54 protein-coding genes (1 of these 54 cut by a window edge) are annotated in these 56,218 nt (G+C 60.7%); 36 read left to right on the top strand and 18 right to left on the bottom strand.

Translation table 11 applies throughout. The features are described from left to right. Positions 1-162 precede the first annotated feature (162 nt). From MRS74_RS13480 to MRS74_RS13490, 3 genes are all read left to right on the top strand, one after another. A complete protein-coding gene (locus MRS74_RS13480; protein WP_254580799.1) occupies positions 163-591 on the top strand; it encodes a hypothetical protein in 429 nt (142 codons plus the stop codon). An 85-nt stretch (positions 592-676) separates the two neighbouring features. Beyond that, positions 677-1,798, top strand: a complete 1,122-nt coding sequence (locus tag MRS74_RS13485) for a TonB-dependent receptor (protein ID WP_254580800.1) — start codon at positions 677-679, stop codon at positions 1,796-1,798. Between the two features lie 8 nt (positions 1,799-1,806). Next, the gene (locus MRS74_RS13490) at positions 1,807-4,659 is read left to right on the top strand and encodes a bifunctional diguanylate cyclase/phosphodiesterase (protein WP_254580801.1); all 2,853 of its coding nucleotides are present in this window, start codon (positions 1,807-1,809) and stop codon (positions 4,657-4,659) included. Positions 4,660-4,752: 93 nt separating this feature from the next. Here MRS74_RS13490 and MRS74_RS13495 read toward each other — a convergent pair whose 3' ends face one another. After that, on the bottom strand, positions 4,753-5,448 hold the full coding sequence (locus MRS74_RS13495) for a winged helix-turn-helix transcriptional regulator (RefSeq protein ID WP_254580802.1): 696 nt from the start codon (positions 5,446-5,448) through the stop codon (positions 4,753-4,755). Positions 5,449-5,647: 199 nt separating this feature from the next. On the opposite strand from MRS74_RS13495, the gene MRS74_RS13500 reads away from it, so the two are divergent. From MRS74_RS13500 to MRS74_RS13520, 5 genes are all read left to right on the top strand, one after another. After that, positions 5,648-6,169 carry a flavin reductase family protein gene (locus MRS74_RS13500; RefSeq protein ID WP_254580803.1) on the top strand — a complete coding sequence of 174 codons (522 nt, stop codon included), beginning with the start codon at positions 5,648-5,650 and terminating at the stop codon, positions 6,167-6,169. 123 nt (positions 6,170-6,292) lie between these two features. After that, on the top strand, positions 6,293-7,429 hold the full coding sequence (locus tag MRS74_RS13505) for an acyl-CoA dehydrogenase family protein (RefSeq protein ID WP_254580804.1): 1,137 nt from the start codon (positions 6,293-6,295) through the stop codon (positions 7,427-7,429). A 724-nt stretch (positions 7,430-8,153) separates the two neighbouring features. Continuing rightward, complete coding sequence (locus tag MRS74_RS13510; RefSeq protein ID WP_254580805.1) at positions 8,154-9,932, top strand: SLC13 family permease; 1,779 nt, start codon at positions 8,154-8,156, stop codon at positions 9,930-9,932. 146 nt (positions 9,933-10,078) lie between these two features. After that, entirely contained in the window at positions 10,079-12,037 is a 1,959-nt protein-coding gene (locus MRS74_RS13515; protein WP_254580806.1) for a sensor histidine kinase, read from the top strand. A 38-nt stretch (positions 12,038-12,075) separates the two neighbouring features. Then, a complete protein-coding gene (locus MRS74_RS13520) occupies positions 12,076-12,285 on the top strand; it encodes a DUF3565 domain-containing protein (protein WP_254580807.1) in 210 nt (69 codons plus the stop codon). Here the strand turns inward: MRS74_RS13520 and MRS74_RS13525 are convergent. The 4 genes from MRS74_RS13525 to MRS74_RS13540 form a co-directional block, all read right to left on the bottom strand. Continuing rightward, the gene (locus tag MRS74_RS13525; protein WP_254580808.1) at positions 12,282-13,433 is read right to left on the bottom strand and encodes an NAD(P)/FAD-dependent oxidoreductase; all 1,152 of its coding nucleotides are present in this window, start codon (positions 13,431-13,433) and stop codon (positions 12,282-12,284) included. The genes MRS74_RS13520 and MRS74_RS13525 overlap by 4 nt on opposite strands. A gap of 23 nt (positions 13,434-13,456) precedes the next feature. Next, on the bottom strand, positions 13,457-15,514 hold the full coding sequence (locus tag MRS74_RS13530; protein ID WP_254580809.1) for a LodA/GoxA family CTQ-dependent oxidase: 2,058 nt from the start codon (positions 15,512-15,514) through the stop codon (positions 13,457-13,459). Positions 15,515-15,575: 61 nt separating this feature from the next. Further along, positions 15,576-16,937 (bottom strand): hypothetical protein, encoded by a 1,362-nt coding sequence (locus MRS74_RS13535; protein WP_254580810.1) that lies wholly within the window; start codon positions 16,935-16,937, stop codon positions 15,576-15,578. A 446-nt stretch (positions 16,938-17,383) separates the two neighbouring features. After that, positions 17,384-17,782 carry a PA2817 family protein gene (locus MRS74_RS13540; protein ID WP_254580811.1) on the bottom strand — a complete coding sequence of 133 codons (399 nt, stop codon included), beginning with the start codon at positions 17,780-17,782 and terminating at the stop codon, positions 17,384-17,386. Positions 17,783-18,043: 261 nt separating this feature from the next. On the opposite strand from MRS74_RS13540, the gene MRS74_RS13545 reads away from it, so the two are divergent. From MRS74_RS13545 to MRS74_RS13575, 7 genes are all read left to right on the top strand, one after another. Then, the gene (locus MRS74_RS13545; protein WP_254580812.1) at positions 18,044-18,979 is read left to right on the top strand and encodes an ABC transporter ATP-binding protein; all 936 of its coding nucleotides are present in this window, start codon (positions 18,044-18,046) and stop codon (positions 18,977-18,979) included. A gap of 80 nt (positions 18,980-19,059) precedes the next feature. Further along, positions 19,060-19,833 (top strand): ABC transporter permease, encoded by a 774-nt coding sequence (locus tag MRS74_RS13550; protein WP_254580813.1) that lies wholly within the window; start codon positions 19,060-19,062, stop codon positions 19,831-19,833. After that, positions 19,830-20,657: an NADPH-dependent 7-cyano-7-deazaguanine reductase QueF gene (gene queF, locus MRS74_RS13555; RefSeq protein WP_254580814.1), complete on the top strand. Its 828-nt coding sequence runs from the start codon at positions 19,830-19,832 to the stop codon at positions 20,655-20,657. Before MRS74_RS13550 ends, queF begins: the two co-directional genes overlap by 4 nt. Before the next feature lie 36 nt (positions 20,658-20,693). Further along, positions 20,694-21,254, top strand: a complete 561-nt coding sequence (locus tag MRS74_RS13560) for a nitroreductase family protein (protein ID WP_254580815.1) — start codon at positions 20,694-20,696, stop codon at positions 21,252-21,254. 1 nt (position 21,255) lies between these two features. After that, positions 21,256-21,711, top strand: coding sequence for a YiiD C-terminal domain-containing protein (locus MRS74_RS13565; protein ID WP_254580816.1), 456 nt, complete (start codon positions 21,256-21,258; stop codon positions 21,709-21,711). A 243-nt stretch (positions 21,712-21,954) separates the two neighbouring features. Beyond that, positions 21,955-22,164: a heavy-metal-associated domain-containing protein gene (locus MRS74_RS13570; protein WP_254580817.1), complete on the top strand. Its 210-nt coding sequence runs from the start codon at positions 21,955-21,957 to the stop codon at positions 22,162-22,164. Between the two features lie 5 nt (positions 22,165-22,169). Then, positions 22,170-24,407 (top strand): heavy metal translocating P-type ATPase, encoded by a 2,238-nt coding sequence (locus tag MRS74_RS13575; protein ID WP_254580818.1) that lies wholly within the window; start codon positions 22,170-22,172, stop codon positions 24,405-24,407. Between the two features lie 216 nt (positions 24,408-24,623). On the opposite strand, the gene MRS74_RS13580 is transcribed toward MRS74_RS13575, so the two are convergent. Then, on the bottom strand, positions 24,624-25,232 hold the full coding sequence (locus MRS74_RS13580) for a peptidylprolyl isomerase (RefSeq protein ID WP_254580819.1): 609 nt from the start codon (positions 25,230-25,232) through the stop codon (positions 24,624-24,626). Positions 25,233-25,446: 214 nt separating this feature from the next. Here MRS74_RS13580 and MRS74_RS13585 point away from each other — a divergent pair, with 214 nt between their 5' ends. The 4 genes from MRS74_RS13585 (at position 25,447) to MRS74_RS13600 (ending at position 29,394) form a co-directional block, all read left to right on the top strand. After that, positions 25,447-26,211, top strand: coding sequence for a DUF6134 family protein (locus MRS74_RS13585; RefSeq protein ID WP_254580820.1), 765 nt, complete (start codon positions 25,447-25,449; stop codon positions 26,209-26,211). Further along, complete coding sequence (locus MRS74_RS13590) at positions 26,178-26,945, top strand: SDR family NAD(P)-dependent oxidoreductase (RefSeq protein WP_254580821.1); 768 nt, start codon at positions 26,178-26,180, stop codon at positions 26,943-26,945. The genes MRS74_RS13585 and MRS74_RS13590 overlap by 34 nt, the downstream gene beginning before the upstream one ends. Next, positions 26,942-27,379, top strand: coding sequence for a nuclear transport factor 2 family protein (locus MRS74_RS13595; RefSeq protein WP_254580822.1), 438 nt, complete (start codon positions 26,942-26,944; stop codon positions 27,377-27,379). The genes MRS74_RS13590 and MRS74_RS13595 overlap by 4 nt, the downstream gene beginning before the upstream one ends. Before the next feature lie 146 nt (positions 27,380-27,525). Continuing rightward, positions 27,526-29,394 (top strand): PTS fructose transporter subunit IIABC, encoded by a 1,869-nt coding sequence (locus MRS74_RS13600; RefSeq protein WP_254580823.1) that lies wholly within the window; start codon positions 27,526-27,528, stop codon positions 29,392-29,394. 42 nt (positions 29,395-29,436) lie between these two features. On the opposite strand, the gene MRS74_RS13605 is transcribed toward MRS74_RS13600, so the two are convergent. Genes MRS74_RS13605 through MRS74_RS13620 form a run of 4 tightly spaced genes read right to left on the bottom strand, consistent with a single transcriptional unit; the run spans position 29,437 to position 34,196 of the window. Then, positions 29,437-30,765, bottom strand: a complete 1,329-nt coding sequence (locus MRS74_RS13605) for an MFS transporter (protein WP_254580824.1) — start codon at positions 30,763-30,765, stop codon at positions 29,437-29,439. A gap of 8 nt (positions 30,766-30,773) precedes the next feature. After that, positions 30,774-32,021 (bottom strand): SAM-dependent methyltransferase, encoded by a 1,248-nt coding sequence (locus tag MRS74_RS13610; RefSeq protein ID WP_254580825.1) that lies wholly within the window; start codon positions 32,019-32,021, stop codon positions 30,774-30,776. Beyond that, entirely contained in the window at positions 32,008-32,844 is an 837-nt protein-coding gene (locus tag MRS74_RS13615) for a DUF1365 domain-containing protein (protein WP_254580826.1), read from the bottom strand. The genes MRS74_RS13610 and MRS74_RS13615 overlap by 14 nt, the downstream gene beginning before the upstream one ends. Next, positions 32,841-34,196 (bottom strand): NAD(P)/FAD-dependent oxidoreductase, encoded by a 1,356-nt coding sequence (locus tag MRS74_RS13620; protein WP_254580827.1) that lies wholly within the window; start codon positions 34,194-34,196, stop codon positions 32,841-32,843. Before MRS74_RS13620 ends, MRS74_RS13615 begins: the two co-directional genes overlap by 4 nt. Before the next feature lie 196 nt (positions 34,197-34,392). Between MRS74_RS13620 and MRS74_RS13625 the strand changes: the two genes are divergently transcribed. Genes MRS74_RS13625 through MRS74_RS13640 form a run of 4 tightly spaced genes read left to right on the top strand, consistent with a single transcriptional unit; the run spans position 34,393 to position 37,935 of the window. Then, a complete protein-coding gene (locus MRS74_RS13625) occupies positions 34,393-34,926 on the top strand; it encodes a sigma-70 family RNA polymerase sigma factor (protein WP_254580828.1) in 534 nt (177 codons plus the stop codon). Beyond that, positions 34,923-35,579 (top strand): ChrR family anti-sigma-E factor, encoded by a 657-nt coding sequence (locus MRS74_RS13630; protein ID WP_254580829.1) that lies wholly within the window; start codon positions 34,923-34,925, stop codon positions 35,577-35,579. The genes MRS74_RS13625 and MRS74_RS13630 overlap by 4 nt, the downstream gene beginning before the upstream one ends. Positions 35,580-35,590: 11 nt before the next feature. Continuing rightward, complete coding sequence (locus MRS74_RS13635) at positions 35,591-36,562, top strand: YbgA family protein (RefSeq protein ID WP_254580830.1); 972 nt, start codon at positions 35,591-35,593, stop codon at positions 36,560-36,562. Further along, positions 36,559-37,935 carry a cryptochrome/photolyase family protein gene (locus tag MRS74_RS13640; protein ID WP_254580831.1) on the top strand — a complete coding sequence of 459 codons (1,377 nt, stop codon included), beginning with the start codon at positions 36,559-36,561 and terminating at the stop codon, positions 37,933-37,935. Before MRS74_RS13635 ends, MRS74_RS13640 begins: the two co-directional genes overlap by 4 nt. Positions 37,936-37,947: 12 nt before the next feature. Here the strand turns inward: MRS74_RS13640 and MRS74_RS13645 are convergent, their stop codons facing one another. Both MRS74_RS13645 and bufB read right to left on the bottom strand, forming a co-directional pair. After that, positions 37,948-38,739, bottom strand: a complete 792-nt coding sequence (locus MRS74_RS13645) for an HvfC/BufC family peptide modification chaperone (protein WP_254580832.1) — start codon at positions 38,737-38,739, stop codon at positions 37,948-37,950. Beyond that, positions 38,739-39,587, bottom strand: a complete 849-nt coding sequence (gene bufB / locus MRS74_RS13650; protein ID WP_254580833.1) for an MNIO family bufferin maturase — start codon at positions 39,585-39,587, stop codon at positions 38,739-38,741. The genes MRS74_RS13645 and bufB overlap by 1 nt, the downstream gene beginning before the upstream one ends. Before the next feature lie 382 nt (positions 39,588-39,969). Here bufB and MRS74_RS13655 point away from each other — a divergent pair, with 382 nt between their 5' ends. Genes MRS74_RS13655 through MRS74_RS13665 form a run of 3 tightly spaced genes read left to right on the top strand, consistent with a single transcriptional unit; the run spans position 39,970 to position 42,491 of the window. Beyond that, positions 39,970-41,292 (top strand): deoxyguanosinetriphosphate triphosphohydrolase, encoded by a 1,323-nt coding sequence (locus MRS74_RS13655; RefSeq protein ID WP_254580834.1) that lies wholly within the window; start codon positions 39,970-39,972, stop codon positions 41,290-41,292. Between the two features lie 13 nt (positions 41,293-41,305). Continuing rightward, the gene (locus tag MRS74_RS13660) at positions 41,306-41,680 is read left to right on the top strand and encodes a translation initiation factor Sui1 (RefSeq protein WP_254580835.1); all 375 of its coding nucleotides are present in this window, start codon (positions 41,306-41,308) and stop codon (positions 41,678-41,680) included. A gap of 34 nt (positions 41,681-41,714) precedes the next feature. Continuing rightward, positions 41,715-42,491 carry an aspartyl protease family protein gene (locus MRS74_RS13665; RefSeq protein ID WP_254580836.1) on the top strand — a complete coding sequence of 259 codons (777 nt, stop codon included), beginning with the start codon at positions 41,715-41,717 and terminating at the stop codon, positions 42,489-42,491. A 4-nt stretch (positions 42,492-42,495) separates the two neighbouring features. Here MRS74_RS13665 and MRS74_RS13670 read toward each other — a convergent pair whose 3' ends face one another. After that, complete coding sequence (locus MRS74_RS13670; RefSeq protein ID WP_254580837.1) at positions 42,496-43,449, bottom strand: methylenetetrahydrofolate reductase; 954 nt, start codon at positions 43,447-43,449, stop codon at positions 42,496-42,498. A gap of 170 nt (positions 43,450-43,619) precedes the next feature. On the opposite strand from MRS74_RS13670, the gene MRS74_RS13675 reads away from it, so the two are divergent. Next, positions 43,620-44,180, top strand: coding sequence for a DUF1285 domain-containing protein (locus tag MRS74_RS13675; RefSeq protein ID WP_254580838.1), 561 nt, complete (start codon positions 43,620-43,622; stop codon positions 44,178-44,180). A 10-nt stretch (positions 44,181-44,190) separates the two neighbouring features. Here the strand turns inward: MRS74_RS13675 and MRS74_RS13680 are convergent, their stop codons facing one another. Continuing rightward, the gene (locus MRS74_RS13680; protein WP_254580839.1) at positions 44,191-44,595 is read right to left on the bottom strand and encodes a hypothetical protein; all 405 of its coding nucleotides are present in this window, start codon (positions 44,593-44,595) and stop codon (positions 44,191-44,193) included. 350 nt (positions 44,596-44,945) lie between these two features. Here MRS74_RS13680 and MRS74_RS13685 point away from each other — a divergent pair, with 350 nt between their 5' ends. Beyond that, the gene (locus MRS74_RS13685; RefSeq protein ID WP_254580840.1) at positions 44,946-45,335 is read left to right on the top strand and encodes a DUF3461 family protein; all 390 of its coding nucleotides are present in this window, start codon (positions 44,946-44,948) and stop codon (positions 45,333-45,335) included. A gap of 50 nt (positions 45,336-45,385) precedes the next feature. Here MRS74_RS13685 and MRS74_RS13690 read toward each other — a convergent pair whose 3' ends face one another. Both MRS74_RS13690 and MRS74_RS13695 read right to left on the bottom strand, forming a co-directional pair. Beyond that, positions 45,386-45,871: an Lrp/AsnC family transcriptional regulator gene (locus MRS74_RS13690; RefSeq protein WP_254580841.1), complete on the bottom strand. Its 486-nt coding sequence runs from the start codon at positions 45,869-45,871 to the stop codon at positions 45,386-45,388. A gap of 169 nt (positions 45,872-46,040) precedes the next feature. Then, positions 46,041-46,796, bottom strand: a complete 756-nt coding sequence (locus tag MRS74_RS13695; RefSeq protein ID WP_254580842.1) for a tRNA1(Val) (adenine(37)-N6)-methyltransferase — start codon at positions 46,794-46,796, stop codon at positions 46,041-46,043. A gap of 131 nt (positions 46,797-46,927) precedes the next feature. On the opposite strand from MRS74_RS13695, the gene MRS74_RS13700 reads away from it, so the two are divergent. After that, positions 46,928-47,185, top strand: coding sequence for a GIY-YIG nuclease family protein (locus MRS74_RS13700; protein WP_368671272.1), 258 nt, complete (start codon positions 46,928-46,930; stop codon positions 47,183-47,185). Between the two features lie 224 nt (positions 47,186-47,409). Here the strand turns inward: MRS74_RS13700 and MRS74_RS13705 are convergent, their stop codons facing one another. Continuing rightward, positions 47,410-48,516 (bottom strand): YcjF family protein, encoded by a 1,107-nt coding sequence (locus MRS74_RS13705; RefSeq protein ID WP_254580844.1) that lies wholly within the window; start codon positions 48,514-48,516, stop codon positions 47,410-47,412. Then, positions 48,507-49,940, bottom strand: coding sequence for a YcjX family protein (locus tag MRS74_RS13710; protein WP_254580845.1), 1,434 nt, complete (start codon positions 49,938-49,940; stop codon positions 48,507-48,509). Before MRS74_RS13710 ends, MRS74_RS13705 begins: the two co-directional genes overlap by 10 nt. A 183-nt stretch (positions 49,941-50,123) precedes the next feature. Between MRS74_RS13710 and MRS74_RS13715 the strand changes: the two genes are divergently transcribed. The 7 genes from MRS74_RS13715 to MRS74_RS13745 form a co-directional block, all read left to right on the top strand. Then, positions 50,124-50,771, top strand: coding sequence for a DUF2796 domain-containing protein (locus MRS74_RS13715; RefSeq protein ID WP_254580846.1), 648 nt, complete (start codon positions 50,124-50,126; stop codon positions 50,769-50,771). Beyond that, complete coding sequence (locus tag MRS74_RS13720; RefSeq protein WP_254580847.1) at positions 50,771-51,472, top strand: ABC transporter ATP-binding protein; 702 nt, start codon at positions 50,771-50,773, stop codon at positions 51,470-51,472. The genes MRS74_RS13715 and MRS74_RS13720 overlap by 1 nt, the downstream gene beginning before the upstream one ends. Continuing rightward, on the top strand, positions 51,472-52,731 hold the full coding sequence (locus MRS74_RS13725; RefSeq protein WP_254580848.1) for an ABC transporter permease: 1,260 nt from the start codon (positions 51,472-51,474) through the stop codon (positions 52,729-52,731). Before MRS74_RS13720 ends, MRS74_RS13725 begins: the two co-directional genes overlap by 1 nt. Before the next feature lie 10 nt (positions 52,732-52,741). Then, the gene (locus MRS74_RS13730; protein ID WP_254580849.1) at positions 52,742-53,278 is read left to right on the top strand and encodes a DUF3299 domain-containing protein; all 537 of its coding nucleotides are present in this window, start codon (positions 52,742-52,744) and stop codon (positions 53,276-53,278) included. A 54-nt stretch (positions 53,279-53,332) separates the two neighbouring features. Continuing rightward, positions 53,333-54,262: a nucleoside recognition domain-containing protein gene (locus MRS74_RS13735; RefSeq protein WP_254580850.1), complete on the top strand. Its 930-nt coding sequence runs from the start codon at positions 53,333-53,335 to the stop codon at positions 54,260-54,262. Between the two features lie 123 nt (positions 54,263-54,385). Then, complete coding sequence (locus MRS74_RS13740; RefSeq protein WP_254580851.1) at positions 54,386-55,534, top strand: pyridoxal phosphate-dependent aminotransferase; 1,149 nt, start codon at positions 54,386-54,388, stop codon at positions 55,532-55,534. Then, positions 55,522-56,218, top strand: partial view of an amidohydrolase gene (locus MRS74_RS13745; protein ID WP_256557940.1) — the 5' portion only. It continues 104 nt past the right edge of the window; only the first 697 of its 801 coding nucleotides appear in the window; its start codon is at positions 55,522-55,524; its stop codon lies beyond the right edge, outside the window. The genes MRS74_RS13740 and MRS74_RS13745 overlap by 13 nt, the downstream gene beginning before the upstream one ends.

Here is a 56,218-nt window from a genome sequence, read left to right on the forward strand (position 1 = left end):
ACCGCCCTTTCACGGCGGTAACAGGGGTTCGAACCCCCTATGGGACGCCATTTCAAGCAGATTTCACTTTTGAGTCGCCTCAGCCTTATTCTTTCCTATACTATTGATCGGCTTGACAGGAATATCAGAGTTGTCAGGAATATCAGGGGGTAGCAAGGGATTGTGGGATATTTTCTGCGTTATGGGGTGCTGGCACTCGTGCTTGGCATATTGCCGGCGCAAAGCCTGTGGTCCCAAGTTGTGATTGCCCATCCGGGGGTTCAGACCGACTCCCTCAGCCCAGCCTATCTTTTTTCGCTCTTCTCCCTGCGCAATCGCCACTGGCCCCAGGGGCAGCCCGTCTCACTGATCGTATTTCAGGATCAGCATCCCGCCCACGTTAACTTCGTCAAGCAGGATCTGGGTGTATTTCCCTATCAGCTGCGCAGCATCTGGGACCGGTATATTTTTTCAGGCGCCGTGCAGGCACCCAGGGTCGTCGACAGTGCTGAAGAGATGCTCTATTGGGTAAGTCATACCGAGGGCGGGATTGGCTACCTTGAATCTGCGGTTGGCGATATTGCGGGGGTACGCGTCATTGAAATCAAATAGCCTGGCCTGTCTGATGGGGGTAATGCTGCTTATTGCGGCTTGGGCGGTGCGAGCCGATGGCACGGCATCGCCAGCTAATTTGCGTATGAATGGCTTTGTCACCCAGGGTTACTTTCTCACCGATCACAACAATATTTATGGCAGCAGTGAAGGCGGCAGCTTCGACTTTCATGAACTGGCGGTCAATGCATCCTGGCGACCTCGCTCAGACCTGTTGCTCGCCGGTCAGCTGATGTCCCGCCGTGCCGGCAAAGTCAATGACGGTTCACCGCAGGTGGATTATCTGCTGCTGGACTGGCGTCTACAGGACAGTCTCACGACCCAGAGCGGTCTGCGCCTGGGGCGGCTAAAGGTGCCCTATGGCTTTTACAATGACACCCGGGATGTGGCCTTTACGCGGCCTTCGATTCTGCTGGCCCAGGAAATTTATTACGACATGTCCCGTGATATTGCGTTGTCCGTTGATGGCGCAGGTTTCTATCGTCAGGGGATGGCGGCTGGCTTCAACCTGGACCTGGACCTGGTGATGGGGGTTCCCAAGCAGGATGTAGCGGTCGAATACCCCTATCTCGGGGGGGATATGCCCGGCGAGTTTGATTCAGGCAGGGCTCTGATTGGTCGTCTGATACTGTCGGACCCGCAGGAGCGCTGGCGTGCCGGGGTCTCGTTGCTGAGCTTTGATCTGGATTATGAGGCTTTTGATGATCCGGTTCCCGTGCTCCTGCCGGGGGATGGACAGCTGCACGTGGATATTGCCGTGCTGTCCGGGCAGACGCGATATCAGCGCTGGCTCTTTACCGCCGAGTACATGTTGCAGCATATCGACTGGAGCGAGCTGGGTGGGGTTGTGGCGCTCAAGCCAGAGGTCGACCTGGAAGCCTACTACCTGCAGGCTCAGTATCATTTTTCCTCGCAATGGGACCTTATCCTGCGATATGGCGAAGCCTATCTTGATCGTGACGACCGCAGCGGCCAGGCTTACCAGGCGCGGCTCGCTGAGCTGGGTATCCCTTCGCAGTCTGCAGTGCGCTACGCCAGGGATTTGACCCTGGGGGTTGGCTGGCAGCCGTCGCCTGCCTGGCTGCTGCGGGCTGAATGGCACCGTGTGCGGGGTGACCTCTGGCTGCCTGGACAGGACAATCCGGACAGTCTGCAGCTGGAACGCAACTGGAATCTGTTTGCGCTCCAAGCCACCTACCGGTTTTAGGAAGCGCTATGAGTACCAGAGCGACCAGAAGCAGCACCTTCATCAGTCTTAAATGGAAACTGATGTTAATTCTGCTGATGACGCTGTCCCTGGTCTATGGTCTGGCTCAAGCCCTGTCCTATTCGCGCCAGCAGCGAGAGCTGGCGGCCGAGCTTAGTACGCGCAGTCAACAGCAGCTGGACATGCTCAATGCTACGGTGGATACGAGCTACAGGCGTCTGCTGGACATTGCCCAGATCATGCTGCTGCCGTCAAGTGACGCCCTGGCTGCGCCGTCTGACCCCCCCTTTCCGCAACAGGTCTCGGACATGGACAGTCGCGCGGAGAACGTCCTGATGCTGGGGGTGGTGGATCTGGTGCAGCTGTATAGCGCCGATGGTCAGTTGCAGAGCGCCTGGGGGGAGTCGCTGGTTATCAAGCCAGAAGTAGTCCGCAGGGTGCTTGAGCTTGAACAGCCGCAACAGAGTATTTCATGCGAGCAAAATTGCCTGCGTTACCTGGCCATTCCGGTGATGTTCGGCGGCGGCACGACTGCGGTCATGCTGGTGGGCAGCCTGATGCATGATGTGGTGCTGGAGTACCATCGCCAGAGCACCGTGGATATCGGCCTGCTGCTGGTGCCCTCAGAACCCGATGGCTTGCCGCCGCGTCTGATGGCGCTTACCAACCGTGGCCGCTATGAGTCAATGCTCAGCCATATGAACCTGATGGCGCAGCTGGAAAGCCCCGGCTCCAGCTTCAGGCTGACTGTGGATGGGCGCGAGCTGGAGCTGGTGTTATCACCTCTGGTTCAGGATCTGTCCGACAGCCGCGCCTACTGGCTGATTATCAGTGATATCACGGCACCGCTGGACGCCATGCAAAGCCGGCATCTGTTCGACATGAGCGTCGCGCTTAGCGGCATTGTGCTGGCCCTGATCCTGTTGGCGCTGATGCTGCGTCGTCCGCTGGGCTATCTCGGGCGCCTGGCCGAACAGCTGCCACAACTGGCCAGGGTCGGCGGCCTGCGCAAGCAGGAGTTGCAGCAATTGCCGGTGGGATTCAGTTCTCGGGTCTTTAGTGACGAGCTGGATCTGCTGGCGGACAGCGCCTGCGAGCTGGCCAGCCGGCTGGATGAGCTGGAGGACGCCGTGGCTGACCATACGCTTCATCTGGAGCGGCGCAGCGCGGCACTGCAGCGCGAACGTGACTTTGTCTCCAGCCTGTTTGATACGGCGGAGGCCGTGATTCTGACGCAAAGTCGCGCAGGGGTTATTCAGTCCCTGAACCAGCATGGCAGTCGTCTGCTGGGGCTGGCCCTGCCGTTGCAGCCAGGGTATCGCTTCGATGATATAGGGCTGCTGGCAGAAAGCGATGATGCACAGGCGCAGCTGCAGGCGCTGTATCAGGGGCGCAGTCCGCGGTTGCAGCTGGACACACGCTTTGTGACCGACGACGGGCGCGAGCTGCACCTGTCTTGGCAGCATTCGCGGCTGCGTGACGCAGGCGATCGCGATGCCTATATTCTCTCCATCGGGCTGGACATGACCGAGCGGCGTCACGCCGAAAGTCGCCTCTACTGGCTTGCCAATCATGATCCGCTGACCCGCCTGCCCAACCGCCAACTATTTTTCGAAGCGCTGGTACAGAGGTTGAAGAGTGCGGCTCAATCCGGCCGGGAGCTGGCCATGCTCTGTTGTGACATTGACGATTTCAAGGGCGTTAATGACAGCCTTGGGCACCATGTGGGCGATCAGCTGCTCGAGGCTGTGGCGCTGCGCATCGGTGAAATTACCGCTGAAGAGCATCATCTGGCACGTCTGGGGGCAGATGAATTTGTACTCATGCTGGAGAGCGAGCGGGATATCGCGGCGGCGGCCACGCAGCTGGCCCAGCGCCTGATTAGTGCTTTTGTCGAGCCGTTTCGTCTTGGAGGGTACGAAATCTACAGTACCCTCTGTATTGGTATCAGTCTGTTCCCGGAGCACGGCCAGAATGCCAGCGATCTGGTTAAGAACGCGGACCTGGCGATGATCGAGGCCAAGGAGCAGGGTGCTGGGCGCTACCGTGTCTACCACACGGCACAGGGCAGTGTTCGGGTAGAGCGCTTTACGCTGGCCAATGAGTTGCGCCGGGCAACGGATAGGGGCGATTTTACCCTGCAGTATCAGCCCAAGGTGGATGCGCGCAGTGGCCTTGTCTGCGGTATGGAGGCGCTGGTGCGCTGGCAGCATCCCGAGTTTGGTGCCGTGTCACCGGGGCGCTTTATTCCGCTGGCCGAGGAAATGGGCCTCATTGTGCCGCTGGGGCGCTGGGTGTTGAACGAGGCCTGCCGGCAGATGGCGCAGTGGCAGCACGACGGCATGATTCCGATTCGTCTGGGGGTGAATCTTGCCGGCCCACAAATAGCCCACGAGGGTCTGTTGCAGGAGGTGGACGATGCGCTGGCGCATTCCGGCCTGCCGCCGGCCCTGCTGGATCTTGAAATTACCGAAAGCTTCGTGATTCGCCAGCCGGAGCTGACCATCAGCAAGCTGATTCAGTTGCGCGAACGCGGTATCAGCCTGTCTATGGATGATTTCGGTACCGGCTACTCGTCACTGAGTTACCTCAAGCGCTTGCCCATCAATACCCTGAAAATAGATCAGAGCTTTATACGCGACATCGGTAAGGACAGGGATGACGAGTCGATCGTCAAGGCGATTATCGTCATGTGCCGCAGCCTGGGCATTGGGGTGCTGGCCGAGGGCGTGGAAACTAGCGAGCAGCTCGACTTTCTGCTTAAGCACGGCTGTCATCACATCCAGGGGTATTACTACAGCCGCCCGCTGGATCCTGAGCCCCTGTGGGACTTTGTAAATCAGCACGGGAGTCCGGAATAGGCGTCGCCGGGGGCATCGGGTGATGCCGGGATGTTTCACCATGGGCCTCAGGCCAATACAGGCCCGCCAAACACCAGCACGTCCACCCGTGTATCACGCGGGCTCAATGATCTCCCGGGCGGTCGGGATACCTGCAAAAATGCTCGGCTTCAGCCAGCGCTCGATATTTTTGGTCAGATCGGAATGTCCGACCAGTTGCAGCTGTCCCTCGGCAACGGCCTTTTTGTAGCTGAGCTCACCCATCCACAACTGGCACATGGTCTTCAGGCCAACGTTGAAATAGACATCCACCTCTTTACCGGGATCGTGAACACAGACATCGACATCCGCACCCTTCACGACGATCCACCAGCAGGGGTGCTCCTTGACGTCTTCGAAATTGAATCGAATAACGGTTTCATTGCCGATCAGCTTGTCGGTACAGATGCTGCGTTGCAGATAAAGCATCAGCAGTTCGAGGTCATAATCGTCTTCGACAAGCTGATTGCGCGCCCAGCGCATGCCCCAGTGACCGACTTGTTCGATGACGGGCATCAGCTCCTTGCAGGCCTCGGTCGGGAAATACTCGTAGCCCCGCTGACCTGGAATGCGTCTGCGCACTATAAGTCCGGCTTCTTCGAGGCTTCCCAGGCGTTTGGTCAGCAGGCTCGGTGAGATCTGACAGAGCCCGCGCTGAAAGGCGTTGAACCGGGTCGAGCCCATCAGCAGTTCCCTTACCAGCAGCAGAGTCCAGCGTTCGCCCAGCACTTCCATGGCTTTGGCAATGGGGCAAAATTGGTAATAGCTCATGGTGTACCTCTTGCTATGTATTAGCCCTGCGGGCCAATAAGAAAGCATGTCAGGTCGTGTTTTCCGGAATTCACTATCGACAGTAGTTAGTTACTACAAAAACTGTAGCTGGTTCCTGCTGTTTTTGAAGCATTATCAAAATCCCCGGTGGATTAATCTGAACAGCATGAAAGCTACAGATTAAACCGGAGGCGCCATCATGTGCAGAATAATAAAAAGTCATATCGATAGTACCGATTTACGCAAGACGCTCAGCACCTATCCAACCGGCGTATTGGTGGTAACGGCCACCGGCCTTGATAAGCAGCCCAGGGGCATGACCATCAATAGCCTGGTTTCAATCTCCCTTGATCCACCGTTGCTGGGCTGGTGTCTTGATCTGAATGCCGCCAGCTTTGCCGATTTTGCCCATTGCCGCTTCTTCAGCCTGTCGGTGTTGAACCTGCGACAGGCTGCACTGGCAAAACGCTTCGCAACCCGCGGCCTGGACAAGTTTTCCGGCCTTGACTGTCGGCCGGGGCCTGAAGGCGGCGAGGACGCACCGCTGTTGATCACCGATGCCTGCGCCTGGATTAGCTGCAAGCTTTACCGTTTTGTGCCCTTGGGCGATCACCTGATGCTGGTGGGTGAGGTGCTGCATGTCGAGATGGGCGATGCGCAGCCGCTGGTTTTCGCCGCCGGGCGCTTCACCAGGCTGGACGCTGAACAGCAGGTAGCCTGAAGCCGGCCTGATAATCCGGCCGCTAGGTCAGCGAAACAGGAGCCCGGCGGCTGTTGTGTAATGAATACCTTTGACTGATGTGATCAGTCCTGCAAAAGAAAAACAAATAGAGGAAATAACCCAATGAAAACAAGAGCACTTGACCCTCGTCTGGCTGAAGCACTGGAACGAATCGGTGAGCAGTTTGCGGAAAATGGTGAGGTGGCAGAGCAGGCCGAACGGTTTTCCCAGGAAAATTATGCGCTGTTGCAGCGGGAGAAAATATTTTCGGCACTGGTGCCCGAGACGCTTGGCGGGGGAGGTCACAGCTACCAGGATTTGTGCAGTTTCCTGAGGGAGCTGGCTGCACTGCATCCCTCCACGGCGCTGGCCTGCTCCATGCACCAGCACATAGTGGCGGCCAATCGCTACAACCACCTGAATGGCCGTCCGGGCCAGGCTGTGCTCGAAAAGGTGGCTGCCCGGGAGCTGGTGCTGGTCAGCACCGGGGCCGGGGACTGGCTGGCGTCGAACGGTCAGCTCGAGAAAATCCAGGACGGCTTTGTCTTCAATGGCGTCAAGCATTTTGCCAGCGGCTCGCCGGCCGGCGATGTGCTGGTGACGTCGGCGCCCTACGAGGATCCGGAACAGGGCTGGCAGGTATTGCATTTTCCGGTACCGCTGGGCGCCGAGGGGGTCAAGATGCTCGATAACTGGACACCGCTGGGCATGCGCGGTTCGGGTTCGAACAGCCTCAGCCTGGAAAATGTATTCATTCCCGAGGCCAGTATTGCGATGCGCCGTCCCCGGGGAGAATTCCACCTGATGTGGTGCGTGGTACTGCCGGTGGCGCTGCCACTGATCATGTCGGTGTACTACGGCACGGCCCGCGAGGCGGCGAAGCGCGCGCGAGATCTGTGCCGCACCAGCCTGGATCCGGTAACCCCCTATCTGCTAGGCGAGATGGAAAACGCACTGATCTGCGCCGAGATCGCACTGAACAGCATGATCGATATCGTTGACGAGTTCGGCTTCAGCGCGGATCTGGCAACGGTCAATGAAATAGTCAAACGCAAAACCCTGGTTGCAGAGGCCTGCAAACGGGTGACCGCCAAGGCTCTGGAGGCCTGTGGCGGTCGGGGCTTCATGCGGGGCAAGGGTATCGAAAACCTGCTGCGAGATGTGATGGCATCCCATTTCCATCCGCTGCAGGAGAAGCGCCAGCACCTGTTTACCGGCTCACTGGCCATGGGACTGGAACCCCCCACCCAGGCGTTCTGAAGTCTGGCTGGTCTGGCAGACGTCTGTATTTTGGCAGGGCGAGTGACCGGGTCATGAGTCCTGCACCTGACATACCCGCTACGGGGAGGCAGTTATGAAGTTGCTTAAATCTGTTATCAAAAACTTGAAATCCTTGCATCAGTCCCGGAGTCGGGCTGGGCGTACGGCAGTAACGTCACTGGATCGGCATACACTGAAGGATATTGGTGTTGACCCCATGGCGCTCGAGCTTCAGCGCAACGAACGCCTGTGGCAGGAGCTGGCGTCATAAGTCTGCAGTGCCAGGCCACGGCCCATGCTCCGGCGAGAGCAATGCCGGGGGCTTTCCTGAGCTTCCAGCCGGAGGGAGGGGCTCCTGCCGTTACCGGTCAGGGGGTTCAGGCGGGCGCATAGGGCCTGAGCTGCTGTATTTTCCCCCGCGGTGCCCTCTGATTGCCCTGCCTGATTCTTTACCGCCAGTGAGCCTGTCCAGACGCCACTTCCCGCCTGCCTGGTCTTGCAGAAGTGTCGGTATTATTCATGGCGGGATCTGTTGTTGCATCCGGGGTCTTTGGCGGCGACCGCTGGTGAACTGGAGCATTCTAGATGATGCTTTAGAGCGCGTTCGTTTTTTCGCCAGCCAGGGCGCGCGACGGCGCCAGCTGGTGGGCCGCAATAGTGCTTTGCCTGTTTATTCGCCCTGCGGTGCTCTATTATCAGGGGCTTGTGAGCAGGGGGCTTGTACTTGAACACTGACCAATGGCTGATTACTGCAGTTCTGATGTTGACGCTGGTGCTCTTTGTCTGGGGAAAGTATCGCCATGATGTGGTGGCTGCGATCGCACTGGGGCTGTGCGTGCTGGCAGGCCTGGTGGCGGCTGAGGATGCCTTTGCAGGCTTTGGCCACCCGGCGGTCGTAACAGTGGCAGCGGTGCTGGTGATCTCGGATGCGCTGCGCAGTTCCGGCGTGGTGGACCTGATCGTACAGAAGATACTGCCCTACACCGAGCATCCGCTAAGCCATATCCTGATCATGACCTCGGTCGTGACGGTGGCGTCGGCCTTTATGAACAACGTGGGGGCACTGGCGCTGATGCTGCCCGTTGCGCTGGCGACCTGCAGCAAGCACCAGCGCTCGCCGGGGCTGATTCTCATGCCGCTGGCCTTTGGCAGTATTCTGGGAGGCATGACGACCGCCATAGGTACGCCGCCCAATATTATTATTGCCATGATGCGGGCCGAGGTGAGCGGAGAGTCATTCAACATGTTTGATTTCTCGCCGGTGGGGGTGGCCATCGCCATTATGGGCGTGCTCTTTATCACGCTGCTGGGCTGGCGCCTGATACCGGCGGCACGCCTCAAGAGCAGCTCGCCCGAGCAGCTGTTTGCCATTGATGACTACCTGACAGAAGTGATAGTGACCGCAGATTCGGGCCTGGTGGGCCGGCCGGTGGAGGATATCGACGGCCTGGATGAGGGCAGCATCGAGGTGGTGGGTGTGGCGCACCGCCATGGCAAGACGCTGTCGATGCGCCCGGGACAGCTGCTCAATGCCGGCGATATTCTGATTCTGCAGGCCGACCCGTCGGAAATTCAGCCTTTGCTCGACAAGAACGATCTGGAGTTGGTCACCAGTGCCGACAAGAAATTTGCCGAGCTGACCCAGGGCGACTTCACCCTGGTGGAGGGGGTTATCAAGCGAGGGTCGGTGCTGGAGGGGCGCGATGTGTCCTTTTTGCGCCGGCGTAGCGGCAGTTCCCTGGCGCTGGTCGGTCTGGCCCGGGAAGGGCGGCAGATTCGCAGGCGGCTGCGGCGCGAGCAGTTCCAGGCCGGTGATATTTTGCTGTTGCAGGGCCCTGCCGATGATGTCGAAGAGCAGCTGAGTGAGCTGGGCATGATTCCGTTGGCCGAGCGGAATCTCAGCCTGGGACAGCCGAAAAAAATTGCCATCGCACTGACCATCTTCGCGGTGGCCATTGCGCTGGGGGTAGCCAAGGTGCTGCCGCTGGCGATCGTATTTTTTCTTGCTGTTGTGGTCTATCTGCTGCTCGAAATTCTGCCGGTGCGCAACCTCTATAATGCCATCGACTGGCCGGTGATCATCCTGCTGTCGGCCATGATTCCGGTGGGGTCTGCGCTGCAGAGCACGGGGCTTACGCAGTTGCTGGCCACCCAGGTACTGGCGCTGACCGACGGCATTCCGATCTATCTGGTCATCGGTCTGGTGCTGGTGGTGACCATGTTCCTGTCGGACATTATCAATAATGCGGCCACGGCCGTGATCATGGCGCCGCTGGCCTACGGTATAGCCATGGGGCTGGGCGTCAGCCCTGATCCGTTTTTCATGGCCGTGGCGGTGGGGGCATCCTGTGCGTTTCTGACCCCGATCGGGCACCAGTCCAACACCCTGGTGCTGGGCCCCGGCGGATACGCCTTCGGGGATTACTGGCGCATGGGGTTGCCGCTTGAAATTCTGATCGTGCTGCTGGCGGTACCGCTGATACTGCTGGTCTGGCCACTCTAGCGACAGCATCGCGGCCGTGGAACAATGCCGCGCTCGACAGCGACGCCGTCTGTCGGGAAAGGCTGAGGCTCCTTTGAACCTCATCCTGGGGCTACACTATTGATCTATACCGCTGCAGTCTGGCGCTGAATAAAAGGACTTTGAGTATGCCGATGTCAGATGCCGCAGCTGAGCGCGCGGCCCGGCCTGAAGCCAGGCCGGGCGGGGGGCTTAATGCCGTCAGGGCGACCTGTTTTGTGTTGGTGCTGGCGATAGCGACGCCGGTACTGCTGGGCTGGTTGCTGCCGTCTGTGGGCGCACAGTTACCCGGTGACTGGTTCCTGATGAAGGCCAACACGGCGCTCGCGTTCCTGCTGTGTCTGGGGAGTTACCAGCCGGGCGGGCCGCCGCTCAACCGATTGCGGCGCGGCGCAGCCCGCCTCTGTGTGCTGTTGGTGCTGCTATTGTCCGGCACTGCCTTGCTGGGGCACCTGAGCGGACGGACCTTTGGGCTCGATACCCTGCTGGCGGCGGATGCGGCGGCTGATCTGCCGGGGCGCATGTCCCTGCAGACGGCATTGCTGTTCCTGGTCATCGGCTTGACGCTCGTTGCCGAGTCCAGCCTGCGGGGCCGCTGGCGCAACAGGGTCGCCGATAGTCTGAGTATCGTCATGGGCGCCATGATACTGATCATTATTGCCGGCTACAGTTTCAAGGCGTCGCAGCTGTTCAGCCAGTCCTCCTTTACCGTTACCTCGCTGCAAACCCTGGTCTGTTTCGTCCTGCTTGGCACTCTGGTGATTATCAGACGCACAGAGTCGGGTTTCTTTTCTCTGCTGGTGGGGCAGGGGCTTGGCAGCCTGATTGTCAGGAAGGCCATTGCGTTGGCACTGCTGTTGCCTTTTATCCTCGTGGGTGGAGCGGACTACGCGATCTCGGCCGGCTGGTTGCCCAGAGCCTATGCGGCGGCACTGATATCATCTATCACCTCGATGATGCTGCTGGTGTTGCTGATGCTGCTGGCCTGGCGCATCAGCGAATCCACCCAGGCGCTGCAGGAATCCGAGCGGCACAATCGCCTGCTGCTGGACGCCGTGGGCGAAGGCATTTACGGTCTGGACCTTGAGGGCCGTGTCACTTTCTCGAACCCGGCTGCCTGCCAGATTCTCGGATATCGTGCCGACGAGCTGCTGGGGGCTCATATGGCCTCGCTGATTCAGCCTGGCGGTCAGGGCGCTATGGCTAAAGACGCAGGTGCAGCGCCTCTGGACAAGGTGTGCCGAATGCAGGATGAACAGTTCTGGCGCCGCGACGGCTCACACTATCCGGTGGAATACACCCGCACACCGCTGCGAAAAGACGGCCTGGTGGTCGGTACTGTGGTTGTTTTCAATGATGTCAGCGAGCGCAGAAAAGTAGAGCGCATGAAGGACGAATTCATTTCCACGGTCAGTCATGAGCTGCGTACCCCCCTGACGTCCATCAAGGGGGCGCTTGGCCTCATAGTAGGCAACAAGCTGGGTGAGGTACCGGCGCCGGCACAGCGGATGCTGCAGATCGCCTATGACAACAGTCACCGGCTGGAGCAGCTGATCAATGACCTGCTGGATATCAACAAGCTTCAGCTCACCGACAACAGTTTCCAGCTGCACCCGCTATCGATTCAAGCCCTGATCGACAATGCCGTCGCCTCGATGCAGGGCTATGCCGACAAATACGGCGTGCGCTGCGTATGGACGCCCGCCGAGAATCAGGATGCCTGTGTGCTGGGGGTCGAGGGCCGGCTGATGCAGGTGATGGCGAATCTGCTGTCCAATGCCATCAAGTACTCCCCCGAGGCAGGACAGGTTCGGATTGAAAGTCGTGTACTGGGTAAACGGGTGCGTATCAGTGTGTCTGATAACGGGCCGGGGGTTGCGATCGAGTTTCAGGGGCGCATTTTTGAGAAATTTTCCCAGGCGGATTCCTCCGATACACGGGAGAAAGGCGGCACCGGGCTTGGGCTTGCGATCACCAAGGAGATCGTGGAAAAGCATGGCGGCACCCTCAATTGCATCAGTACGCCGGGCGAAGGTGCCTGCTTTAGCTTTGAGTTGCCGCTGAGTCCAGTGACTGAACCCGCATGAAGCAGCCTGCATGAAGCCCTCCATATGAAGCCGTTGGCATGAAGCAACCCATTACGGGCTATCACCAGGATGAGGCCGATGACTGGGTGGCGCAGCTGGCCTGCGGCCATTTTCAGCACCTGCGGCATAACCCGCCCTGGGTAAGCCGCCCCTGGGTGATCACCGAACAGGGGCGGGCGTCAAAGCTGGGCTGCGAACTGGAGTGCAAAAAATGCGATCAGGGCGCGCCAGCGGATCGCTGTGACTAGATCAGGCCATCGCCGCTGTCGCCGCGCCGCCGTCGCCAGAAGGGGGCGTTCCAGAAGCGTCTTTCGCCATGGTAGAGCTGCCGCCGAACCCCGGCATACTGATTGAAATCCGCAAACACCCGGTCCTGGTAGCCGGCCAGGGCCGACCCTTCCCCCGATAGCGCATACTGTACCATCGCGGCGGCGGCCTGCTGACCCTGCAGCAGGGCCTTGGTGATGCCGGCGGACGAGATCGGATCATAGCAGGCGGCGGCATCGCCCACGGCCAGCCAGCGCTCGCCGGCCACCGCGGACAGGATCGACGAGAAGGCCGGCCGCAGCAGTATCTCGAGTGTTTCCGCGGGCGTCTGGCTAATGGACGAGGGCAGCTGATGGCGCAGCCATAGTGTCTGCTTGAGCGCGTCAAGCCAGGCCCTGGGCTGCTGATACCGGTGCAGCTTCACCTGCGCGCGGTCCGAACAGAGTGTCAGTATCATGCGGTTGTCCGGCAGCCGCGCCCCGTACCACCAGCCGTTTTCGGTTGCCTCGATGAGTGAATGGTGCAGGCTGATGTCCTTGTCGTGCGCGCTGAACAGCGCGCAGGCAAACAGCACTTCATCCAGCAGATTCCGGGCGACGCCCGTTTTGCGCGCAAACACCGACGCCGAGCCGCTAGCATCGACCACGAAGCCCGCCCGTATGCTTTCCTCGCGAGCGTCCGGGGTGCGGAACACCAGCTTGTAGCCAGGCTCCCGGGATTCTGCGCGAAGCAGGCGGTACCCCTGGTAGTGTTGTATGCCGCGCCAGTCGACGGCCTGGCTGAGCTGCTGCTCAAACAGAGCGCGGTCGAGGTGGTAACCCTGACCCGACAGATCGTACAGAAAGTCATTGTGTCCCGGCCGCTCGCTGTTCCATACCGACATGCTGCCGGGGCAGACCAGGTGCCGCGCCAGATGACGCGTCGCGAAGGGGCCCAGCAGGTCTTTCAATGGGGGTGTCGCGGCCGGCGGGATGGATTCGCCTATCCGGGGGGACAGTGCCCGCCCGGCATCGAACAGCAGCAGGGGGAAAGGGTAGCCTTGGCGCTGCAGTGAGATCGCGGTGGCAAGCCCGGCGGGCCCGGCGCCGATAATGGCGGTGGGCAGCCGGGTGCTGTCGCTCGAGTTCATGCTGTCATCAACCCTTGATGCACTCAGGCGTCCGACTTTGTCGGTGTCACAGACGTGGGCCAGGGCTGCACTATATCGCCATTGGCGCTGTACAGGCTCGCGACTTCGAGGAACTTGTCACTGCCGTAGTCGCCGCCCTGGCCGTCGGCTATCTGGCTGCCCTGGATGATAAAGCCGGTTTTGTGCCAGTTGTGCATGAAGTCGATATATCGCTGATAGCGCCCTTCGTTCTGCGGCAGGTTGGTGTGGGTGAGGTTCTCTGCGCCCTCGCCGTCGCCCCGGATGCTGAACACCTGTCCGCCCAGGTTCCAGGCCTTGCGTTGTGCATCGAAGGTGCAGGCGTCCACGGGATGCACCTGCACCGGCCGCTGCGCGGGCCATGACCAGTAGAGGGTATTGTTGGCCGACGGGTTGGGGTCCGGCGTGTGCACGGCGCAGCTGTTGTAGTCCGTGTGCCAGGGCTGGGACATGAACTTGCTCAGGTCACCCGGTTCGACCGGCGTGCTGCGAAGCGGTACATAGCCGACATCCAGAAAGGGCTGACTCCGGGTAGTGGCGGCATAGTTCAGTGGTTTGCGATTGATGCGCAGCGGTCCGGTGACGCCCTGCCACGGCTGCTGGTACAGATTGATATCCCGCACGATGAAGGTCAGGTCGATACCGGGAGAGTAGCGCCCGCCCAGGCAGTTTTCCAGCACCACCCGGTCGAGTTTTTCGCCGGCGCCCAGGGGGGCACCCGACTCCAGGCTTTTGCCGTTGTACCACTGCATCATCAGGAAATACTGGGTGCGGGTGAGTGACAGAAAGCTTTTCTGGGCATCGCCCAGTGCCAGCGGCATCTTCACGCCCTGGCTGTCTTCTTCGCTGGCGTTGGGGTCGCGAATCAGCGACTGGAAGTTGGGGATCTTGGCTTTAGGATCGTCGGATGGTTTGATCGCGGCGACCCAGTTGTGGCCCTGTACGCCCTGTGCCGGGAGGTTGGTATTCCAGCGCTGCAGAAAGGCACCGTGAAAGACCGGCAGGATATCCTGATTGAAAGACGCCTGGTAATCGGGGTTGTATTCACCATTGCTGAACAGCGACGGGATCAGCGCCAGCTCCTCGACCCAGGTGCTGAAGACATCGTCCCAGGTCGAGACCACGTTGCGGGTTTGCGGTGCATAGGCGGGGTCCGTGGAGACGAACCAGGCGCCGGTGGCGCTGACCGCCGAGCCATCATCGAACAGGATCATGGCGTCCACCGGGCCATCCGCGACATCGTCGAACCAGCCATCGTTGTCGATAGCGTTCTCGAGTGTCGGCTTTTTGCCATCGGCATCGACAAAGGAGAAGGCCTCGCCAAAACCGCCGGCCACGATCAGCCGACCGGTACCCGCCTCGATCCTCAGATCGCCGAGCGATTTGATGCAGCCCAGCTCCGGGTTCAGGTTCTGGAAATGGTCGCCCGGAAAACTCACCGGGTAATCGGGCAGCGGCTGGATCGCGCCATTGGCGTCGCTATAGCTGCAGGGCGAATCGGCGCTGAACGCGATCACCCTCTGTGCGCTGTCCGTCGCGCGGATCGCCCGGGGGCCGGCATCGATAACCAGCCGGGTACGCCGGGTCGCATCGCCCAGGGAGTTGCCATAGCTGGGGTTGCGCAGCGGCGGGGTAGCGTTGTCCTGGTAGGCTTCGATGCCTTCTTCCTGGCCATTGCCGCTGGTAATTTTGAAGTTGTTGTTCTTCTTGTTGGCCAGATGGACGGTCCAGACAATATCAGTGACCGTCTTGCCGTCGATGCAATCGCCGACCTTGATCTCCCTGCCGGGATCCTCGGACGGGTAGCTGTGCTGTTCGGCGCTGTAAGTAAAAATGCGATAGCGCGCGGCCTGGCGCACGACATTCTGGCTGGCATCGCGCAACGCCTGGGCGTCGATTGGCCTGTCCTCGGTGCCCGGCTGGATCGGCAGCCCGCCAAAGAGTCCGCTGGTTTTGTCCAGCACTTCACCGGCGGCGGTTTCCGGTGCCAGATAGAAATCGTCGCTGTTGCCGACGCGGCCAAAATTGATGGCGGGATGAATGCGAAAAATGCTGTTGCTCATGAGGATGCACCCTGTAATTCGATGAAAATGGTATGGCCCGATGAATGCACAGGCGGCCGGCCTAGTTGGTGCCGGCCTTTTTTTGCTGCGCCAGCTCCTGCGACCAGAAATACAGATTCACGAAGGCGTGGCTGATGTTCAGGTTGAGGCCCGGCAGTGGATCGAGCGACGTCGTCGGGGGAAAGCGTTGCAGGGTGTTGTGGCAACGAAAGCAGTTGTTCATCGTGCTCTGGGACTGGGTGAAGGTTTCGACCGCCGCATTGGACAGTTTCAGCGAACCGGTCAACAGCTGCTTGCCGTCTTCGGTATCGGTCGCCAGGGTCATATTGGGCTCAAGGGTGGCGCCGGGCGCAAACCAGATGGCGCCCACCTGGAAATAGTTGGACCAGACATCCTCGCCGGACAGTTGTGACAGCACGCTGCTGTTCAGGCGCTTGACGTCGGCAATGTTGGTCGGGACGCTCTGTGTCGTCTGGTTGGGATCGTTGCCAAAGGCATAACGGCGGCAGATCTGGGTGATCGGCGACAACGTCTGTGATGCCTCGTCCAGCTTGAGTTCGACGGACTTGGCGGGATTGATGTTGCAGCCCGAATAGGGGGTGTTGGCCTTGTAGAAGGTCCAGTCCCGGTCAGATATAAGGGTATCGGCATCGAATGTGGCCGGTACATCGGGGGCATTGTCCTTATGCTCGAAGGTGGCCCAGATCATCTCCGGATGATCCTTGACCACGCCGCCGATATGGAAACCCACCAGTGCCAGGGTGGCGTCTATTGGCTGGGTGTCGTCGACGACAATGGCGCCGTCCCGGTTGACCAGCTTGTAGACGGACGAGGGCATGGTGAAAAAACCATCCGTGTTTTCACCCGGCATGACGACTTTCCAGGATGCCTTGAGTTCCAGTGTATCGACCGGGAAGGGGGTTTGCGGATTGAACTGCCGGACGACTTCAGGATCGAGCAGTTTCTGGTCCTGAATAAAGGATATGAAGGTGTCGTTCAGGTACTGGGAATAATAAAGCGACCGCCCATTTTGATCGATCATGATGCCTTCAGTGCCGGCCTGGAGGTATTCATCCAGCGCTCTGGGCGAGGCCGATTTCTCCAGCCGGGGCAGCATGCTTGAGCGGTTGTCCAGGTCCAGCAGTGTGTAGGGGGACTGAAACGAGAGAAAGCGCGGTTTGCCGTCGACCTCCTGGGTCAGCCAGAGAAACATCTGCCAGGACCAGCGATGAAAGGAACAGGCCGAGTCGGGCGTGAAATTCGCGCTGTCGGGCTCCGGTGTCTGATCATGGGGAAACCAGCCTTCGATCGCGGTGCAGTTGTCGTCCGGGCTGGTGCCGGATTGCGCTGCCCCGGCCGAAAAACCTGCCAGTGACAGCAGCGCAGCGAGGCCTAGGGTCCCGCATGAAAATCGGTTACTCATGGTCAATTCCCTTTGAAGTTATTGTTAATTGTCAGGGGTATTTTTTCTGGATTTTCAGATTTTTCTATATTAAGGACGGCTGTCCACAGCTATTGAGTGGGGTAAAGACTAGTCGCAGAGGCAGGGGGGTTCAAATATTTAAACAGATGTTTGAAAGCGCGGGCTTCAATCTATTGAAATACTTGGAGATAGTGTTCAGACAAGCGCCGGGCAAGTAACGTCAGGCGGCAGGGCGGCAGCTGTTCTGCATTACCCAGGCAGAGCCGATGCCCGGGTTCGAATATAAAGAGCATCGCGGCGCGCTGAGCCCGTTCCGTCGCGCCGGCGTTTACTCGACCCTCGCGGATTGACAGTGCCGCTGTAGCGGGCACCGCCCCGGAGGCTTTCTCCGGGAATACTCTGGTTCCCGGCGGGCGAGGGAGCAGGGGCCGGTTGATGTCGGTCTGTCAGTGCAGGCCCAGCAGTCGTGCGCGGGATTCTTCGTAATTGAAGGTTTCACCGGCGGATTCTGCAGCATAGCGTGCTTCATCCAGCTGCTGGAATATCTCGATTTCATCGTCCGGCATGAAATGCAGCAGCTCGCCACCAAAGAGCCAGAACAGGTCGCGGGGCACCAGCGGCACCAGGTCCGGGTAATGTCGTACCAGACGGGCCAGAATTTGCTGGCCGGATTCGATATAATCCCCGCGCATGTGCTCAAGGTCCGCCACCAGGGCAATCAGTTGCTGTTGAAACTCGATCTCGTTTTCCCCCAGCTCGGCCTGGTTGAATGGCGCCTGGCGCAGCAGGTTGTTGCTGGCGACTTTGAGCAGATTGAGCTGGAACTGGTGATAATCGGCAATCATCGGTGGCTACCCTCGGTTGAAGGGGCGCTATTTTAGCAAAGGATGGGGCCGGGGCGAGCATTGTTCAGCGCGATTTTGCAGGCTGCGGGAGTGGTGTGGGCATTCCCGCGGGGCCGTTCGAGGTTGAAATTGAGGCCCTGTGGCCGCATATAGTGAGCCTCTGAAGCCGTCGCACCTGCAGCTGCAAGGCGCATCCAGGCCCCACGGGCCTGTCGACACCCATTCAGCGGCTCCCGCGGGCCGAACAGACAGGATGAATACATGACCGCTGCGCTATCGATACGCAATCTTTGTAAAACCTATGACAACGGCTTTGAAGCCCTCAAGGGCGTTTCGCTGGAAGTGCAGCAGGGCGACTTCTTTGCGCTGCTGGGGCCCAATGGCGCCGGCAAGTCCACCACCCTGGGGATCGTATCCTCGCTGGTCAACAAGAGCTCGGGGGAGGTAGAGGTCTTTGGTCACAGCCTGGACAAGGCCCACGCCCAGGCCAAGATGTGTCTTGGCGTAGTACCACAGGAGTTCAACTTCAACCAGTTTGAGAAGGTGATGGATATAGTCACCACCCAGGCGGGCTATTACGGCATAGCGCCACGTCTTGCGCGGGAGCGGGCGGAGTTCTATCTGAAAAAACTCGGTCTCTGGGATAAGCGCAACCAGGTGTCGCGCATGCTTTCCGGCGGCATGAAGCGACGCCTGATGATTGCCAGGGCACTGGTGCACGAGCCCAGGGTGCTGATTCTGGATGAGCCCACGGCGGGTGTGGATATCGAGCTGCGTCGCTCCATGTGGGCCTTCCTGCAGGAAATCAACCGCGCCGGCACCACCATCATTCTGACCACGCACTATCTGGAAGAGGCCGAGAGCCTGTGTCGCAATATTGCAATTATCGACCATGGCCGCATCGTCAAGAACACCAGCATCAAGGCGCTGTTGCAGCAGCTGAATACCGAGACCTTCATTCTGGACATAGACCCGCCCCAGAGCGTCTTGCCGGCACTGAATGGATACAAGGCGCGCCTCGAAGACGACCATACGCTGGTGGTGGATGTGGAGAAAACCCAGGGGCTGAGCGGGCTTTTCGCCGAGCTGTCGCAGCAACGCATTGAAGTGCAAAGCATGCGCAACAAGGCTAACCGGCTGGAAGAGCTGTTCGTCAGCCTGGTGGACAAAAACCTCAAGGACGAGAAGAGCGCCTGAGAGGTGTGGCAGAAATTGGCAAGTCCGCCGTGTGCATGATCACCGGCGATTATTTTGTTCAAGTTTTAACAGGAGAGTGCATGAAACCGCGGGAGCTCTTTATTGCCTTCTGGACGATAGTCGTCAAGGAAATACGCCGATTCATGCGTATCTGGCCGCAGACACTGCTGCCGCCGGCCATCACCATGACGCTGTATTTCATTATATTCGGCAACCTGATCGGCAGTCGCATTGGCGAGATGGGCGGCTTCGATTACATGGAATACATAGTGCCAGGCCTGATCATGATGTCCGTGATCACCAATTCCTACGGCAATGTGGTGTCGTCCTTTTACGGCACCAAATTCCAGCGCAATGTCGAGGAATTGCTGGTATCGCCCATTCCCAACTGGATCATCCTCAGTGGCTATGTGGTGGGCGGTGTATCCCGTGGCGTGGGCGTGGGCCTGATCGTGACGCTGCTGTCACTGTTCTTCACCGACCTGCAGGTGCATCATCTGTTTGTGACCATCAGCATCGTGCTGATGACCTCGATCCTGTTTTCGCTGGGCGGCTTTATCAATGCTATCTATGCCAATTCCTTCGATGATATTTCCATCGTGCCCACCTTCATACTGACGCCGCTGACCTATCTGGGCGGTGTGTTCTATTCTATTCAGCTGCTGCCGGAATTTTGGCAGGGGGTGTCGATGCTGAACCCCATTCTGTATATGGTGAATACGTTCCGCTACGGCATTCTGGGCGTCAGTGACATCAATATCGTCTTCGCTTTCAGCATGCTGCTGGCCGTCATCGCGGTGCTGTTCAGCTATTCTTTGTACCTGTTGCAAAAAGGCAAGGGGATCCGCTCTTGAGTCACGAAGATCAGGTTTTGCACCAGTCCCCGCTGGGACAGGGCACCGCCTATGTCAACACCTACGACGCCGGTCAGCTTTACCCGATCGCGCGCAACCTCAACTGGGAAAAGCGGGGCATCGACCAGGCCAGTCTGCCCTTTGCCGGCGAAGACATCTGGAATGCCTACGAGGTGTCCTGGCTCAATGGCCGCGGCAAGCCGGTGGTGCGTCTGGCAGAGTTTCGAATTCCCGCCAGCTCCAGCCATATCATTGAATCCAAGTCGTTCAAGCTCTATCTCAACTCCTTCAACCTGAGCCGCTTTGACAGCGAGGCTGTGGTTAGTGCGCTGATGATGCAGGATCTGTCCAGCGCGGCAGGGGCACAGGTGCAGGTCAGGCTCATGGCCCCCGATGCCAGTGCGCCCATTGGCGCCTTCGAAGGCGCTTGCCTGGACGAGCTGGACGTGGACATTGATCACTATCAGCCTGCGCCCGAGCTGCTCGGTGCCGGCGAAAATGTAGTCAGCGAGAGCCTCTTCAGTCATCTACTCAAGTCCAACTGCCCGGTAACGGGCCAGCCGGACTGGGCCAGTATCCAGGTAAGCTACACAGGCCCGCAGATCGAACGCGAAGGGCTGTTGCGCTATCTGGTGTCTTACCGCGAACACGGTGATTTTCACGAGCAGTGCGTCGAGAATATCTTTATGGATATCTGGCAGCAGTGTCGCCCCGAATCCCTGACGGTGTATGCGCGCTATGTGCGCCGCGGTGGGCTGGATATCAACCCCTATCGCAGCAGCCAGCCAGGCGAGGCCCCCAACCTGAGGCTCGACCGGCAGTAACCCCTTATCGTGCCCTTAACTAGGAGACCCTATTCCATGGATGCACTGGATGCATTGATCAACCGCGTATCAATTCCGCTGCTAGAGGCACCGGGCCCCAGTGCCGAACAGCTGGAGCTGATGTTTCGCGCCGCGCTGCGCGCACCCGATCATGGCGGCATCCACCCCTGGCGCTTTCTGGTGATCGAAGGCGAGGGCCTGGATCGCCTGGGCGAGCTGTTTCTGGCGTCGGCCAAAGCACGCGATCCGCAACTGGCGCCGGAGCGCGGTGAAAAGCTGCTCAAGGCACCACGCCGCGCACCCACGGTGGTGGTGGTCATCGCCGCGACCCGTGAGCACCCGAAGGTGCCGCAGATCGAACAGCAGATTTCCGCCGGCTGTGCCGCCAACAACATCGTTACCGCAGCCCATGCCCTGGGTGTCGGTGCCATGTGGCGCACCGGCGATCCGGCCTATGATCCACAGGTATTGCAGGCTCTGGGGCTGGACGAACACGAATCCCTGGTGGGCTATGTCTATCTGGGAACGCCGAGCCGGCAGCGCAGCACCCCGGCGCTTGAGCCGAGCGATTTTGTCAGCCGCTGGGATGGCGCCTGAGATGAATGGCCCGACGGACATCGCTGATTTTCAGCACTGGCTGTTGGGCCAGATACCGCTGCTGAATCACATGGGGCTGGGGCCATTCCATTATGATGGCCAGCGGCTCGCGATTCCGGCGGCACTTGGGCCCAATATCAACGACAAGGGCACCGGCTTTGGTGGCTCCCAGGCGACTCTGGCGACCATCTGTGGCTGGTCACTCATAACGCTGTTGCTGAGCGAGCAGGGGCTGGACTGTGATCTGGTCATCGCGGATAGCCACCTGAAGTACCTGTCGCCGGTGGATGCGGACTTTGTTGCCCGCACGCAGTTGCCGGATCAGCCCGGCATTGATGCTTTTCTCGACAAGCTCAGAACGCGGCGCCGGGCGCGGCTGGATCTGACGATTGAGCTGTGCCAGGGCGAGCGCCTGGCCATGCGCATGACCGGCGCCTACGTGGCGTTGCTGCGCTAAGCCCCCCCGCCACTTGCCTGCCAATATGCACTCTCTGGTTTTTACCCGCCGTTGCACGCGGCTTGAGCATTTTCTGCCGCCTTTCTGTTCAGCGTTTTACGTCGAATCCGCCGCTTTGGGCCTCCTGTTCGTGGCGGGACTGGGTTTATTTAAAAGTGCATTTTTAGTCTTGACTCTGTAGTCGGGTTTAGGGTTTATGATGTCATCGAAGGTTACCCATACTGATAATCAAGCGAGGTTCCCATGACACACGAATATAAATTCAATCTGGTCGGCGTTTCCTGTGGCGGTTGCATCAGGACCATCGAAACCCGTTTTGCTGCCTCCGCTGAGGTCGAATCGGCAGAGTTTGATCTGCCGAGCAAAAGCGTTACCGTGCGCACAGCCGCCAGCAGTGACCTGATCATTGATCTGATCCAGGATGCGGGCTACAACGCCAGGCTGGAGGCATAGCAATCATGAGCAGCATTCACCAGTTCGCATTGCAGGGTGTGTCCTGTGCGGCCTGTGTGCGCACTATCGACAAGGCGTTGCAGTCTGAAGAGGGCATTCAGGCCTTCGCCATCAATTTTGCCGATCGCAGCGCCACGGTGCAGGCTGAAATCGAGCCTGGCCGCATTATCGATTCCATCCGGGCGGCGGGCTACGACGCCATGCTGGTCGAGGATGAAAACGACCAGGAACAGGTGCGCCAGGCCGAGCAGCAGCACTATCGCAAGGTGCTGCACCGCAGTTTGATTGCGCTGGCGCTGGGCAGCGCCATGATGGTGTCGGGCCTGCTGGGCTGGATGCCGGACATAGCCACCACGGCCGGGCGCCTTGAAGCCCTGGCCATGGGGCTGGTGACGCTGGCGGTGATGGTGTTCTGCGCCGGCAATATCTATCGTGGCGGCTGGCGCTCCATCGTACAGCGCAATTTGAACATGGATACGCTGATTGCGCTGGGTACCGGGGCGGCCTGGCTTTACTCCAGTGCGCTGCTGCTGGTGGCGCTCCTGGCACCGCAGCTGCTGGTGGCCGAGGCGCGGCACCTGTATTACGAGGCCGCCGTCATGATTCTGGGCTTTATCCTGCTGGGACAGGCGCTGGAGTCCCGTGCCCGGGGACAGACCTCGGATGCCATTCGCAAGCTGCTGGACCTGCAGCCCCGCACCGCCCGGCGTGTGCGAGATGGTGAGGAAACCGAGGTGCCGGTGGCGCTGCTGGTGCCAGGAGACCAGGTACGGATTTACCCTGGCGAGCGCATTCCGGTGGATGGCAAGGTGGTTGAGGGCAGCAGCCGGATTGACGAGTCCATGCTGACCGGCGAGCCAATACCGGTGAGCAAGGCCGCCGGTGATGCTGTGGTGGGCAGCACCCTGAACGGCAATGGCAGCCTGCTGATGGACGTCACCCATGTTGGTCGCCAGACGGTGCTGGCGCAGATTGTCGATACCGTGCGCCGGGCGCAGAACAGCAAGCCTGCGCTGGGCCGGCTGGCGGACCGCATCGCCGGCATCTTTGTACCGGTGGTGATCGTGCTGGCGCTGGTGACCGGGCTGGTGTGGTGGTGGTTCGGCCCCGAACCCCGTTACACCTATGCCCTGGTAACGCTGATGACGGTGCTGATTGTCGCCTGTCCCTGTGCCCTGGGTCTGGCGACGCCGATGTCGGTGATGGTCGGCGTCGGCCGTGCTGCCGGGCGCGGCATCCTGATCCGCAATGGTGAAGCCCTGCAGCGGGCGCGGGATATCACCACCCTGGTGCTGGACAAGACCGGCACCATTACCGAAGGCCACCCGGCCGTGACGGACGTGCAGCTGCTGGATGAGTCGCGGCGCGATGAGCTGCTGCGCTGGGCCAATGTGATAGAGCGGCGCTCCGAGCATCCGCTGGCACAGGCCATGGCCCGCTATACCCGCGAGCAGGCCGGTACGGCGGTGCTGGGCATGGTACCCGAGGCGTTTGAAGCCGTGTCCGGCGCAGGCGTCCAGGCCCGCATCGACGGGCATGACATTCTGCTGGGCAATGCCGCCTGGCTGGCGCAGCTGGGCATTGATTACAGCGCGCTGGAGGAAAAGGCCGAGCACTGGAGTGCCCAGGCCCGCTCCCTGGTATTCATGGCGGTGGATGGCCAGGCGCAGGCGCTCTTTGCCGTGGCGGACCCGGTGAAGGCGGGTGCAGTTGAGGCCATTGCCCAGCTGCGCGCCATGGGGCTGCGGGTCGTTATGCTGTCGGGAGACAATCAGCGCAGCGCCGAGGCGGTGGGCCGGGAAGTAGGGATCGATCAGGTATTTGCAGGTGTCAGGCCCGAGGAAAAGCAGGCCAAGATCAGCGAGTTGCAGGAGGCCGGCGAGATCGTTGCCATGGTGGGCGACGGCATCAATGATGCGCCGGCGCTGGCCCAGGCGGATATTGGCTATGCCATAGGTACAGGCACCGATATTGCGATCGATAGCGCCGATGTCACCCTGATGAGCGGAGCGCTGTCCGGCGTGGTGGAAGCCATTGCGATTTCGCGTGCCACGGTGCGCAACATCAAGCAGAACCTGTTTGGCGCCTTTGTCTATAACAGCGTGGCCATTCCAGTGGCCGCCGGCCTGCTGTTCCCGCTGACGGGAATCTTGCTGAACCCGGCGATTGCCGGTGCCGCCATGGCACTGTCATCGGTGACGGTGGTCAGCAACGCCAACCGGCTGCGCTGGATCAGGCTGTAATAACTAACCTGGCGGATAAATAGCTTGCCTCTCTATTTGCCCGTTATGTACAGGAAGTGAATGGGCACGTGCGTGGACATGCTGGGCTTCCTCAAGGGAAGACGTGGCGTTCGCATTGGGCCTTGGTTCCCATCAAAGGCCAATGATGCAGCATCCCTGCTGCATGCGTTAATCCGCCGGGATAATAGCTAGCCGGGCGGGGGTGTTCCGTTCGACCTATTGCGCCCCGGCATCCTGTTGCCGGGGCGTTTCTGTTTCTGTGGGCAGGAGCTTTATGTCCAGAATCAAGATCGGTGTTGTGGGTACATCACGGTGCGGCGCACGCACAGTGGTGGGGGTGCTACTGATATCGTTCACCACATCCATCCCCTTGAGGACCCGCCCAAAGACCGCGTAGCCGTGCTGGCTGCCCTGTGCGTCAAGCCTTGGGTTATCGACGCTGTTGATGAAGAATTGCGCGGTGGCACTGTGGGGGTCATTGGTGCGCGCCATGGCGAGGGTGCCGGCAAGATTGCTGAGGCCGTTACTGGATTCATTTTCGATGGGAGGGCGGGTCTGTTTTTTCTGCATGTCCTCGGTAAAGCCGCCGCCCTGAATCATGAAGCCAGGGATGACGCGGTGAAAGATGGAGCCGTTGTAGTAGCCCTCATCGACATACTGCAGAAAGTTGGCCACGGTTTTGGGGGCCTGGTCTTCAAAGAGCTCGATCTCCAGATTACCGGCGCTGGTTTGCATCTGGACCAGGGGGCCTGCCTGTACGGGCAGAACGCTGAGGCCGGCGATCAGGCCGCAGCACAAGGCTGTGTTACGCAAAAACTGTTTCATGGTTGCTGTCGTTCCGTTGCCCGGGACGGCAAGGGCGGGGCTGCGGTCCCGATCTGTCTATGGGGTTGTGCGTGCTAAGCAACCGTATTGAAGCCTGTGCTGCAGTGCAACGTCAAGGGTGCCTTATTCATCAGGCCAGCAGCAGAATGCCCAGCATGAATCCGATGCTGGCTGTATTGCGTATGCACAACCGGACTTACAGCTGGAACAGTTTATGAACGGGTGTGCACTGCGGTGGTTGGGTAAAGCAGGGCGGCTACTGGTGGTGACGCTGCTGGGTGCAGCGGCTCAGGTGCAGGCGACAACGACCCTGACACCGGGGGTACCGGCGCCACTGGTATTTGAGGTACAGCGTAACGCTGTTGTCATCGGCACTCACTGTGTGACCTTCTCCCGGGAATCGGAGCGCCTGCGGGTGGATGTCATGATGGATTTACAGGTGCCCATTGCGCTCTGGTTTGACTATAGCTATCGCTACAGTGCCACCGAATGGTGGCAGGCCGGCAGGCTCGATGCGCTGCGGGTGCATATTCAGGACGGCGCTGATCAGGTGCGCATCGATGCGCGCACCCGGGAGGGTCGGCTTGAAGTCGATGGCCCCCAGGGACTGCTGCGCATGACCCGCAACCTGCTGCCGAGCAATCACTGGAATGCCGCGGTACTGCATGAATCTCAGCTGCTGAATACCCTCACCGGCGGCACCAGTGCGCTTGATGTGACCCTTGAGGGCCGTGACAGAATCCCGCTGGCAGGCGGCGAGATTGAGGCTGACCGATATCTGCTGGGCGGGGATCTGGCCGACACCCGGGTCTGGTATGACCCTGAGGGCCTCTGGCGCGGGCTGGAATTTTCAGCTCGGGATGGCTCTTTTGTCCGCCTTTATCCCCGTGATATCGCCGCGCTTGCGGCCAACACCACTGAACCTCCCTGGAGCAGGAATCCGGTATGTCGAAAACTGACTGGTCCGTTGTCTGGATAACAGGGGCTTCCACTGGCATCGGCGCTGCGCTGGCGCTGGAACTGGCTCGCGGGGGCTGTACCGTTGCCATCAGCGCCCGTGGTACCGCAGCGCTGGAGGATCTGGCGCACCAGGCTAAGGGGCTTGCGGGCGAGCTCTGGCCCTATCCGCTGGATGTCACCGATGCCGCCGCCTGTGTGGCAACCCTGGAGCAGATTGAAGCCGAGCGCGGCGCTGTTACTTTGGCGGTGCTGAATGCCGGCAGCCACCGCGCTCTGACGCTGAATGAGTTCGAGGTGGCGGCGTTCGAATCCCTTATGCGGCTAAATTACATGGGCGTGGTAAATGTTGCCCTACCCCTGCTTGAGCGCATGCGCAGGCGCCGGTCGGGTCAGATGGCGATTACCGCGTCGCTCGCGGGTTACCGCGGCCTGCCCACGGCCAGTGCCTATGGCGCCAGCAAGGCCGCGCTGATTAATTTTGCCGAGGCGCTGGAGTTTGATCTCAAGGGTACGGGCATTGCGCTGAGCCTGATAAACCCGGGTTTCGTGCGCACCCCCCTGACCGATCGCAATACCTTTCCCATGCCGTTTCTGCTGGAGCCCGACGATGCGGCGCAGCGCATTATCCGGGGGTTGAGGCAGCGCCGTTTCGAGATTGCCTTTCCATGGCGATTTGTATTCGCTCTCAAGCTGTTTCGTCTGCTGCCATACTGGCTTTATTTTCCGCTCGTGCGCAGGATTACCCGTTCATGACCGCATATCAAACCTGCGCCCGCTACGTGGCGCTGTTCGAAACCCTGACGCCACAGAACATTGCACAACTGGAGCCATTGCTCAGTGAGCAGGTGCGCTTCAGGGATCCCTTCAATGATGTGTGCGGCTTTGCCGCAGTGCAGCGGCTGCTGGAAGACATGTTTGAACGTACCCGCGACCCGCGCTTTGAGGTCAGCCACTGGAGCCTGGATGGTGAATGTGGCTATGTCCTCTGGACCTTCACTGCCTTCCTGCCGGTGCTCGGTTCCTGGCAGGTAGAGGGTGTCTCGCGCCTGACCTTTGATGACCAGGGACGCATCGCCAGCCATGTTGATTACTGGGATGCCGGCGGTCTGTATGAAAAAGTGCCGTTGCTTGGTCGGGTGATACGCCTGATCCGGCGACGTCTGGGCAGGGTCCAGCAGGCGGCCTGATACCCCTGATTCGCGTTCTGGGCGTCGGCACCCTATGGTTGTAGCAGCGGTCAGGGATTGTGCCGTAAATCCAGGTACGCATCCAACCTGCGTCACGGGATTTCACGCAACGGGGCTTTTACAGCAGCAGTACGCGGGACACAGCCATGGCGCTGACGAATTTGCTGGCTGCCCATCAGATTGCACTCGATCTGGCGGGCAGCAGCAAGCGAGACATACTGGAACAGTTGGTGGATCTGCTGGACCGGGCCGGCAAACTGACGGATCGGGACGCCTTTCTCCAGGCCATACTGGCACGTGAAGACACCGGCAGCACCGGGCTGGAGCAGGGCGTCGCCGTACCCCATGCCCGTTCGGACAGCGTGCGCGAGGCGGCCATCGCCTTTGCCATAGTGCCCCGCGGAATCGAGTTTGCCGCGCTCGATGGTCAGCCGTCGAAGTTCTTTCTGATGATTGCCGAACCCGCCCAGGCGGACAGTCAGCATCTCGAGATCCTGGCCGCGGCGTCCTGCCACCTGATCGATCCGGTCTTTCGCGAACGCCTGCTGCACGCCCGGTCAGCGCAGGAAGTACTGCAGCAGTTTGCCGAAGCGGAAGGTGTGGTCATACCGGTTGAGCCGAGTGAGGCTGAAGCGCACCTGGTTGCGGTCACGTCCTGCCCGGCTGGCATCGCACATACCTACATGGCCGCCGAGCGACTGCACGAGGCGGCGCGGGCACTGCACATGGACCTGAAGGTCGAAACCCATGGCGCGGCGGGTGTCCGGACGCCGCTGACGGCGGCCGATATTCAGCAGGCCGACGCGGTCATACTGGCCGTCAATCGCAACATCGATCACCACCGATTTCTTGGAAAGCGGGTACTGCAGGTGCCCGTGACCGATGCTATCCGTCATCCGCGACGTCTGTTGCTGCGGGCGCTGCAATTGCCGCAGCCGGCGCATCATATGACCAAACAGCTTGTCGCCCAAGGGCCGAAAGAGGGCGGCTGGTCGGGCTTGTACCGCCATCTGATGACCGGTGTGTCCAGTATGCTGCCGTTTGTCGTCGGCGGCGGCATCCTCATTACGCTGTCTCTTCTGTTCGGTGTCGATGCTGCCGATCCGGCTTCGCCAAGTTACCATCCGCTGGCAAAACTGCTGCTCGACCTGGGAGGGCCGCAGGGCGCCTTTGGCCTGATGGTGCCGATACTGGCGGGCTTTATCGGGCGCAGTATCGCCGACCGGCCCGGGCTGATGCCGGCGATGGTCGGTGGCCTGATCGCCACCCAGGCCGGTGCCGGCTTTATCGGCGGCATGCTGGCGGGCCTCATTGGCGGCTACACAGTGCTGTTTCTGATGTGGCTGTGTCGCCCGCTGCCAGAAGCCCTGGATGCGATCAGAACGGTGCTGATCTACCCGGTGGCAGGCCTGCTGCTGTGCGGGGGCCTGATGTACTGGCTGGTCGAGCCCTTGGTCGCCGTCAATGTGGTGCTTGTGCACTGGCTCAATGGACTTGGCATTAGCAACCGCATTCTACTGGGCGCTCTGCTGGCCGGGCTGATGGCGGTGGATATGGGGGGGCCGGTCAACAAGGCGGCCTATACCTTTGGCATTGCCGCCATCGAAGCGGGCAATTACCTGCCCCAGGCTGCTGTCATGGCGGGCGGCATGGTACCGCCGCTGGGCCTGGGCATCGCGACCTGGCTGTTTGCCGGCTGTTTTACCGAGCTTGAGCGTCACTCGGGACGCGCCTGTCTGGTGATGGGGGCGTCCTTTATTACCGAGGGCGCTCTTCCCTATGCGGCAGCGGACCCGCTACGGGTGATTCCGGCCTGTGTCCTGGGTGCCATGGTGGCCGGCGGTCTGTCGATGGCCTTTGGCTGCGAACTGCTGGCGCCCCACGGCGGTATTTTCGTCATTCCGCTGGTGCATCACTGGCCAGGGTACATTGTTGCAATAGTCGCGGGCTCGCTGGTCACGGCCCTGCTGGTCGGACTGCTGAAAAACCTCAAGCGGGCGGACGCAGCCCACTGACGCACACCCGTGGCCTGGTGGTCAGCGCAGCCGTCGGCTCCGTCATTCGGTATGTCCGTCATGGCGCCTGGCCAGTCGGCGCTGGATAGCGCGGTGATGCCCGGGCCGCAGGGGGAAATTCCATAACAGCACAATGGCTGCACCCTTGCACAGGCAGGGCACGACGGCGTAGACCAGTGCCAGCAGCCACAATGATTGCGTTTTGGGCGCCGCAACATCGAAGCCACCTGCGCCGAGCAGCAGGAAGGCGCTGCCGGCCGAGAGTCCGAGAGCCAGTTTGGTGGCCATATTCCAGCAGGCGAAGAGGCTGGCATTGCGTTCGGCACCAAAGCGATAGCGATCCCAGTCCGCCACTTCAGCCTGGATCACGTGGGGCAGCGTCAGGTCGGCGCCCAGAGCTGCGCCGGTAATCAGGCAGATCGGCATGAACCAGAGTGCCGTGTCGGCATTCAGCAGCGGGGCAAAAGCAAAGGCCAGAATGGCCGCCAGCATGGCCAGACACCAGAGCCGTGCGCGTGGCACAAGGCGGCTCAGACCCTGCCACAGGGGCAGTGACAGTATGGCTGCGATAAAGTACAGCAGGATATAAAGCGCCCGGGCCTGGTCGCCGCCCCCCAGGTAAGACGATACGAACAGGGGAAACAGAATGGCGGCAAAGCCATTGCCCAGGCCATTGATGAACCAGCCCAGCAGCAGGCGAAGCGCCAGGCGGTTGTCGAGAAACAGCAGTTCGGGCCTGGCTGAGTGGCCAGCCGTCGGCGGCGGGGCCGGGGGCTGGGGCAGGCCGCGCAGTGCTTGCAGCGCGGCGAACCCGGCCGCCATGGCGAGTATTACCAGGGCATTGAGTGATTGCTGCACGCCAAGGCCCGCCAGTCCCAGCAGGGCAGGCAGAGCGGCGGAGAGTACCAGCCCACCCAGGGCCAGGGCCTCCCGGTAGCCGGTGGCGCGGTTGCGCTCCAGGCTGTCGGGGTGCAGGCGCGGCAGCCAGGCCAGGTACGGGATCTGAATCAGCGTCCAGCCGGCGTAGAACAGCAGCAGTGCGGTGAGCAGGCTCAGGGCGGCGCTGGGTGTTATCGGATTGACCAGAAGCAGCAGTGCTGGCGTGCAGATGAGTCCGCCTGTCAGTGTCAGGGTGGTTAGCGGCACCTTGGGATGGCGGTCCATAAAGAGCCCGACCAGCGGATCGGTGATGACGTCGAACAGCCGCGTCAGCAGCAGGATCAGTCCGATCTGCGTCAGTCCCAGGCCCCGCTGTTCGGCGTACCAGGTAGGCAGGAGCACATAGACGGCGACCGTTGGCAGCGCCAGTGGCAAGCCCAGCGCGCCATAGCGCCAGAGAGTCTCCTGTGTCAGCGCTGGCGGGCGTTCCACCACAGCGCCTAGTCGGCGCGAATCAGGTAGAAGCCGACATCAATGGCACCGTGGCGAAAGCCGCCGTCGCAGTAACCCAGGTAATAAAGCCACATGCGTTTGAAGCGCTCATCGAATCCCTGCGCCGAAATCTGGGGCCACCGCTGCAAAAAGGCATCGCGCCAGAGCCTGAGCGTCAGGGCATAGTCGGCGCCGAACTGTTCCTGGTGCATCAGCTCGAGCCCGGCGTGAGTGATTTCCTGCTGCAGGCGGGCACGGCTGGGCAGCATGCCTCCTGGGAAGATATAGCGCTGGATAAAGTCGGCACTGCGTCGGTATTCATCAAAACGATCATCCTCGATACTGATGATCTGCAGCAGCGCCAGGCCACCCGGTTTGAGACAGCGTTTGATCTGGGCGAAATATTCGGGCCAGTTTTCCTCACCCACGGCCTCGAACATTTCTATGGAGGCAATCCGATCGACCCGGGTATCGAGGTCGCGATAATCGGTCAGCGAGAAGTTGCACTGTGACTCCAGTCCCCGTTTGGCGATGCGCTCCCGGGACCAGGCCAGCTGTTCCCGGGACAGGGTAATACCACTGACCTGGCTGCCATACTCCGTGGCTGCAGTTTCGGCAAAGCCGCCCCAGCCGCAGCCGATTTCCAATACCTGCTGGCCGGGCTCGAGCTGGAGCAGGTCACAGATACGCCGGTACTTGTTTTGCTGGGCCTGCTCCAGGCTCTGTTGCGGATCGGCAAAGAGGGCTGAGGAGTAGGTCATGCCGGGGTCGAGCCAGAGCCGATAGAAATCGTTGCCCAGATCGTAGTGATAGGCAATGTTGCGCCGGCTGCCACGGCGGCTGTTGCGCCGTGCCAGGTGCGACAGGCGGTTCAGCGCGGCGCTCAGGGCGAAACCCTGGTCAAGCCGACCAAAGTTGGCCTCATTGCCCAGTGCCCAGAGTATCAGGGCGCTGATGTCCGGACTGTCCCATTCGCCTGCCATATAGCCTTGGGCCCAGCCGATCTGGCCGCCGAGCAGTAGTCGGCGCAGGGGGCGCAGGCTGTGCAGGCGAACCTCGGCTCGCACCCGGGGATTGTTCTGGTTGCCAACCCGAATCCACTGACCGTCGGGCAGCACCAGGTCCAGATGGCCAAACTCCATGCGGGCCAGCCAGCGGGCCAGAATGCGCACGCACAGCCGATTAAACCAGCCGGTCTTGACGGAATCGGCCAGGTGGGGCAGTTCAGTCGCAAGGCGGAACTCAGTGGGTTTCATGGGCGTTTTCTCCATCATCACGCTTTTTTATACCGGTGGCTGCGGTCTGCGCAGCGGCGCTCTCCGGCACGCAGGCCAGCGTCAGTGTATGGGCGGGGGGCGCAGGTTTGGGCTCAATGCGCAGGCCCTTGCACCACAGGCGCAGCGCTTCCCAGTGGATGCCGGCGACGACTTTCAGCGTCATCAGTGGGTAGCGCAGACAGGCGTGCAGCAGGGTGCGGTCACTCAGGGGGCGGCGTGTACCGCTGAAGCTGGCGCGAAACATCAGCGCATCGGCATGACGTTGTTCGATATGCACGCCGATGCGCCTGTCGGGCGCTTGCATCCAGAAGCGGTAGCGGCAGTCCAGCGGCATGAACGGCGACACATAGAAGCACTTGTCGACCTCGTGCATTAGCTGGTTGCTGTTGCTGGCGGGCAGCAGGTAGCTGTGGCGCTCGCCAAAGGTATTGCTGACCTCGTACAGAATGGCCTTGAGGTTGGCCTGGCTGTCGTAGCAGTAATAGACACTCAGAGGATTGAACACGAAGCCCAGAATGCGCGGATAACACAGCAGCAGGATTTTACCGTCGCCCAGGTGAATGCCCTGGTGCGCCAGCTGCTGCTGTATCTGCGTTTTCAGACCCGTGGCTGTGCCGTTGCCGTGATCGCGGTCGTAAAAGGCGTAGAGGTTAAAGCGATTGTGGGAGAACAGGCGCAGCTGTAACGCGTCAACCTGGTCCAGATCCAGCAGCAGCGCCATCACGCCATAGCGAAACCGGTGCACGCGCGGCAGCAGGCGGTGATGCACGACATGACCGAAATAGAGTGCCGACAGGCTCATGCAGACAGACCCCGACGGGCTTCTCGGTTCACGTGGATACGGTGATTGGGCGTATCCAGTGTCCAGGGGCGCGGACGTCCGCCCAGTTCTTCTGCCACGGCGAGGCCTGCCTGCAGGCCGTCTTCATGGAAACCGTAGCCAAAATAGGCGCCGCAAAACCAGGTGTTTTGCTGGCCCTGCAGATTCCACAGCTGTTTTTGCGCAGCCAGGGCTGCGAGCGAAAAGGTGGGATGGTCGTACAGGAAGCTGCGGTGCACGGTGCCGGGCTCGGGTTCGCGCAGCGGGTTCAGCGTCACGTACAGCGGCAAGGCATCGGGCAGGTGCTGCAGCCTGTTCATCCAGTAGCTGACGGAGACTTCCCGCTGGCCGTTGTGCTGCTGTGCCGCCAGATAATTCCAGCTGGCCCAGGCGGCCTTGCTGCGGGGCATCAGGCTGGAGTCTGAGTGCAGTACGGCGCGGTTGCGCTGATAACTGAATGCCCCCAGCAGTTTCTGTTCCAGGTTGCTGGGTGCGTGCAGCAGCTGCAGCGCCTGGTTGGCATGACAGGCCAGGACGACATGGTCGAAGGTTTCCCGTTCACCGTGCAGGAACTCCAGATTGATCTGACCTTCGCTGCGAACAATGCGGCGGATATGGCTGTTCAGACGCACCTCGCCGCGTCGGCGCAGGCCGGCTTCGATCCTGCTCACGTAGCTGCGACTGCCGCCCTTGACGGTGCGCCACTGGGGGCGGTTACTGAGCTGAACCAGGCCATGGTTCTGACAAAAGTGCAGGAAGGCCAGCGCCGGGTATTCCAGCATCAGGTCCACCGGGGTCGACCAGATGGCCGCCCCCATGGGCAGCAGGTGATCCTGAATAAAGGCTTTGCCATAGCCCTCGCGCTGCAGCAGTTCGCCCAGGGTCAGGCTGGCGGTGTCCGGGTCTTCGCAGTAGTGGGGGGCTTCGCGGTAGAAGCGCGACAGATCCAGCAGCATGGACCAGAAGCGCGGGCGCGCCAGATTGCGTTTTTGCGCCAGCAGGCCCGGCAGACCGGTGCCGCTGTATTCGAGCCGGCCCTGATCCAGCGAGACCCCGAAGGACATGTCAGACTCGTGGCTTTGGACGCCCAGAATCTGGAAAAAGCGCACCAGATTGGGGTAGTTGACCGGGTTATAGACGATAAAACCGGTATCCACGGCAACACTGATGGCGCCCTGGGTCACATCGACGGTATTGGAATGTCCGCCCAGTCGGTCATCCTTTTCGAACAGCGTTACCTGGTGTTGCTGACTGAGCAGCCAGGCGCTGGAGAGCCCCGAAATGCCCGAGCCGATGACCGCGATCCTGAGGGGGCGTATAGCCTGAATGTTCATGGCCTGTTCCTTTGCATCTTTGAGCTCCCTGTACGAAGATGGCCAGACATTCAGATCAGCGGCAGTGGGGTTAAATTGTCTTTTTGTCGTACTGATCCATCCACGCCGCACCTACGTATAGCAGGACAATGAACAAACAAAAACGTCCGGAGGCGATGTGGCTGCAGTCATCTCTTTGTTCAAACAGGCTCCCCCTGTGAAAGAGGAGTGGAGCGCCTGCCTGGCGGCACTTGGCGAGTCGCGGAACAAGGCCGAGTATGGCCGGCTGTTCCAGTACTTTGCTCCGCGCGTCAAAGCCTACATCATCCGTTTGGGCATGACGCCCGCCAATGCCGAGGAACTGGCGCAGGAAGCCCTGCTGTCGGTGTGGCGCAAGGCCCACATGTTCGACCCGGCCAAGGCGAATGCCAGTACCTGGATTTTCCGCCTTGCGCGCAACCTGTGCATTGATCGTCTGCGCCGCGAGAAGATCCAGTTCTATGAACTGGATGCCGACGAGCCCGATCCGGATGAACAGCATGCCGGTGAATCTGCGGTGCTGGCAACGCGCATGGCACAGGCCATTCGGACCTTGCCGGAGGCCCAGGCCCAGGTGCTGTATCTGTCCTATTACGAGGGGCGCAGTCATTCTGAAATTGCCCAGGCTATCGGGATTCCGCTGGGCAGTGTCAAAAGCCGGCTGCGCCTCGGGTTCGAAAAACTCAAACAGCTGTGGGGGGAGTCATCATGAACATTCGTCATCATCTCGATGATGCGACCCTGCTGGTGTACGCGGCGGGCTCGCTGTCTGAAGGCATGTCGCTGCTGGTTGCCAGTCATATTGATCGCTGTGCTCACTGCCAGGCGCGGGTACGCCAGGCGGAAGCGGTGGGCGGCGCCTTGCTTGAGGAGCTGGCACCGGTTGCGCTGGCGCCGGGTGCGCTGGATCAGGTGCTGGCATTGCTGGAAACCGATGCCGGCACGCCTGAAACACAGACGCCGGTGCGGGCCCGTGCGCAGTACGCAGACATACCGGCGCCGCTGGCGCAGTATCTGAACAAGCCGCTGGATGAACTGGACTGGCGTACCCTGGTGCCGGGGGTGCGCCAGCTGGATCTGCGCCTCGGTGGACCCGGCGCCACCCGTCTGCTGCGCATTGCGCCCGGCCTGTCGGTGCCACACCATAGCCACCGCGGTAATGAGCTGACGCTGATACTGCGTGGTTCCTACAACGATGAGCTGGGGCGCTTTCAGGCTGGTGATGTGGCCGACCTGGATGAGCAGGTTGCCCATCAGCCGATCAATGACAGCGGCGAGGATTGCATCTGCCTGATCGCCACGGATGCGCCATTGCGCTTCAGCGGATTGATGGGCCGGCTGGTGCAGCCATTTATCGGGCTTTAAGGGTGAAACGGATGAGTGAAGTGGCGGTTGATACACAAAATGAGCGCATTCCCATTGGTATCAGTGCCTGCCTGATGGGCGAAAAGGTACGCTATAACGGTGGTCACAAGCGCTCGCTGTACTGTCTGGATGTGCTGTCCGAATGCTTCAGCTTCAAGCCCTTTTGCCCCGAGCTTGCCGTGGGCCTCGGCGTGCCCAGAGAGCCCATTCGCCTGGTGGGTGATGCCACCAGCCCAAAGGCCCTGGGTACAAAGGACCCGTCGCTGGATGTGACCGCGCCGCTGGCCGAACAGGGACGGTTGCGGGCCGCAGTACTGCCGGATATGTGTGGCTATATCGTTATCAAGGGATCGCCGAGCTGTGGCATGGAGAGGGTCAAGGTGTATCACCCCAATGGCATGCCCAACGGTGCCGGGCGCGGCATTTTTATCGATGCGCTCATGCGGGCCAATCCGTTGCTGCCGGTCGAGGAGGAAGGGCGGCTGAATGATCCGGTGCTGCGGGAGAACTTCATTGCCCGGGTGTTTGCACTGCACCGCTGGAAGCAGCAGGTGGAAGCGCAGCCGAACTACCATGCACTGCTGCAGTTCCACAGCCAGAGCAAGTATTTGCTGATGGCCCACAGTTATGAAGGCTACCGCATCCTCGGACGTTATCTGGCTGAGGCCCATAGCCTGCCCATCGAGGTCGCCATGCAGACTTACATCAGTGGCTTTATGGAGCACATGAGTCACTGCGCCACACGCAACAGTCATGTCAATGTGCTGATGCATGTGTTTGGATATCTGAAAAAGGCCATCGACAGCCAGTGCAAGCAGGAAATCCTCGACAGCGTGGCCGAGTATCACCGTGGCGAAGTTCATCTGGTCGTGCCGCTCACATTGCTGCGCCACTATCTCAAGCGTCACGGCTCTGACTACATCAAGCAGCAATCCTATCTGGATCCGCATCCCTACAAGCTGGGCCTGCGCAACTACATATGAATCTGATCTGGTTTCGCAATGATCTGCGCCTGACGGACAATCCGGCGCTGCATGGGGCGGCGGCTCTGGGCCAGCCCTTGCTGGCCGTGGTGGTGCTGACACCCGAACAATGGCAGCGCCATGGCGATGCGCCGCGCAAACTCGCTTTCTGGCGTGATGCGCTGCAATGCCTGGCCAATGATCTGGCTGCACGCAATATTGCGCTGCGGCTACTTAAAGTCGATGACTACGGCGACTGCGCCCAGGCTTTGCTCAAGCTGTGCCGCGAAGTGCAGGCGCAGGGGCTTTATTTCAATTACGAGTATCCGCTCAACGAGCGCCGCCGTGATCGCGAGGTCAAGCGTGTGCTGCGTGGCGCCGGGCTGCGCTGTGAAGGCTGCCATGGTGATCTGCTACTGGAACCAGGCTCGGTGCAGAGCGCCAAGGCTGAGCCCTTCAAGGTGTTCACACCGTTCAGCCGAGTCTGGCGCAGGGAAATGCTGCGGCGTGACCTGGCGTGCCTGCCTGCGCCCTTGCGTCAGGTGCCGCGGGACATTGCCAGTGATCCGATTCCGCCGCTGGGAAGCCCCTACGACCGGCACCTCTGGCCCGTGGGCGAGGAACAGGCTGTGGCACGGTTGTACCAGTTTGCCGAGACGGATCTGGGTGCCTATGGCGAGCAGCGGGATTTTCCGGCGCTGGCGGCGACCTCGTCTTTGTCGGCCTATCTGAATACCGGTCAGCTGTCGGTGCGCCAGTGCCTGAACGTGGCGCAGCAGCGCCTGGGTGAGAGCTGGCTCGAAAGCCAGTGGGTGACTGAGCTTGTCTGGCGCGAGTTTTATCGGCATCTGCTGGTGGCCTTTACCGATCTTAACCGTCTGGCGCCTTTCAGGCCCGAGGTCGAAGCACGTATTCAGTGGCAGCAGCGGCCCGAATGCTTTGCTGCCTGGTGCCGTGGCGAGACCGGTTTCCCTATCGTCGATGCCTCTATGCGCCAGCTGCTTGCCACCGGCTGGATGCATAATCGCCTGCGCATGGTGACAGCGTCCTTTCTCACCAAATTGCTGGGGGTGGACTGGCGCCTGGGGGCTGAATTTTTCATGCAGCAGCTGATTGACGGTGACTTTGCCTCTAACCTGGGCGGCTGGCAGTGGAGCGCTTCGGTGGGGGCGGATGCGGCGCCCTATTTTCGTATTTTCAGCCCGTTGCGCCAGGCGCAGCGTTTCGACCCTCGGGATGAGTTCGTCTGCCACTGGTTGCCGGAGCTTTCACAGCTGCCGGCGCGTCAGCGCCAGGATCCGGTGAGCAGCAGTGCCGTACGGGGGTTAAAGCCGATCATAGACTACCCGCAGGCACGCGCAGCGGCGCTCGCCCGCTACAAGGCGTCTGGCTGAGGCAAGGGGATATCACCGCTTGGGTGAATCATCATCAGCGGCGCTATCCGGCGGTAGCTCGAAGTGGGTGATCCAGCGTCGGGAGATCAGCATGCTCAGGTGCTGATTGATGTCCGGCACGGCGCGCCCCAGCTGGTACAGGGTGTCACCCCGCAGGATACCCTTCAGCAGGCATGCCTGTTTATCGCTGAGGGGTTCCGCCCGGGGGCTGTCCAGCTGGCGATACACACAGAGCCACTGTGGATGGTAATTCAGGTGCAGCTCGGTGGCGTTGTCCTGCTGATGGTTGTGCCAGATATCCAGTACCGGCCAGTTGCAGCGCAGTAGCTGCAGCGCCTGGCTGGGCACCAGACGCAGCCGGTACTGCTCGGACTCTGGTACATACATCAGGGAGTCGAAGTTCAGCGGCGGGTCATCGCCGGCACACCAGGCGAGATGAAGGGTCCACTCCAGTGTGGCCAGCTCAGGCAGAAACTGCAGATGTTGCAGGTCGTCCTGACAGTGCGTGCACTCTTGCAGCAGCTGCGTAAAACCGCTGCCGAAGTCCTCGTTGTTGTCGCTGCGGGCCAGATTCCGGCCATATTGCTGACTCAGGGCAGCAAACAGTGGCGGCCCCAGCAGCCGTGCGGTGACCGGATAAAGTTGTTGCAGCGCCTGAGCCCGTGCCCGGATCAGCAGATCTCGATAGAGCTGCAGGCATTGCTCGGGTGCAAGGCTTGAGCTGGTAACGAGCTGGCGCAATTCAGTACTGGGTGTGCCATCCATTTCAGCCCTCAGCGCCGCCTGCAGGTCGGCGAGCCGCATCAGTATCGCCTTCGGGCATGAATGCATTGCTGCATGATCTGCTGGGCGCGGCTGACTTCATTCAGGATGGCGGGCAGCGACGGGATATCGTGCTCCCATTCAATCAGGGTCGGGGTGGCGGTAAAAAGCTGCTGGGCCTGTTCATACAGCGCCCAGACCGGTTCATGCACCGGGCTGTTGTGGCCATCCAGCAGATAGGTGCCCTGGTCATCGAAACCCGCCAGATGAATTTCACGTACCCGGCTGGCCGGCAGCCGGGCCAGGGTTTGCTGCGCATCAATTCCCAGGTTGTACTGCGTCACATAACAGTTGTTAAGATCCAGCAGCAGGTAGCAGTCGGCCCGTTGTGCCATTTCAGCCAGGAACTCGCCTTCGCTGATGGTCGAGTGGCTAAAGCTCAGATAACCGGCGGGATTTTCCAGCAGAATGCGCCGGCCGAGGAACTCCTGAACCTGACGGATGCGCGTGCAGATGTGATCCAGTGCCTCCTCGGTGTAGGGCAGGGGCAGCAGCTCATGGCTGAAGCAGTTCCCCAGCGGGCCGAAGGATACATGGTCGGATATCCAGCTGGCATCCAGGTGATTGAGCATGTGCTTGATGCGGGCGAGGTAGTGCATGTCCAGCGGCGCACAGGACCCCAGGGCGAGGCCGGCGCCGTGCAACGTGAGCGGGAAGTTGCAGCGCAGGCGTTCGAGGTTGTGCAGTGCCGCGCCACCCTTGACAAGGTGGTGATCCAGCAGGATTTCAAGCCAGCGAATATCCTCGCCTGCGTTGATTATTTCATCAACATGGCAGCTTTTCAGGCCTACTCCCGTGCCGGCAAGACTCCAGTGGATAGTCTCACGCATAATGGTGTTGTCCCTGCGCTGTGGTGCCCGTCCCTGGGGTAGTAGCGGCTCATGCTTACTGCTTTACCGGGCTGCATTCGAACGCCAATCCTGAGCCGCGTCGCCCACTAGCCCGTGCCGATAACGAACGCTATCAGCCCGAAGACAGGGCGAGCATTTGATTTATCTCAGGTTCAGCTCTTTGAAACTGCTGTTTGAATTAAGTTCCGTGCAAGGCTTTCGAATACTCCGGCTGGCCACGCGGGGCGCGCCGGCCAAAGCGCCGGGGTATACTCGAAGCATGTGCCGCCGGCCGCGTCTGTATCCGGGCCTGGGGCGGCGGCTCTATCGGGGAACAGCGAACAGGGAACAGCGAACCATGGATGCTTTGGAGTCGTGCGCAATGACAATGCAATGGGATCGGCTTTTGACCGCGCAGCGCTATGGCCATGAACAGGTCAGCCCGCAGGAGATCGGGCGCAGTCATTTTCACAAGGACAATGACCGCATTGTTTTCTGCAGTGCCTTTCGTCGCCTGGGTCGCAAGACACAGGTGCATCCGCTGGCGCTGAATGATCATATTCATACCCGCCTGACGCACTCCATTGAGGTGGGCAGCGTGGGGCGCACGCTGGGAATTCGTGTTGGCGAACTCATTGCCGATCAGCTGCCGGCCTGGGTCAGCCCCCATGATCTGGGCACCATCGTGCAATCGGCCTGTCTGGCCCACGATATCGGCAATCCACCCTTCGGGCACGCCGGCGAATATGCCATCCGGGACTGGTTCCGCAGTCAGGCCAGCCGCGATCTGACCCAATCGCTGTCCCTGGCCGAGCGCGCCGATCTGGAAACCTTCGAGGGTAATGCCCAGGGTTTCCGGGTGGTCACTCGGATCGAGAATCACCTGCTGGATGGTGGCCTGCGTCTGACCTATCCGACCCTGGGCACACTGCTGAAATACCCCTGGACGGTGGAGCGCGCCACGGCCAAGGGCAAGTTCAGCAGCTTTCAGAGCGAGCGGGTGATTCTCGACAAGCTGGGGCAGTCGCTGGGGCTGATACCCCTGGGCGAGCACTGGTGGAGTCGCCATCCGCTGACCTGGCTGATGGAGGCGGCGGACGATATCTGCTATGCCATTCTCGATCTGGAGGATGCCATCGAGCTGAACATTCTCAGTTTCGACGACGTCAAACCGATCCTGCTGCAGCTGTGCGGGGATCTGGATTACGATGACACCCTGTTTGCGACCCAGGCATCGGCGCGGCGCAAGATTTCGGCGCTACGCGGTACGGCGATGGAAAACATGATCGACTCTGCGCTGAGCGCCTTTAGCCGCAACTATGCCGCCATCATGGCAGGCGACTACCGCGGCGAGTTGCTGGCTGATGGTGACGCCGGCGTGCGCGAGGGTCTGCTGCGGGCCAAGCAACTGGCGAAAACGCGGGTCTTTCCCGACACCCGCAAGACGGAGCTCGAGGTGGGTGCCTACGGCAGCCTGGGTGTGCTGCTCGAAGCCTTCTGTCGGGCGGTGCATGATCAGCACCTCAAGGGCACCAGCGGGCTGGGCTATCGCAGCGAGAAGATTATCAGCCTGATGGGTATTCATGCGCCGTCGCCGCAGCTGCCACTCTACGAAGCCTATCGCCGCGCGCTCGATTTCATCGGCGGGATGACCGACAATTACGCCACCTATCTCGCCCGTCAGGTGGGCGGCCTGAATCCATAAAGAGGATCTGTTCATGGCTTCACTGCGCGACCAGCTTAGCGGACTGGTATATTCAACCGAACATGGCGATACCTGCCCTGGCTGCCGCAAGGCGGTTGCTGACTGTATCTGCGCAGACCTTGAGGACGCCCAGCGCCTGGCCGCTTTGGATGGCATAGTGCGCATTCGCAGGGAAACCTCGGGCCGCAAGGGCAAGGGCGTGACCACAGTGACAGGCGTGCCACTGGCCGAGGCTGAACTCAGGCTGCTGGGCAAGAAGCTGAAAAAACTCTGCGGCACGGGCGGTGCCTGCAAGGACGGGGTTATCGAAATTCAGGGCGATCATCGCGAGCGCCTCAAGCTGGCGCTGGAGCAGGACGGTTTTCGGGTCAAGCTGGCCGGCGGCTAACGGCAACTGGGAAGCAGGGCAGGAGGGGCGAGATATGCGCATATACAGCGACTGGCAGGCGGTATTTCGGACCCGCCTGCTGGGCATGGCGCTGATGCTGCCAGCCTTGCTCGCATCCCCGCTGCAGGCTGAGATCTACAAGTATGTGGATGATCGCGGGCGCCAGGTCTTTGTCGACAGCCTTTCCAGAGTGCCGCAGCAGTTTCGGGATCAGGTGGAAACTCGCCGCCAGGCGGTGTCGAGTCTGCCGGAGGCGCCAGAGCAAACCGCAGCCCGGGCCGAACGGCAGCGGCATGCGGATCTTGCCAGCCAACGCAGCAAGCTGGAGAAGCTGCTGCGCGAGAGCGAAACGCCGGTCAAGGTCGGCAGCAACCGCGTGGTGGTGCCGGTGACGGTGGTCTACGGCGGTCGCAAGGCCAAAACCGAGATGGTGCTGGATACCGGAGCCACCAATACGGTGTTTCACAAGAATGCGCTGGCGGGGCTGAACTATGCCGCCCAGCCCGGCGGCCGGGCTCGGGTGGCGGGCGGTGGCAGTATCAATACGGAACTGGTGAGCTTTGATCGTATCGAGATCGGCCCCTATAGCCCGACCAATGTGCGCGCCATGGTGATCGAGCACCAGGGCCCGGCGGTTGGGTCGGATGGGTTGCTCGGCATGGATTTTCTGATGAATGTGCGCTATCGCATCGACTACGAACGCCAGCTCATCCTGTGGGAACCTGAGCGTTACCAGGAACTGCAGACGCTGCTGCAGCGGCTCGACAGCGATGCCGCCGCCAGTACGGCGACCCCGACGCCTAAGCCCTAAGTCCTCAGAGCTGCTGTTCGGCGAGTTTGAGATCCAGCGTGGCTTTCAGTAGCTTGAACAGGCGGATGGACGCATCGATCTCGTCCTTGCGGTTGGTCAGGCTTTCGATGTTCAGCCCCAGCGGAATGCCGAGGTTCGCCACGGATTCCAGAATCTGTTCCAGATTGCTGCGACACACGCGGATGGACTCGGCCAGCGGGTTGGTAGCATCCAGAATGCGCCAGCGGGTTGCATCGGGGACCGAAATGCCCAGCCATTGCATGAACTCCAGTGTCTTGGCGCTGCCGCAGGGCGTGAAGGTCAGGATAATGCGCTGCGGAGCCACACCGCGGTTGCGGCATTCGCGGGCATAGCTGCTGAGCAGGTCGATCGTTGCCTGGGCGTTGTACACCGCCTGGGAGATGAAATACTGGCAGCCCTGTTCAGCCTTGGCCAGCAGTCGCAGGTGTTCGTTGCCCTTGCTGGCGTGGCGTTCGGCGATGGTGACGCCGCCCAGGTGAAAATCCAGCGGATGCTGTTGCAGCGCTTCATAGGCCTTTGGCAGGGACAGCTGAATATCACCGTCCGATGACGGGCTGCCAACCAGTACCATGTCATGCACGTCGTACTGGCAGCGGGACTCTTCGAGCCAGCGCTCGAAATCGGCGCGATCGCGCTGGGCGACACTCTTGTAGGTGATGATGACGTGGTTGGAGCGCTTGCGCAGCAGGCTTGAGTATTCGCGCGGGTCCAGGGTCTGCATGTAAGGGAACGGGCGCGGCTTGCTGGTACGGCTGCTTTCGTCCTGAATGTCATAGACAATAAGACCGTCGTAATCGATCTGGCGCAGACGAGCGAGCAGCTTGTCGGCGATATCCGTCACTTTCTCAGGCTCCGTGTTGTCCCGTGGTGGCGTGGTTCCGACGAAATAGACGCCTCGGGTGGGGTCGGAGAACTTCTGTTGTAACGATATGCTCATAGCGCTTGGGCCGTGTGTTCTGTCATTTAAGTACTGGAGATTCTAACAGTGAGTGAATTTCATGTAATTAGGTTATAAGGTGAAATCTTTTACACTGATGTTGAAGGATATTAATCTGCAGTCCCATCAGCCCATTTTTCAGGCACTGCAAAACGCCGGGAGCCCCTGCCATGACTGGATTTGACCTCAATGAAGCCCATCGGACGCTGCAACAGCAGGGTGACGGTATCGGGCCGCTGGAACGCTGGAATCCTGACTTCTGCGGTGACATCGACATGCGTATCGGTCGCGATGGTACCTGGTATTACATGGGTACACCTATCGGTCGGGCGCCCATGGTGAAACTGTTTTCCCGCGTCCTCTGGCAGGAAGAGGGCCACTACTTCCTGAAAACGCCGGTCGAAAAGGTGGGCATTCAGGTGGATGACCTGCCGTTTCTGTTCGTGACTCTTGAGCAGGTTCAGACTGACAGGGGCCCTGAGCTCCACTTCACCAGCAAGACGGGTGACCAGGTGGTGGCGGGCCCCGCTCACCCGTTGCGTGTGCTGCCACGGCCGGACACTGACGAACCTGCGCCGGAGCTTGAGGTGCGCTTTGGCATGTGGGGCCGGGTTGGGCGCAGCCTGTTTTATCAGCTAGTCGAGATGGCGGCGACAGAGCCCGCCGCCGATGGCGGTGAAGAGTTGGTAGTGTACAGCTGTGGCGAGCGTTTTTCCCTGGGCCGGTTGTAACAACTGGCCATCAGGCACTGTCCAGTTCGCGCCTCAGTTCTAGTTCGAACGCCGGGATGGCCAGCAGCCAGTGGCGTACATGATGGGTTTCACAAAGGGCAATTAGGCCTCGCTGATGCAGGGCCTCAATGGCCTCTTCGCTGTCGTCTTCGTCTCCGCCGAGCAGCATCACCAGATCGTCCTGATATAGTTTGCCGCCACAGAGTGCTGCCAGTATACGAATTTCAAGGGTACTGGCGGCAAAGGGGAGGTTAAAACGGATGCGTTCAGCCATGCGATCGGAGATCAGCGGCAGGCTGGAATGTGTGTTGTTGAACGGACAGCGATAGGGAATGGTCACCCATTCGGCGCCGGGATGGGTGTCCAGGGTGCGCAGAATGGTGGCGGCGGTGAGTCCGGAAGTTTTGCAGTCCATGTAAAGGCCCTGTCAACGAATTAAGTAAGCCGGAATATCCGGCGGTGCCGGGACGCGCGCAGTCCCGGTAGTGTTCGCATCGAACATCCTGTGTTTTTGATGCAACACCTGGAGAACGCTGTCGGCGCCAATGCGCCGGGCTGGACACAGCCGGAAAACTGCATTGGATAATCAGACGCGTACTGGAGCAACATGTCCCTGATTGGCTGAGCAAAGTATAGACAATATCGGCGTCCCTGCCGGGGGTGGAAAACACCTTGCAAAGGGTTGTAGCTGGAGCGTACTCCCTGGCTCAAAAGGACTATAATGGCGGCAACTTTGCATGGGCCTGATCGGGAGCCGCGGACAGTATGAGTGAGAATAAGTTTGAGACCTTGACAGCCATGGGCGTTGACGATGTTCAGGATATCGAGCGTTACAGCACCCGCATCGAAGGTGATGTGGATATCCTGAAGCTCTATTTTCACCGCCATCAGGGGGAGTGGTTTGCCAAGAGCAAGAAATTCAAGTTCAAGCGCCTGCACAAGAACGTAAAGGTCAACGATGGCCTGGTACCGTATCGCGCTACCACCGAGTCCTCGCCCTACTATCTGCGTGCCATTGCCGAGCTGGATCAGCTGGTGGCCCAGGAAAAGGGTTCGCTGGACCGCAAGGAACTGTTGCTTGAAGAGCTGGATCACCTTGAAAAGGTTGTTGCCCGCAAGATTGAAGACCTGAAACGCCAGATCGGCGAACTCTGAGTTTTTGCATTGCCTGGCAAGCCGTTACCTGGATGGGTGACGGCTTGCTGTTATCGGGCGAGGTGATCGAGTGAATAGGCGGTGCGATCCACGGGCTGGCGCAGCACAAAATTTGAAATAATCGATCTCACGCCGGCGATGGCGGTCAGTTCATTCAGCAGCAATTGCTGATAGTGATCCAGATCCGGTACCACCACCTTGAGCACATAGTCCGCCGTGCTGCCGGTAATCAGGTAGCACTCCATCACCTCCGCCAGTTCGCTGATGGTGGCTTCAAAGCTGCGCAGCTTTTCCTGTGTCTGGGCTTCCAGTGATACATGCACCAGTACTGTCATGGGCAGGCCAATTTTGGCCGGATCCAGGATGACGACCTGGCGCGCCACATAGCCGCTGTCTTCCAGGCGCTTGATGCGTCGGCTGCAGGGCGTCGCAGACAGGCCAACCTGCTCGGCAATGTCGGCCACCGACAGACGCGCATCCTGCTGCAGCAGCTCCAGAATTCTGCGATCGGTGCGATCTAGCTTGTGTACTGACATGCTGTCTCCAGGGCGCAGCGGTATTCGGACAGCGTTGCCGTTGTTGACGGCAAGGCGCGCTCGATATTGGACGCTGTGTGTCGCTATTGAGCCGTTCGAGGGTAAAAGAGTGCAGGTTTTTTATTATTAATGCACGTATTTCTTATTATTAAGCTATTCGTTAGTTTTTCTATTGGCCTTTCTGTTGGCTCGAGTCAGCGGCATCCGCACGCCGCAGGTGCGTGTAATAGGGCTCGAACAGCCGGGCGGCCTCGGCGCTGTGCAGCGGATGTTCGGTATAGAGTGTCAGCTGCTGCGCGGTGCAGGGGCCTGGCTGCTTTTCCAGTTGCAGTATCACCCGGTGCGGGCTGTCTCCCGTGCCGGAGCTGACCCAGAGCCTGTGTCTTGGGTGAAGCTGCGTTGCAGGCAGCGCCGCTATCAGCAGCTCGCATTCCGGCAGGGGCAGCAACAGCCAGGCACGGCCATCATCGCTGAGGAGCCCGTCGATGGCCTGCACCAGGTCGGCCAGCGGCAGGGCGTCATTGTGGCGGGCCCGGGCCAGGCGTTCGCAGCTGTTGCGGGTTGAGTCACTGAAAAAGGGCGGATTGCAGAGGATGGCGTCGTAGTCCCGGCTGGCGGGCAGGCTGCGGATATCCGCTTCTGTCAGGTGCAGTCGATCGGCCCAGGGGGCGGCGGCAAAGTTTCCGCGCGCTTCCTGCGCCGCGGCCGGGTCCAGTTCGATGGCGTGGATCTGTGCCTGGCAGCGCTGGGCTGCGAACAGGGCGAGCAGGCCGGTACCGGTGCCTATGTCCAGCAGCCGCCGCGCCTGTTCCACCGGTGCCCAGGCGCCCAGCAGGCTGGCATCGGTGGTGACCTTCATGGCGCAGTTGGCCTGTTCGATACGAAATTCACGGCACTGGAAATAGCTGTTGCGACGGCGGGCCATGGGTGTCCTGTGGGGGTTCTGCCGGGGGAGCGGGCATGATAATTCATTCGCAGGCTGCTGGGCAGGCGCTGGCTTGAATAGTGCCGGTGATTTCACAACAATGGCAGCTGCCAATGAAAGAGGATGTTGTCTTGAGCGAGTCGTGCTGGTTTGTCTATATTCTGGCCTGTGCCGATGGCAGTCTCTACACCGGTGTGACCACGGATCCGCAGCGCCGCCTGCGTGAGCACAACGGCGATAACCGGCTCGGGGCGCGCTACACCCGCGCCCGTCGCCCGGTAGAACTGCTCTGGCATGAACAGCTTGACGGGCGCGCCGAGGCGCTGCGCCGGGAGTGGCAGATCAAGCGCATGCCCCGCAGGCGCAAGCTGGAGCTCATCGCTGGCTGAAGTCGCCGGTTTTGATCCTCCGATACCCTCGATACGTCCGCAGTGCCTATTTCCAGAACCTAGCAGCCTGTCGGGCTTGGCCGGTCGTAGCGAGGGGAAGTTCGTTTTGAGTTAGTTTTTGGGCTCTTTTGAGGCAAATAGTGGTTCTATTTAACAAAAAGGAGTACATAAAATGACCAAAATCGACTTTTCCGCAGTAGATCAGTGTTAAGTCCGACAGGTTGCTAGTTGTTGCTCCCGGTATCCTGGGCGCGCCTGGTGCCAGTAAAGCGTTGCTTCAGGCGTTCGATCAACGGGCGCAGCAGGGTGCGCAGGCCCGGCTGCTGGTCCGGGGCAAAGGGCAGCGGACGCAGCGCCCGCATGGCAGCCAGACCCAGTCTCGCCGAGAGGATGCCAGCACCAAGTCCCTGGCCTGCCCGGGCGCTGACCACGCCGGTCAGGGCGGCACCGCCCAGGTCCCCCGACAGCTGATCGATGGTGATTTCACTGGCACCGACAAAGCTGAGCTGCTGCAGCACCTGGCGCAAAAGCTTCAGCCGGGTTGGCAGGGATGGCGCCACGCCGTATACCTGGGCGATGGCGTCGATCATGCTGATGCTGCGCCACAGCGCCAGCAGCATGTCGAGCGCGGCCCAGGGGCTGATTGCGACGGCGGCACCGGTCTGGGCGCTGTAGCGCGAGACAAGCTGCATGGCTGTCTGGTCGAGTTGCTGCACAAAGTGCTGGTCCAGGTGCCGCAGGGCTTCGACGTCATCGCTGTAATCCGGCAGTGTTTTCAGGGCCTTGTCGAGCAGGGCGGCCTGGGGCTTGTTGCTGTAGAAACCCTGCATGGATTGCAGCAGCACCTTGCTGCGGCCGTTACTGCGCCGCCCTGACAGCCGATCGGCCAGATGGCGCAGGCCGTTGAGCCGATTCAGGCTCCGGCGTGCGCCCATGAATGAGACCAGTGAACGCAGCGCCAGCAATGCCACGCTACCCATGAGCGCGCCCAGTGCGGTGGCGATAAGCCAATGGGCCTCGCGTGCGGCACTGAACAGCTGTATCAGTTCGGCGCCGGCGATGACCAGCACCAGCGCCAGCAGGCCGAGCCCCAGGGCGCGCAGGCCGCGTACCGGTATGCGTTCGAGCTGCAACTGCGCAAAATCAGGCGCGCCGTTGCGGGTTTCGGTCGCGGTGATGGCGCTGGGGACGGCGTTGAGTTGCGCATCAGCCTCGGGCACAAACCGCCGTGCGCGGCGTGGTGTCGCTTCGGGTTCTGGTGAGGGGTTCTCGGGCTGAAAGTGACGGGCCGAACGGTCCTCTGGGCTATCGGAATCGCGGTTCACTGGCATTTGTCTCCCAATAACAGATTAAGCACCGTATCCAGGCGAATATGGGGAATGGCGTCGCCGTTGCGCGCAGACAAGCCGACCGGGGGCTGCAGCGCAGGGATCTGCCAGTCCATCAGCTGTTGCCAGTGCTCGAGGTCTGGCAGGCGGCTCGGAAAGCGCGGGTGAACATAGCCGATGGGCTGGCCCTGCGCGTCCAGCCCCGAAATGGCGCGATCGCCGCCAGCATCTACTTCGCGGGAGCAGCGCACCGCCGAGGTGGCCTCGCAGGACGGCGCTATGCCGTCGTATTCGGCGTGGCGGTAAGCGTCGCTGACCAGGCTTGCCAGGAAACTGCGTACCGCCTCGTGATCATCCGAGATGACCTGGTCTATCTTGGTCGCAGCATAGAGCACGCGGTCGATGCGGGGGCGGAACAGCTGCAGCAGGCGACTCTGGTGGCCATAGTGAAAGCTGTCGGTGATGCGGGTTAGAGCGGCCCGCATATCATCAATATGGGCCGGCCCGCCATTGAGCGCCTGAACCACGTCGACCAGCACCAGCTGGCGGTCGATACGGCTGAAAAAATGCTTGTAGAAGGGCTCGACCAGCTCGCTGACATAGCGCTTATAACCTTGTTGCAGCGTTGCGTACCAGCTCGTCGCGGCGGCGCCTTTTAGCTGCTCTTCAGCCAGGCCGGTCAGGTTCAGCAAAGGCACAAATGCCAGTAACTGCGGGTCATCATCGCGCCCTGGCAGCAGGAAACGCCCCGGTTGCAGCTGGCTCAGCCCCTGCTGTTTGCAGGCACCGAGAAAGGCGCAAAAATCCCGTTGCAACTTTTCCAGCTGTGCCGGGTTCGCCTCGGTGAGCGGATCCAGTTGTGCCAGCTCGGCGAGTAGCTGAGGGGCCAGTGAGGCACGGGGCTCCTGTGCATACAGCTGGGCGCACTCCTGGCTCCAGTCGTAAAAGCTGAGTTCGCGCAGGGGCAGGTCGAGCAGCCATTCACCGGGATAGTCGCGTATTTCGAGCCAGAGGGAAAAGTGATCCCGGGCGAAGGGGTTCAGGCGTCCGGACTTTTGTTTCAGGCGCAGTTCCAGCAGGCAGCCGCTGGTATCGCGGGTGGGCTCGGGCCAGGCCGGTGGCTGGCTGCAGAGTCGACCCCAGGCGCTCTGGTAGGGGAAGGTGGCCAGACCCTCTGTTTCCAGTGGATGCAGGCGCACATCAATCAGTTGGCCGCTCAGCACCGGTGAAAACCCCGGCAGGTTGGCGTTTTTGTGCTGCAGCAGCTGGTTGGTGAGGCTGGTGATAAAGGTGGACTTGCCGCTGCGACTCAGCCCGGTAACGCCAATGCACAGGCGTCGATCACGCAGGCGGTCCAGCTGGATGCCGGCCTGGCGGGTCAGCTGTTCGCTGCGCGCACGGGTACGGCGGATAAAGGCGTTCGACATAGTGGCGGAAGCTTCCTGCAAGGCGCGGTTGGCTGGAATCTGACAGGCCTAATACTGCCACCGGTGGCGCCTGGGGTACAGGCGCATGCCGGCTGGATTATTGTTTTGTTATATCGTAACATTTATCGACGTTTAACACCGGGCTGCTGCGGCGGCCTGTGACGGATCTGAATCGGGATGCAGATGAGCAGGAAAAACAGGATTGGGGCAAAGCTGCGGGTTGCCATGATAGTGGCTGTTTTGGGCGTGGCTGCCGGCACGGGGGCCAGTCATGGGGCGGGTTTTGAACAGCAGTACGACGGTCATGTCCATGGGGCTGCGCAGCTGGATCTGGTGCAGGATGGAGACGCGCTGATGTTGCAGCTGCGCTCCCCGGCCATGAATCTGGTGGGCTTTGAGCACCGCGCCGGCAGCGCATCTGAGCGCCAGTCGGTGGAGGCTGCACTTGAGTGGCTGCACCGGGCAGAGCAGCTGATCGATCTTGATGCTGTCGCAGGTTGCACGCTAACGCACACGATGGTGACGCAGGGGCTGCAGGATACGGGGGAGCTGTCCGAAACCGCGGAGCATGGTCACGCGGAGGAACATGATCACGCCGAGGCAGATGAAGCACATGACCCCGACGGGCAGGGTGAGGCTGAGCGTGCGCACACTGATTTTGAGGCGAACTATGCATTTCACTGCACCGCGCCGGAAAAACTGGCGAGCATCGGCCTCAGATTTTTTGCCCGCTTTCCCGGACTTGAAATCCTTGATGTGCGCATGATTACGGCGGATGGCCAGCGGGCACTCAGGCTGGATTCACAGCATACCGACATAGGGCTGCGCTAGTGCAATCACCCGCGATTGAGATTGACCGGCTTGGCTTTGCCTGGCACCAGGGCAGGGATGTGCTCGATATTGCCGAATTCACCGTACAGCGGGGCGAGCGACTGTTCGTGCAGGGGCGCTCCGGCAGCGGCAAGAGCACGCTGCTGAGCCTGATGGGGGGCATTGTACTGCCCACCCGGGGGCAGATTCGGCTGCTGGGACAGTCGATGCAGGAACTGGGCGCGGCGGCCCGTGACCGCTTTCGCGCCGATCATCTGGGTGTCATCTTTCAGTTGTTCAATCTGCTGCCCTATCTGTCGGTGCTGGAAAACGTGCTGCTGCCCTGTCATTTTTCCAGTGTCCGCCGGCAGCGGGTACTGGCGCGGGCACCTTCGATTGAGGATGAAGCGATGCGGCTGCTGCAGCGCCTGCAACTGGCTGAGCCTGAGCTCTGGGGTCGCCGGGTATCGCAGTTGTCTATCGGGCAGCAACAGCGGGTGGCGGCGGCACGGGCGCTGATGGGGGCGCCTGAAATCATTCTCGCCGATGAGCCGACCTCGGCCCTGGATGCGCACAGCCGGGATGCCTTTCTCGGTCTGCTGTTGCAGGAGTGTGCAGGGCTGGGGACGACGCTGCTGTTTGTCAGTCATGACGCCGCGTTGGCGTCGCGTTTTGATCGCACCCTGGTGCTGGATGCGTTGCGTCCGCTGGAGGCTGTCTGATGGCCATGCTGTCCCTGGCGCTGAAAAGTCTTAAAAATCGTGCTGGCAGTGCGGCCCTGACGGTGCTGACGATCGCCATCAGCGTGATGCTGCTGATCGGCGTCGAGCAGGTCCGTACCGAGGCGCGCACCAGCTTTGCCAATACCCTGTCCGGAACCGACCTGATTGTGGGGGCGCGCACCGGGCAGACGCAGCTGCTGCTTTATTCGGTGTTTCATATCGGTAATGCCAGCAACAATGTCGGTTGGGACAGTTACCGAACCATTGCGGCGCATCCGCAGGTGGACTGGACCATCCCGCTGCTGCTGGGCGACTCGCATCGCGGTTTTCGCGTGCTTGGAACCAGTGGTGATTTCTTTCGCCACTATCGCTACGCCCGTGACCGGGCCCTTGCCTTCAGCGCGGGTCAGCCGTTCGACGATCTGTTCGAGGTCGTGCTCGGGGCCCAGGTGGCGCGGGAACTGGGCTACCAGCTTGGCCAGGAGGTCGTGATCGCCCATGGCATGGGCGATACCAGTTTTTCGAAGCATGACGACAAGCCGTTTCGCGTTGTGGGTATTCTGGCGCCCACCGCTACACCCATCGACCGTACCCTGATGGTCAGTCCGCAGGCGATTCAGGCGATTCATCTGGACTGGCAGGCGGGCGTCAAACTGCCGGGGCAGACGGTGTCCGCCGAGGAGGCCCGTGAGCAGGATCTGACACCCACCGAGCTCACGGCCTTTATGGTGGGGCTCAAGTCCAGAATGTCGACCTTCGCGCTGCAGCGCTCGATCAACAACTACCGCAAGGAGCCGCTGCAGGCGATCCTGCCCGGGGTGGCGCTGGCCGAGCTCTGGAGCCTGATGGGTGTGGCTGAGCAGGCGCTGCTGGTGATTTCCGTGGCCGTGGTGTTCAGCGGCCTGACCGGCCTGCTGACGGTTCTGCTGGGGAGCCTGAACGAGCGCCGGCGCGAGATCGCCATTCTGCGATCCTTGGGGGCGCGTCCCTGGCAGCTGCTGTCGCTGCTGACCTTTGAGGCGGCCTTGCTGACGCTGCTGGGGTCGGTGCTGGGCATGGCGCTGCTGTATCTGGGTATTGCACTGAGCCAGCCGTTGTTTGCCCAGTGGCTCGGGCTGCAGTTGGAGCTGTCGCTGCCCAGCGCCCGGCAATGGATTTTCCTCGCACTGGTGCAGGCAGCCGGTATACTCACGGGCCTGATCCCGGGCTGGCGCGCATACCGCTATTCGCTGGCCGATGGCATGACCATTCGTATATGAAAGGCGTTCTATGAAAATCGTTGTTACGGCGTTTTTGGCGCTGTTGCTGAGCCTGAGTCCGCCGCTCTGGGCGCTGGAAACCCTCAACGGCCAGGAGGTTGAAGCGCTGGAGTGGGATGCGCTGATGCCGCCGGATTTCAGCTTCGAACAGCTGTACGGCAATCAGGACTTTGGTGATCTGGAGGATTTCGATCCCCGGGCGCAGCAGAAACTCGATGACATGATGCAGGCATTGCGGTCTGCGCCGGTGGTGCCCGCACTCGATGGCAAAATGGTACGCATCCCCGGCTTTGTGGTTCCGCTGGACGGGGTCGGGCAGAAGGTCACCGAATTTTTCCTGGTACCCTATTTCGGCGCCTGTATTCACACCCCGCCACCGCCCTCCAATCAGATCATCCTGACGCGCTTCGAACCCGGCACTGATGTGAAAAATCTGTTCGACGCGGTCTGGATCACCGGCACCCTCAAGGTGGAGAGCTTCGCCCACGAGGTCGCAGCCTCGGGCTATAGCATAGAGGCGTATCGCATAGAGCCGTACACCGAGTAGAACGCAAATAGGCACCGATTTAACCACCAGTGGCAGCATGATCAGGGACTAAGCATGGATTCAATAGTCAGTGTCATTATGCAGGCCGGCCGCACCGGTATCGAGCTTGCGCTCTATGTTCTGCTGCCCATCATGGTAGTGATGCTGGCGCTGATGAAGCTGCTTGAAGCCCGCGGTGTGCTGGCCTGGGTGGCCAATGCTCTGGCGCCGGTGCTGCGTATTTTCGGCCTGCCGGGACTAGGCATTTTTGCCATGGTCAAATTGCTGCTGGTGAGTTTCTCGGCTCCGGTGGCGACACTGGCGCTGATGGACCGCAATGGCACGTCGCTGCGCCATATTGCCGCGACCCTGGCCATGGTGCTGACCATGTCCCAGGCCAATGTGGTGTTTCCGATGCTGTCGGTCGGGCTGAACCTGCCCGTGATCCTGGCGACCTCGGTGATTGGCGGCCTGTTCGCCGCCAGTGTGACCTACTATCTGCTGGCGCGGGGCTCAGCCTCGGAGCCCGTGGTGGAAGTGGCGGTGATAGTGCCGGGTGAGCGGCGCGGCACCATGGAAATTCTGGCCGAGGGCGGGCAGGAGGGAATGAAAATTGCCTTGGCCTCCCTGCCGATCCTGATTCTGGCGCTGTGCTTTGTGTATACACTCCAGGCCAGTGGCGCCATTACCCTGATCAGCGCGGTGCTGGCGCCGATGCTGGCCCTGCTGGGGCTGCCGGAAGCCGCGGTTCTGCCCATCGTCACCAAGTTCATCGCCGGCGGCACGGCCTTTATGGGGGTTGTGCTGGATCTGATGAATCAGGGCCTGATCAGTGCTGCCGATCTCAACCGCATGGCGGGCTTTGTCACCAACCCGCTGGATCTGGCCGGCGTGGCGATCATGACGGCGGCGGGCAAGCGTGTCGGACGCGTGGCCCGGGCAGCGGTCTGGGGTGCGCTGGCCGGCATGCTTTTGCGCGGTGTGCTGCATCTGTTGATTTTCTGATGGCGGGTTACTGAGGGGCGGTGCAGGCCATAGCCCTGTCATGGCGCTAATGCCGCGCTGGTCGCTGTCGGGGCGGCTGAGGTACACTTCGCTGCAATTTCCGTTGCCACAAGAGCCTGAACAATGCGGTATCCCAAGACCAAACTGCCCAAGGTCGGAACCACTATATTCACCGAGATGTCCCAGCTGGCCAATGCCACCGGTGCCATCAACCTGTCCCAGGGCTTTCCCGATTTTGATGCCCCGGCCGCGCTGCGTGGGCGGGTCGCCCACCATATCAACAACGGCGCCAATCAGTATGCGCCCATGACCGGGGTACCGGCGCTGCGCGAGGCCATCGCCCTCAAGTGTGAACGCCTCTACGGTCACAGACCCTGCATGGACACCGAAGTAACCGTGACCTCCGGTGCCACCGAGGCCCTGTTCGCTGCCATCAGCGCCGTGGTGCGACGCGACGATGAAGTCATCCTGTTCGATCCCTGCTACGACAGCTATGAGCCCGCCATCGAACTCAACGGTGGCAAGGCGGTGCATCTGGCACTGGATGAGCAGGATTTCAGTATCGACTGGAACCGCCTGGCCGATGCGATCAACCCGCGTACCCGCATGATCGTGATCAATACGCCGCACAACCCCACCGGCAGCGTGCTTGGGGCCGATGATCTCGAGCGCCTGGCCGCGCTGGTGCGCGATACCGATATTCTGCTGATTGGCGATGAGGTCTACGAGCACATTGTCTTTGACGGTGCTGCCCATCAAAGCCTGCTGTGTCACCGGGAACTGGCATTGCGCAGCTTTGTGGTGTCCTCGTTCGGCAAGACCTACCATGCCACCGGCTGGAAGGTGGGCTACTGCATTGCGCCTGCGCCCCTGAGTGCGGAATTTCGCAAGGTGCACCAGTATCTTACGTTCAGTACCATGACGCCGGCGCAGCTTGGGCTGGCGGATTTTCTGGTGGAAGCGCCAGAGCATTATCTTGAGCTGCCTGCCTTTTACCAGGCAAAACGCGACCTGTTCAGCGAGCTGATGGCACCGAGTCGTTTCGGTTTGCGCGCGGCCCCAGGCACCTATTTCCAGCTGGCTGATTACAGCGCCATCAGCGATCTGCCGGATACCGAATTTGCCAAATGGCTGACGCGCGAAGCGGGTGTGGCGACCATACCGGTATCGGTCTTCTGCCAGCAGCCGATGCAGCGCAAGCTGGTACGCTTCTGCTTTGCCAAAGGCGAGGACACTCTGCGGGAGGCGGCGACGCGGTTATGCAAAATCTGAATGCTGTGGCAGACCTTCGTATCAGTCTGGTGCAAAGTACCTTGCACTGGCAGGACCCCGCCGCCAACTGGCAGCTGTTCGAGACGCTGCTGGCGCCCTTGGCCGGGATCACCGATCTGGTGGTGCTGCCGGAAATGTTTACCACCGGCTTTACCATGGCACCCGAAGGGCTGGCAGAATCTGAGCAAGGCCCTACGCTGAGCTGGATGCGCCAGCAGGCGGCGTTGCTGGGCGCGGCCCTGTGCGGCAGTGTGGTCACGCAAACGGCCCGGGGTTTTGTGAATCGGCTGCTGTTTGTAACCCCCGAAGGCCAGGTGCATCAGTACGACAAACGGCATCTGTTTCGCATGGCCAACGAGCATCAGCATTATGAAGCCGGCGCCTGCCGGGCGCTGATCGAATACCGCGGCTGGCGGATTCTGCCCTCGGTCTGCTATGACCTGCGTTTTCCGGTGTTTCTGCGCAATCGCAATGACTATGATCTGCTGCTCTGTGTGGCCAACTGGCCGGCGGCCCGACGCCATCCCTGGCGGGTGTTGCTGCAGGCGCGTGCCATCGAAAACCTCTGTTACGTGGCGGGCGTCAACCGGGTTGGCCAGGATGGCAAGGGTTATGAGTACAGCGGCGATTCCATGCTGGTGGATTTCAAGGGCCAGGCGGTGCTGGATCAGCCCGCCGGTGAGT

The organism is Marinobacterium sedimentorum, assembly GCF_024267675.1.
Lineage (GTDB): Bacteria > Pseudomonadota > Gammaproteobacteria > Pseudomonadales > Balneatricaceae > Marinobacterium_A > Marinobacterium_A sedimentorum.

Bases quoted from the DNA above. Each gene is read 5' to 3' on its own strand.
- MRS74_RS13740 (WP_254580851.1), top strand. From the start codon at position 54,386: ATGCGGTATCCCAAGACCAAACTGCCCAAGGTCGGAACCACTATATTC.
- MRS74_RS13735 (WP_254580850.1), top strand. From the start codon at position 53,333: ATGGATTCAATAGTCAGTGTCATTATGCAGGCCGGCCGCACCGGTATC.
- MRS74_RS13645 (WP_254580832.1), bottom strand. From the start codon at position 38,739: ATGCGGCTCGCCGACCTGCAGGCGGCGCTGAGGGCTGAAATGGATGGC.
- MRS74_RS13600 (WP_254580823.1), top strand. From the start codon at position 27,526: ATGGCGCTGACGAATTTGCTGGCTGCCCATCAGATTGCACTCGATCTG.
- MRS74_RS13545 (WP_254580812.1), top strand. From the start codon at position 18,044: ATGACCGCTGCGCTATCGATACGCAATCTTTGTAAAACCTATGACAAC.
- MRS74_RS13505 (WP_254580804.1), top strand. From the start codon at position 6,293: ATGAAAACAAGAGCACTTGACCCTCGTCTGGCTGAAGCACTGGAACGA.
- MRS74_RS13590 (WP_254580821.1), top strand. From the start codon at position 26,178: ATGTCGAAAACTGACTGGTCCGTTGTCTGGATAACAGGGGCTTCCACT.
- MRS74_RS13680 (WP_254580839.1), bottom strand. From the start codon at position 44,595: ATGGACTGCAAAACTTCCGGACTCACCGCCGCCACCATTCTGCGCACC.
- MRS74_RS13725 (WP_254580848.1), top strand. From the start codon at position 51,472: ATGGCCATGCTGTCCCTGGCGCTGAAAAGTCTTAAAAATCGTGCTGGC.
- MRS74_RS13685 (WP_254580840.1), top strand. From the start codon at position 44,946: ATGAGTGAGAATAAGTTTGAGACCTTGACAGCCATGGGCGTTGACGAT.
- MRS74_RS13620 (WP_254580827.1), bottom strand. From the start codon at position 34,196: ATGAACATTCAGGCTATACGCCCCCTCAGGATCGCGGTCATCGGCTCG.
- MRS74_RS13690 (WP_254580841.1), bottom strand. From the start codon at position 45,871: ATGTCAGTACACAAGCTAGATCGCACCGATCGCAGAATTCTGGAGCTG.
- MRS74_RS13525 (WP_254580808.1), bottom strand. From the start codon at position 13,433: ATGAACTCGAGCGACAGCACCCGGCTGCCCACCGCCATTATCGGCGCC.
- MRS74_RS13535 (WP_254580810.1), bottom strand. From the start codon at position 16,937: ATGAGTAACCGATTTTCATGCGGGACCCTAGGCCTCGCTGCGCTGCTG.
- MRS74_RS13530 (WP_254580809.1), bottom strand. From the start codon at position 15,514: ATGAGCAACAGCATTTTTCGCATTCATCCCGCCATCAATTTTGGCCGC.
- MRS74_RS13565 (WP_254580816.1), top strand. From the start codon at position 21,256: ATGAATGGCCCGACGGACATCGCTGATTTTCAGCACTGGCTGTTGGGC.
- MRS74_RS13670 (WP_254580837.1), bottom strand. From the start codon at position 43,449: ATGAGCATATCGTTACAACAGAAGTTCTCCGACCCCACCCGAGGCGTC.
- MRS74_RS13705 (WP_254580844.1), bottom strand. From the start codon at position 48,516: ATGCCAGTGAACCGCGATTCCGATAGCCCAGAGGACCGTTCGGCCCGT.
- MRS74_RS13710 (WP_254580845.1), bottom strand. From the start codon at position 49,940: ATGTCGAACGCCTTTATCCGCCGTACCCGTGCGCGCAGCGAACAGCTG.
- MRS74_RS13570 (WP_254580817.1), top strand. From the start codon at position 21,955: ATGACACACGAATATAAATTCAATCTGGTCGGCGTTTCCTGTGGCGGT.
- MRS74_RS13730 (WP_254580849.1), top strand. From the start codon at position 52,742: ATGAAAATCGTTGTTACGGCGTTTTTGGCGCTGTTGCTGAGCCTGAGT.
- MRS74_RS13635 (WP_254580830.1), top strand. From the start codon at position 35,591: ATGAGTGAAGTGGCGGTTGATACACAAAATGAGCGCATTCCCATTGGT.
- MRS74_RS13675 (WP_254580838.1), top strand. From the start codon at position 43,620: ATGACTGGATTTGACCTCAATGAAGCCCATCGGACGCTGCAACAGCAG.
- MRS74_RS13610 (WP_254580825.1), bottom strand. From the start codon at position 32,021: ATGAAACCCACTGAGTTCCGCCTTGCGACTGAACTGCCCCACCTGGCC.
- MRS74_RS13560 (WP_254580815.1), top strand. From the start codon at position 20,694: ATGGATGCACTGGATGCATTGATCAACCGCGTATCAATTCCGCTGCTA.
- MRS74_RS13695 (WP_254580842.1), bottom strand. From the start codon at position 46,796: ATGGCCCGCCGTCGCAACAGCTATTTCCAGTGCCGTGAATTTCGTATC.
- MRS74_RS13500 (WP_254580803.1), top strand. From the start codon at position 5,648: ATGTGCAGAATAATAAAAAGTCATATCGATAGTACCGATTTACGCAAG.
- MRS74_RS13485 (WP_254580800.1), top strand. From the start codon at position 677: ATGAATGGCTTTGTCACCCAGGGTTACTTTCTCACCGATCACAACAAT.
- MRS74_RS13660 (WP_254580835.1), top strand. From the start codon at position 41,306: ATGGCTTCACTGCGCGACCAGCTTAGCGGACTGGTATATTCAACCGAA.
- MRS74_RS13585 (WP_254580820.1), top strand. From the start codon at position 25,447: ATGAACGGGTGTGCACTGCGGTGGTTGGGTAAAGCAGGGCGGCTACTG.
- bufB (WP_254580833.1), bottom strand. From the start codon at position 39,587: ATGCGTGAGACTATCCACTGGAGTCTTGCCGGCACGGGAGTAGGCCTG.
- MRS74_RS13665 (WP_254580836.1), top strand. From the start codon at position 41,715: ATGCGCATATACAGCGACTGGCAGGCGGTATTTCGGACCCGCCTGCTG.
- MRS74_RS13575 (WP_254580818.1), top strand. From the start codon at position 22,170: ATGAGCAGCATTCACCAGTTCGCATTGCAGGGTGTGTCCTGTGCGGCC.
- MRS74_RS13490 (WP_254580801.1), top strand. From the start codon at position 1,807: ATGAGTACCAGAGCGACCAGAAGCAGCACCTTCATCAGTCTTAAATGG.
- MRS74_RS13550 (WP_254580813.1), top strand. From the start codon at position 19,060: ATGAAACCGCGGGAGCTCTTTATTGCCTTCTGGACGATAGTCGTCAAG.
- MRS74_RS13520 (WP_254580807.1), top strand. From the start codon at position 12,076: ATGAAGCAACCCATTACGGGCTATCACCAGGATGAGGCCGATGACTGG.
- MRS74_RS13640 (WP_254580831.1), top strand. From the start codon at position 36,559: ATGAATCTGATCTGGTTTCGCAATGATCTGCGCCTGACGGACAATCCG.
- MRS74_RS13515 (WP_254580806.1), top strand. From the start codon at position 10,079: ATGCCGATGTCAGATGCCGCAGCTGAGCGCGCGGCCCGGCCTGAAGCC.
- MRS74_RS13715 (WP_254580846.1), top strand. From the start codon at position 50,124: ATGAGCAGGAAAAACAGGATTGGGGCAAAGCTGCGGGTTGCCATGATA.
- MRS74_RS13655 (WP_254580834.1), top strand. From the start codon at position 39,970: ATGACAATGCAATGGGATCGGCTTTTGACCGCGCAGCGCTATGGCCAT.
- MRS74_RS13595 (WP_254580822.1), top strand. From the start codon at position 26,942: ATGACCGCATATCAAACCTGCGCCCGCTACGTGGCGCTGTTCGAAACC.
- MRS74_RS13540 (WP_254580811.1), bottom strand. From the start codon at position 17,782: ATGATTGCCGATTATCACCAGTTCCAGCTCAATCTGCTCAAAGTCGCC.
- MRS74_RS13630 (WP_254580829.1), top strand. From the start codon at position 34,923: ATGAACATTCGTCATCATCTCGATGATGCGACCCTGCTGGTGTACGCG.
- MRS74_RS13495 (WP_254580802.1), bottom strand. From the start codon at position 5,448: ATGAGCTATTACCAATTTTGCCCCATTGCCAAAGCCATGGAAGTGCTG.
- MRS74_RS13615 (WP_254580826.1), bottom strand. From the start codon at position 32,844: ATGAGCCTGTCGGCACTCTATTTCGGTCATGTCGTGCATCACCGCCTG.
- MRS74_RS13580 (WP_254580819.1), bottom strand. From the start codon at position 25,232: ATGAAACAGTTTTTGCGTAACACAGCCTTGTGCTGCGGCCTGATCGCC.